Consider the following 55,169-nt stretch of genomic DNA (forward strand, 5'->3'; position numbering starts at 1 on the left):
AGTCGGCTCGTCAGAACGAGCCGACTCGACGAGGGGTCAGGTGGTGATGAGGGTGAGCAGGCGGGCGGCCTCGGTGGCCATGGCGTCTCGGCCGGGGCCGAGGTAGCGCCGCTGGTCGACCAGCGCGGGATCGGCACCGAGGGTCTCGCGGACCGCGGCGGTGAAGGCCTTGTTGAGCTGGGTCGCGACGTTGATCTTCGTCATCCCGGCGGTGATGGCCGACCTCAGGCCTGCGTCGCTCACGCCGGACGAGCCGTGGAGGACGAGGGGCACCGGGACCGTGCGCCGGAGCTGCGCGATCAGCGCCTCGTCCAGGGCCGCGTCGCGGGTGGTCATCTTGTGGCTCGAGCCGACCGCGACGGCGAGGGCGTCGACGCCGGTGCCGGCGACGAAGGCGGCGGCTTCCTCCGGGTCGGTGCGTACGCCGGGTGCGTGGACGCCGTTCTTGCCGCCGACCTCGCCCAGCTCGGCCTCGACGTGGGCGCCGCGGTCGTGGCAGCGGCGGACGACGGCAGCGGTGCGGGCGAGGTTCTCCTCGTAGGACAGCTGGGAGGCGTCGTACATCACCGACGAGAAGCCGAGGTCGACCGCGATCGCGACCAGGCGCTCGTCGGTCGCGTGGTCCAGGTGGAGCGAGATCGGCATCGCGGCGTTCGACGCGACCGCGATCGCGGCCTGGGCCAGCGGGGCCAGGCCACCGTGGTAGCGCACCGCGTTCTCGCTGATCTGCACGATGACCGGCCGGTTCGCGGTCTCGGCGCCGGCCGCGATCGCCTCGACGGTCTCCAGGTTGATCGCGTTGAAGGCGGCGACACCGCGGCCTTCCGCATAGGCCGTGCTGACGAGCGAGGCAGTGGTGGCGAGGGTCATAGGTGTTCCTGTCCAAGGTGCGAGGCGTGGGCTCTTCTCGTGAACACCGTGCCCGCGAACACCGTGCCCATGAACACCGTGCCCCGAAACAGTTGGTTCGGATGGCCTACGCCAGTTGGCGCGACCTTGTGAATCGATCACAAGGTCAGGCCGACTGCCGTAGGCGACGACTACGGGTGGTGTGGATGCACAGCGGCCGCCGACTCCCTGGGAGGGTCGGCGGCCGTCGTACGAGCCGTGGTTACTTGTTGGCCTTACGAGCCCGCGAAGCAATCTTGGCGCGCTCGTTCTGGTCGAGGATGACCTTGCGGATGCGGATCTGCTCCGGGGTGATCTCGACGCACTCGTCCTCGCGGCAGAACTCCAGGCACTGCTCGAGGGAGAGCTTCTTCGGCGGGATCAGCTTCTCGAAGTTGTCGGAGGTGGCGGACCGGATGTTGGTCTGCTGCTTCTCCTTGGTGATGTTGACGTCCATGTCGTCCTGGCGCGAGTTCTCGCCGACGATCATGCCCTCGTAGACCTCGGTGGTGGGCTCGACGAAGAGGACGCCGCGCTCCTGGAGCGAGGTCATCGCGTAGGCCGAGGCAGCACCGGCGCGGTCGGCGACCAGCGAGCCGTTGTTGCGCGAGCGGATCTCGCCGGCCCACGGGAAGTAGCCCTCGGAGATGTGGTGGGCGATACCGGTGCCGCGGGTCTCGGTGAGGAAGTCGGTGCGGAAGCCGATCAGGCCACGGGAGGGGACGACGAACTCCATCCGGACCCAGCCGGTGCCGTGGTTGGTCATGCCCTCCATGCGGCCCTTGCGGTTGGCGAGCAGCTCGGTGATCGTGCCGAGGAACTCCTCGGGGGCGTCGATGGTGAGGCGCTCGAACGGCTCGTGGAGCTTGCCGTCGACCTCACGGGTGACCACCTGCGGCTTGCCGACGGTCAGCTCGTAGCCCTCGCGACGCATCTGCTCGACCAGGATCGCGAGCGCCAGCTCACCGCGGCCCTGCACCTCCCAGGCGTCGGGACGGTCGGTCGGCAGCACGCGCAGCGACACGTTGCCGATCAGCTCCTGGTCGAGGCGGTCCTTGACCATGCGGGCGGTCACCTTGGCGCCCTTGACCTTGCCCACGAGCGGGGAGGTGTTGGTGCCGATGGTCATCGAGATGGCCGGGTCGTCGACGTGGATCAGCGGCAGCGCGACCGGGTTCTCCGGGTCGGCCAGCGTCTCACCGATCATGATCTCGGGGATGCCCGCGACGGCGACGATGTCGCCGGGGCCGGCCTCCTCGCCGGGCTTGCGCTCGAGACCCTCGGTGATGAGCAGCTCGGTGATGCGTACGTTCTTCGTCTCGCCGTCACGCTTCATCCAGGCGACGTTCTGACCCTTCTTCAGGGTGCCCTGGTGGATGCGGACCAGCGCGAGGCGGCCCAGGAACGGGGAGGCGTCGAGGTTGGTGACGTGGGCCTGCAGCGGCGCGCCGGCGACGTAGGTCGGGGCCGGGATGGTGTCCAGGATCGTGGAGAAGAGCGGCTCGAGGTCCTTGGAGTCGGGCAGGGTGCCGTTCTCCGGCTGCTCGAGGCTCGCCACGCCGGCCTTGCCGGAGGCGTAGATCACCGGGAAGTCGAGGGCGTCCTGGCTGTGGGAGTCGTCGAGCAGGTCCATGAAGAGCTCGTACGTCTCGTCGACGACCTCCTCGATGCGGGCGTCGGGGCGGTCGACCTTGTTGACCACCAGCACGACCGGCATGTCGGCGTTGAGCGCCTTGCGCAGCACGAACCGGGTCTGCGGGAGCGGGCCCTCGGAGGCGTCCACCAGCAGCACGATGCCGTCGACCATCGACAGGCCGCGCTCGACCTCACCACCGAAGTCGGCGTGGCCGGGGGTGTCGATGATGTTGATCGTCATCCCCTCGGGCGCGGACGGCCCGGTGTAGTGGATGGCGGTGTTCTTCGCGAGGATGGTGATGCCCTTCTCGCGCTCCAGGTCACCGGAGTCCATGACGCGGTCCTCGACCGACTCCATGGCGTGCTCGGAGAAGGCACCGGCCTGCTTCAGCATGGCGTCGACCAGCGTGGTCTTGCCGTGGTCGACGTGCGCAACGATGGCGACGTTGCGGAGATTGGCCTTGAGGGTCTCGGACATGTGCGAAGCGGCTCGATTTCTGGCGCGGGACGGGACGACTGATCTTATCCGCCGCGACCTCCTTGACCCGCATCCGGAGATGACGCTTGGCTGAACCCATGACTTCTCGGAAACACGTCTGCCACATCGTGCCCCCCTACCTGATGCAGCGGCTCGACCCCGGTCGTCTCGACCAGGACAACGGTTTCCGTGCCGCACGGGAAGAGCACCTGGCCAGGGTTCTCGCCCAGGTGCCCGCCCCCGAAGCCGGCGGCACGGCTGCGGAGGTGGGGGACTGGACCGTCTACACGGCCGGCAACGGCACCGACCTCCCCGGTGAGAAGGTGCGCGCCGCGGGTGAGCCCGAGTCGGGTGACGAGAGCGTCGACGAGGCCGCGACCGGCATCACCGGCTCGCTGGCCCTCTTCGAGGAGGTCTACGGCCGCGACTCCTATGACGGCCGGGGCGCCGAGGTCGTGATGACCGTCCACTACGACCGCGACTACGCCAACGCCTTCTGGGACGGCACCCAGCTGGTCTTCGGGGACGGCGACGGCAAGATCTTCCAGCGCTTCACCAAGGCCGTCGACGTGATCGGCCACGAGCTCTCCCACGCGGTCACCGAGCACACCGCCGGCCTCGTCTACCAGGGACAGCCCGGTGCGCTCAACGAGTCGATGTCGGACGTGTTCGGCTCCTGTCTCAAGCAGCGGCTTCTCGGTCAGAGCGCCGAGGAGGCCGACTGGATCATCGGCCAGGGCCTCTTCACCGAGTCGGTCCAGGGCGTCGGGCTGCGGAACATGCTCGAGCCCGGGACCGCCTACGACGACCCCGAGCTGGGCAAGGACCCGCAGCCGGCGCACATGGACGACATCTACGACGGCACCGACGACAACGGTGGCGTCCACATCAACTCCGGCATCCCCAACCGCGCCTTCGCCCTCGCCGCCAAGGCGATCGGCGGCAGCTCGTGGGACGGCGCCGGCAAGATCTGGTACGCGGCGCTCACCGGCAGCGCCGTCACCACCGACACCGACTTCGCCGGCTTCGCCGCGGCCACGATCGCGGCGGCCGGCGAGCATGCCGAGGCGGTCACCACCGCCTGGTCCGAGGTCGGCGTCACCCCGGCGTCAGAGGCCCCCGCCACCGACGGTGAGGCGCCGACCGTGGTGAGGGTGCGTCGCAGCGGCGGTTTCCTGGGACGTACGAAGGAGGGGGTCGCCGAGCTGGCGCCCTCGGCCGCCGGGGTGGCCACCGTGCGCAACCTGCTCGCCGGGGGCGGGGCACCGTCGAAGCCGAAGGGTGCCGACCGTTACATCTACGAGTTCGAGGTCGACGGCCGGAGCGTCGTCGTGCACGAGGGCGACCTGACCCCCGACCTGCACGCCCTCGCCGACGAGCTGCTGGAGAAGTAGCTGCTAAGCGGGCAGGGCGTGGTTGAGCGCGGCCTCGACGTGCACGGTGATGGCGTCGAGGATGGGTACGTCGACGTCGCTGGGCCGCACCAGGAGGCTGAGCTCGGAGGCACCGAGGATGACGCCGTCGGAGCCGGCGTCCCACAGCTCGTGGACGACCTCGAGGACGCGCTTGCGTGAGCCCGGCACGACGTTCCGGTGGACGAGCTCCTCGTAGATGATCGAGTCGAGCATCTCGATGTGGAGGGTGTCGGGCAGGTTGACGTCGACGCCGTGGTCGGAGATCCGCTGCGCGAAGAAGTCGTTCTCCACGGTGTAGCGGGTGGCGAGGAAGCCGGCCTTGGTGATGCCGAGCTCCTTGGCCTTCGCGGCGAGCACGTCGGCCAGGTGCAGCACCGGTACGTCGACGGCGGCCGCCACCTCGTCGTAGACCTTGTGGAACGTGGTGGTGCACATCAGGATCAGGTCGGCGCCGCCGGCGACCACGCTCTTCGCGGAGGCGACCAGGATCTCGGCGACCTGGTCCCAGGCCTCCTTCTCCTGCAGCGCCGTCAGCTCGGCCAGGTCGACGGAGGCCAGCACGATCTTGGCGGAGTGGAGACCGCCGAGCCGCTCCTGGACGCCCTTGTTGAGTCCCTCGTAGTAAGCGGCTGTGCTTTCCCAGCTCATGCCGCCGATGAGTCCGATCGTCTGCACTGTTCGAGTGTGACACCGTCGGCTGCTGCGTACTGAATCCTCGGCGTCCCCGGGATGTGGACTAGACCAGGTCAGGGCCCGGATCGGGGCCCGTCAGCCTTCGCGGTGCACCTTGTGCGGGGCGGCCTGGGCGCGCGGCTTGATGACCAGCTCGTCGATGTTGACGTGAGCCGGGCGGGTGGCCATCCAGACGATCGCGTCGGCGATGTCCTCGGCCACCAGCGGGTCCGCGACACCCTGGTAGACCGCGTCGGCCGCGGCCTTGTCGCCGCCGAGACGTACGAGCGAGAACTCCTCGGTCTGCACCATGCCCGGGGCGATCTCCATGATCCGCACCGGCTGGTCGACGATCTCCAGGCGCAGTGCCTCGGTGACCGCCCGGGTGCCGAACTTGGCCGCGTTGTAGCCCGCGCCGCCCTCGTAGGCGCGCCGGCCGGCGATCGAGCCGACGTTGATGATCGCGCCGGCTCCGGAGGCGATCAGGGCGGGCAGCAGCGCCTTGGTCACGCGGGTCAGGCCGACCACGTTGACCTCGAACATCGCCTGCCACTTGGCCAGGTCGGCGTCGGCGACCTTGTCCACGCCGAAGGCGCCGCCGGCGTTGTTGACCAGCAGGTCGAGACGGTCGCCCACCGCTTCGGCGAGCGCGGCGACGGAGTCGTCGGAGGTGACGTCGGTCGCGATCGCGGTGCCGCCGATCTCCGCTGCCAGGGCCTCGATCCGGTCGGCCCGGCGGGCGGCGAGGAAGACGTGGTAGCCCTCCTTGGCGAGCTGGCGAGCGGTGGCGGCGCCGATCCCGCTCGAGGCGCCGGTGACGACAGCGTTCTTGGAGACAGTGTTCTTGAGAGCCACGGAGCCATTCTCTCGTGGGCCGCTCGACATTCGGCACCGGGTCCCACGATCGAAGATCTTCGCGCCGGCGGGAATGACGAGCGGCATCAGCGTGTTGAGAACCTGGATTGGAACTCGACGAGCAAAGGGGCAGGCATGATCCACCGCGTGGCGATGGTGAGTCTGCACACCTCTCCGCTCGACCAGCCCGGCACCGGCGACGCCGGCGGCATGAACGTCTACGTCCTCGAGCTCTCCCGGCGGCTGGCCACCCAGGGCATCGCGGTCGACATCTTCACGCGCGCGACCTCGTCGCGCCTGCCGCAGGTCGTCGAGGCGTACGACGGGGTGGCGGTCCACCACGTCCACGCCGGTCCGTTCGAGGGGCTGGCCAAGGGTGACCTTCCCGGGCAGCTGTGCACGTTCGCGCGTGAGGTGCTCCGCGCCGAGGCGTCCAACCCGCCGGGCTACTTCGACGCCGTGCACTCCCACTACTGGCTCTCCGGCCAGGTCGGGGCGCTCTCCCGCGACCGCTGGGGCGTGCCGCTGGTCCACTCCATGCACACGATGGCCAAGGTCAAGAACGAGGCGCTGGCCGAGGGTGACAGCCCCGAGCCCGAGGCGCGCGTGATCGGCGAGGAGCAGGTCGTCGACGCCGCCGACATGCTGATCGCCAACACCGACCTCGAGGCCAAGCAGCTGATCAACATGTACGACGCCGAGCCCGGTCGTGTCGCCGTCGTGCATCCCGGGGTCGACCTGCGGGTCTTCCGTCCGCGCGGGCGGGCCGCGGCGCGGGCCGCGCTCGGGCTCCCGGCTCGCGCCCACGTGCTCCTCTTCGCCGGTCGCATCCAGCCGCTGAAGGCGCCGGACGTCTTGCTGCGCGCCGCAGCGGTCATGCTCGCCCGCGACCCCTCGCTGCGCCGGTCGCTGGTGGTGCCGATCGTCGGTGGTCCCTCCGGCTCCGGTCTGGAGCACCCGACCGGGCTCGCGGATCTCGCGCACGAGCTGGGCATATCCGACGTCGTCCGGTTCGTCCCGCCGGTGCGCCAGGACGAGCTCGCGCTCTGGTACTCCGCCGCCTCCGTCGTCGCCGTCCCCTCCTACAACGAGTCCTTCGGCCTGGTCGCCGTCGAGGCCCAGGCCTGCGGCACCCCGGTCGTCGCGGCCGCGGTCGGCGGTCTGACCACCGCGGTGCACCACGGCCGCAGCGGGCTCCTGGTCGACGGGCACGACCCGGCCCAGTGGGCCGACGCGCTCACCAACGCCATCTCGTCCCACTCGCGCTGGTCCGCCCTGGCCGACGGCGCCCGCGAACACGCCCAGGACTTCTCCTGGGATCTCACCGCACGCAATACGCTCGAGGTCTACGAAGAGGCCAAGATGCTGATGCGTGAGGAGCTGACAGCGTGAGTGGTGCGCAGGATGAACGCGAAGACGTCGTACGCGGCTGGCTGAAGTCCAACGATCTGACCTGGGACGAGGCGTCGCTGCCGTCGGGCGACCTGGTCTTCTCGTTCTCGTTGCCGGGGGAGCGCAAGCTGCAGACGCCGGTCCGGCTCGACCTGGGGCAGCACGCACTGGGCGTGCATGCCTTCGTCTGCCGCCGCCCCGACGAGAACTTCGAGACCGTCTACCGCTGGCTGCTCGAGCGCAACCTGCGGCTCTACGGGGTGGCGTTCGGGATCGACCGGCTCGGCGACATCTACCTCGACGGCCGGCTGCCGCTGGCGATGGTCTCGAGCGACGAGCTCGACCGGCTGCTCGGCTCGGTCCTGACGTACGCGGACGAGTCCTTCAACACCATCCTCGAGCTCGGCTTCGCCTCCTCGATCCGCAAGGAGTGGGAGTGGCGCAAGCTGCGTGGTGAGTCCACCGCCAACCTCGAGGCGTTCCGGGGTTGGCTCGAGGCCGGCGAGGACGAGGCGAAGGACTAACGCGGCTGGCGGCGGGTGATCAGCACACCCGCGATGCACATCGCGCCACCGAGGAAAGCGAGCGCGGGCGGCACCTCGTCGAGCAGCAGCCAGGCCATCAGCGCGGTGATGAACGGGACCAGGAACGTGGTCTGCGCGAACTTGCCCGCGTCGGAGTGGGAGAGCGCGTAAGCCCAGGTCACGAACGCCAGGGCGCTCGGGAAGAGGCCCAGGTAGACGATCCAGCCGAGGTTGGTCGCGCTGATGTCGGGGATGGTCGTGGCCAGCTCGCCGGCCCAGGGCAGGCAGACGACGAGGCCGACCGTGGCGTACCAGAACGTCAGCAGCAGCGCGCTCATCGTCGGCAGCAGCTTCTTCTGGGTGAGCACGCCGACCGCGAAGGTGAGCGCCGCGACGACCGAGAGCGCGACGCCGATCCAGTCGCCGGTGTCACCGTTGGCCGAGGCGCGGCCGATGACGACCACACCCGCGAACCCGACGCCGGTGCCGATCAGGATCCACCTGTGGATCCGCTCCTTGAGCACGAGCCCCGCCAGCAGCGCCACCACGATCGGTCCGACCTGCACGATCAGCGCGGCCGTGGCCGCATCGATCCGGCGCTCGGACTCGTTGAGCGCCAGGTTGTAGATCCCCAGCCACGACGCACCGCCCAGCGCGACCAGCGGCCACTCCCGCCGCGTCGGCAGCCGGAACCCGCCCTTGATCGCGAGGTAGACACCCAGCGCCGCCACCATCACCTCCAGGCGTCCCAGCGACAGGCTCCCCGGCGGCACCGAGTCGCCGAGATGGCGGATCCCCACGAACGCCGACGCCCACAGCACCAGCGTGATCCCGCAGGCCACCAGTGGCTTCCAGAGCGGTGTCGTCGTCGCGGGTGCGGGTGTCGGTGCGGGTGTGGGGGTGGAGCCGATCGTCGTCGTCACGGTAAAAGGCTAAAGACCAATACGCATCCGGGCGAGCGGATAACGGTCATCGATGTTCGACATCCCGCCATCCCGCTCCCGCCGAGGCGTCACCCGCGTCGCCCGAGACGTCACCCGCGTCGCCCGAGACGTCAATCGCTGCCCATTCGGCCGACCGGGGTGACGCTTCGGCCGACGGGGGTGACGCTTCGGCCGAGGGGTGACGCTGCTGAGTGGTCAGCCGCGGAAGGTTCGTCGGTACGCGGTGGGGGTGACGCCGAGGGCGGCGTGGAAGTGGAGGCGGAGCGACTGGGCGGTGCTGAGGCCGCAGCGGGCGGCGACCTGATCCATCGAGAGGTCGGTGGTCTCCAGGAGCGTGCGGGCGAGCTCGATGCGCTGACGCTGCAGCCAGCGGCCCGGGGAGTCGCCGGTCTCGTCGCGGAACCGCCTCGTGAAGGTACGCACCGACATCGAGACCTGGGCCGCCATCGTCTCCAGGGTGAGGGGCTGGTCGAGATGGTCGAGCGCCCAGGCGGTCGCGGCCGAGATGCCGGTGTCGCCCGGGACAGGTGCGTGGTGCCGGATGAACTGCGCCTGGCCGCCGTCGCGATGGGGAGGTACGACCGTTGCCCGGGCGACGCGGTTGGCGACCGCGGCGCCGTGGTCGCGGCGTACGACGTGCAGGCAGAGGTCGACGCCGGAGGCCACGCCGGCGGAGGTGAGGATGTCGCCGTCGTCGACGAAGAGTACGTCAGGGTCCAGCTTGACCTGCGGAAACAGTGTCCGGAAGTCGTCGGTGTGCGCCCAGTGGGTCGTCGCCGGGCGGCCGTCGAGGAGGCCCGCGGCGGCGAGCGCGAAAGCGCCGGTGCAGATCGACATGATCCGGGTGCCGGGCCGGATCATGTCGAGGGCTTCCTTCAGCGGTGCCGTCGGGACCCCGTCGGACACGGTCGGGTAGTCGCGGCCGAACTTCGGGATCACCACCGTGTCCGCGGTCGCCAGCGCCTCGGGCCCGTGCGGCGCGAGCACGACGATGTCCGAGTCGGACTGCACCGGTCCGGGGCCGTCGGTGGTGCAGGTGACGACCTCGTACAGCGGCCGGTCCTGGCTGTCGCGGGCCTTGCCGAAGATCCGGTGGGGGATGCCGGCCTCGAACGGGATGAACCCGTCCTGGATCAGCACCACGACCCGGTGAGGAGAAGGACCTCGTACGTCACCCATGGCTGGATCTTATCGATAGATGTCAATCAGGCCACTGTCGGGAGCGGCGCGCACACGGAAGGATCACCCTCATGACCCTTCGACAGGCTCAGGACAACGCCCAGACGACGACCCCGCCGCCTGCCGGCCGCATCTCCGCGCGCCGCCCGCGTATCCACCCCGCCTGGTGGGTGGCCGCCATCGCCTTCGTGACCATCGTCGGAGCCGCCGCCTTCACCGCCGCCCCGGGCCTGCTGGTCGGTCCGCTGCACGAGGAGTTCGGCTGGTCGCGGGGCACGATCGGGGCCGGGATCACGCTGCAGCTCGCGCTCTACGGCCTGACCGCGCCGTTCGCCGCCGCCCTGATGGACCGCTTCGGGATCCGTCCGGTGGTCGCCGTCGCGCTCACCATGATCACTCTCGGCTCGCTCGGCACCATCTGGATGAGCGAGTCGTGGCAGTTCGTCCTCGGCTGGGGTGTCTTGGTCGGCGGTGGCAGCGGGTGCATGGCGCTCGCCTTCGGTGCCACCATCACCACGCGCTGGTTCGTCAGGCGCCAGGGTCTGGTCAGCGGTCTGCTGACCGCCGGCGGCGCCTCGGGGCAGCTCATCTTCCTGCCGGTGCTGGCGATCCTGATCGGGGAGTTCGGCTGGCGAGCCGCCTCGGTCACCATCGCCCTGGTCGCCGCCGCGGTCATCCCGTTCGTGCTGCTCCTGCTCCGCGACTACCCGGTCGACGTCGGCCTGGCCCCCTACGGCGCCTCCCAGATCGTGCCGCGGCCCGCGCCCGCGACCGGCGCCGCGCTACGGACCGTGCGTGTGCTCGGGACGGCGATGCGTACGAAGGCCTTTTGGCTCCTCGCCGGCGCCTTCGCGATCTGCGGGATCACCACGAACGGGCTGATCAGGACCCACTTCGTACCCGCCGCGCACGACCACGGGATGGCCACCGTCGCGGCCGCCTCGCTGCTCGCCGTGATCGGCATCTTCGACGTCGCCGGGACGATCTTCTCCGGCTGGCTCACCGACCGGTTCAACCCGGTCGTCCTGCTCGGCGTCTACTACTCGCTCCGCGGCATCTCGCTGATCTTCCTGCCGATGCTGCTGGCGCCCGAGGTGCACATCCCGATGGTCTTCTTCATCGTCTTCTACGGCCTCGACTGGGTCGCCACCGTGCCGCCCACCCTCGCGCTGTGCCGCGAGGTCTGGCCCGAGGACGCCCCGATCGTCTTCGGCTGGGTCCTCGCCTCCCACCAGGTCGGCGCCGGCCTGGTCGCCTGGGTCGGCGGCGTCGTCCGCGACGTCACCGGCTCCTACGACCTGGTCTGGTACGCCGCCGGCGCGCTCTGCGCTGCCGCCGCACTGATGTCGCTGGTGGTGCCGCGGAACCCCGTGGCGGAGACGCGGATGACTTCGGCCTGAATCAGCGGTACAGGACGACTACGGCGCGTGGGAGACCACCATGTCGTTGGAGGTGTAGAGCCGTCCGAGGTAGGCATCGAGCTGTGTGACGACACCGCTGCTGGTGCTCGACAGGTGCACGACTCCCTGGAAGGTCGCGCTGGTCTCTCCTGCGGGGATGATCACCTCGCTGGGCACCTTGAACGAGCTGGCTTCCGAGATGAGGGGAACCGGCGTGTCGACGGCGGAAACTCCGGTCAGCGTGACCGTGCCGGTGAAGGGTACGTCGCTGGTGGCCCTGTCCGGCAGCGTGATGGCCGCCAGCCCGGGCTGCAGGACGATCGGGACGTCGTAGGTGTGTTCCGACGTGGTCAGGTGGAGCGTGACCGGCGTGGTCTCGGTGACCTCCGCGATGTCGAAGACGAGTCCGCCGGCGGTCTGGCCGGGTTGGAACACGGCCGGTTCGAACGTGAGCAGCGACGAGTCCGAGGACGCGGTGACTGTCACGCCGTCGGGGCCGGCAGGGCGCCCGATGTCGATAAAGGACGCTGCCCGTCCACCGCCGTAGAAGGTCTGCTTGCTCAGTGCGATCGGGTCCCCGGGCCGGAAGTTCCGCTGGATGAGGACGGTGTCGGTTCGCTGCTGGCTCCCGAAGGTCGCGGTGACGCGTACCTCGGTGTCCTCGGGAGGCGCGGTGATGGTCTGGGTGGTCTGCGCGAAACTGTCGCCCTTGGCGACTGTCAGGCTCGAGGGGAGCGGGAGCAGCGGATCGCTCGACTCCAGCCGAACCACGGTGTCCGCGACCGCTGCCAGTCCCAGCTTGACCCGCGCACCTACGTTCCGTGTTCCGTTGTCATCCATCCACGTGCTCAAGGCGGTCGACTCGAGCCCCGGGTGCACCGACAACTCGAAGTTGTGCGCCCACCCTCCCAGGTCGGGGCCAACGCTCAGAAGCGACTCGATGAGATTGCCCGGGGTGTCGACGCTGGTGCCATCGGCAACGGTCACCGGAACGCCGAGGCTCGCCTTGCCTGCAGGAACGAGAACCCGGCTCGGCACCTTGACGTGCGAGTTGCTGCTGCCCAGATAGACGTAGCGCGAGATGTCGAGCGCGCACGGCTGCTTGAGCGTGACCGTGGTCGGCTTCGTGCCGGCATAGATCACGCTGGACGTCGCCCGTGAGGACGGCATGCACAGCTCGGGGTTCGCCGTCGCGACGAAGCTGTCCGACAGCCACCGAGTCGATCCGGCCTTGCGAACCTTCACCGTCGCGTTGAGCCGGTTGGTGCGCGCCCGCGCCGTCACCAGGAAGGTGGCGCTCGGCCGGTCCCTGAGGATCCAGATGTCTCCGGAGCTGTGTGCGATCGTCCCTTCGGTCGTCGAGACGACCAGGCGGATCGACTTGGTCGAGCGGCAGGCGAGCCGGGCAACGGCCTTGGTCGCGCTTCCGCTGACGATCGTGGTGGGGCTGACGGTCAGGCTGCTCAGCGGCGGACTCGCGCAGTACGCGTACCTGCGGGTGAGGGCGGTAGCAACCGTGCGACCGTTGTACGTCGCACTCACCGAGCCGCGGGTCGTGATCGCGGTGAGTCGGGTGCCCACCGTGAAAGTCCGGGTGCGATGCCCGCTCCTGACATAGACCGAGGACGGTACGACGATCCCCGACGTCGCCTTCACCGCTACCAGCTTTCGGGTGCGGGGCACACACGAGAGCGTCACTGTCGCCGTGGTCGACCGACCCGCCGTGACGGTGCTCCGTGCCACGGTGATCTTCGAGAGCTGCGGGCTGCTGCAGGCTGCGTTCGCGGGCGAGGCGGTGGTGCCGACCGGCAGGAGGACGGCGACCACGAGAGCGATCAGGAGCGGCAGGCGACGCAACACGACGTACTTTCCGTTAGGCGCCGCGGGCTGCGGGCAGGCAGAGGAATCCTAAGCACCGGATGCGGACCGGGACATGGCCCGAACGGGCTACCCTTCGGCGGCCACCATCGCCTCGAAAAGCACCGTGACACGCCGAGGGTTCGGCGTGTCACGAACGGATCCGGGCGGCAGATGGCCGGTTACAGATCGAGCTTGTAGCCCAGCCCTCGCACGGTGACCAGGAACTTCGGCTCGGACGGGTCCGGCTCGAGCTTGGCGCGCAGGCGCTTGACGTGTACGTCGAGGGTCTTGGTGTCGCCGACGTAGTCGGAGCCCCAGACGCGGTCGATGAGCTGGCCGCGGGTCAGGACCCGGCCGGGGTTGCGCAGGAACATCTCGAGGAGCTCGAACTCTTTGAGCGGGAGGCGCTGCTCGTTGCCGTCGACGGTCACGACGTGGCGCTCGACGTCCATCCGGACGGGTCCGGCCTCGAGGGTGGCGGGGGCGGTGTCGGGCTCGGTGCCGCGCCGGAGGACGGCGCGGATCCGGGCGACGAGCTCGCGCGGGGAGTAGGGCTTGGTGACGTAGTCGTCGGCGCCGAGCTCGAGCCCGACGACCTTGTCGACCTCGTCGTCCTTGGCGGTCACCATGATGACCGGGACGGACGAGGTGGCCCGGATCTGCCGGCACACCTCGGTGCCGGAGAGACCGGGGAGCATCAGGTCGAGCAGCACGATGTCCGCGCCGTTGCGGTCGAATTCCTTCAGAGCGTCGGTGCCGTCCTCGGCGACGGCGACCTCGAAGCCCTCCTTGCGGAGCATGTAGGACAGCGCCTCGCTGTAGCTGGCTTCATCTTCGACGACGAGTACCCGGGTCACGGGCGTTCCTCCTTGCTTGTGCCGGACTGCCCGGCAGTTGGTAGGTGCTGGGGCAGCGTGAGGGTGAAGGTGGAACCCTGACCCTCTTGCGACCAGACCTTGACCTCGCCACCGTGCGTGGCAGCGACGTGCTTGACGATCGAGAGGCCGAGCCCGGTGCCACCGGTGGAGCGGTGGCGCGCCGGGTCGACGCGGTAGAAGCGTTCGAAGATCCGGTCGATCTCCGTGGACGGGATGCCGATGCCCTGGTCGACCACCGAGATCTCCACGGAGCCGTCGGTCGCGCGGGTCGAGACGGTCACGGTCGAGCCGGGGTCGGAGTACGCCACGGCGTTGGAGACCAGGTTGGTGACCGCGGTCGAGACCTGCTCGTCGTTGCCGAAGACGTGCAGCCCGGCGGTGCCGGCGCTGACCACGTTGATGCCCTTGGCGCTGGCGTCGACGGTCGAGCTGTCGATGGCAGCCGCGATGACCTTGTCGACGTCGACGGCCACCGGTGCCTCCAGGGGCTCGTCGCCCTGGAGCCGGGAGAGCTCGATGATCTGCTGGACGAGCTCGGTCAGGCGCTCGGACTCGGTGATCATCCGGTGCGAGAAGCGGCGTACGGCCTCGGGGTCGTCGGAGGCCTCGGTGACCGCATCGGCCAGGACCCTGATCGCGCCGACCGGAGTCTTGAGCTCGTGGCTGACGTTGGCGACGAAGTCGCGGCGTACGGCCTCGACGCGGCGCTCCCGGGTGCGGTCCTCGACCAGGGCGAGGGCCAGGCGCGTGCCGAGCGGGGCGACCCGGGCGGTGACGTGCCGCGAGGCCCCGTTGGCGCGCGAGATCACCAGCTCGGTCTCGCGGATCTGACCGTCACGACGCACGCCGTGGACGAGCTCGGTGAGCTCCGGCGAGACCAGCGAGGTGCCGCGCACCAGGCCCAGGGCGTACGCCGGGGCGCTGGCCTTGAGCACGGTGTCGTCCTCGTCCACGACGACCGCGCTGCTGCGCAGGACCGAGAGGACGGCGGCGACCTCGGAGGGAACCTTGGGCGGCTCGACCTCGGGAATCCGGTGCCGGGAACGCTCGCTCATCGCCCACGCAAGGACCGCCGCTCCGGCGACGACCGCGCCGAGGAGCGCAGCAAGAAAGGCCTGCGTCGTCGAGTCCACACGATCAGGGTAAGCCCATCAAACACCCAAACTTCGCCTCTGGACGTCTCCGCGCCGAACGTTCACCATCGGTTCACTCGGGATGGAGATCCGTACATGTCGGGTGTCTAGGATCAGGTTCATGCGTGCTGCTTTCCATGACGATCTCGATGCCATCTTCACCGATCTCACCAGTGTCTGTGAGCTGGTGAGCGTGGCAGTACGGGACGCCACCACCGCTCTTCTCGAGGCCCGCAACGACCTCGCCGAGCAGGTGATCGACAAGGATGCCGAGATCGACGACGCCCGCGAGCGCATCGAGGAGAACGCCCTCGAGCTGCTCGGCCTGCAGTCCCCGGTGGCCGGCGACCTCCGTGTCGTCGTCGCCGCGCTGCGGATGATCTCCGACCTCGAGCGGATGGGCGACCTCTCCGTCCACGTCGCCAAGATCGCCCGGCTGCGTACGCCGAACAAGGCTGTTCCCGAGCTGGCTCAGCCGACCATCGCCAGGATGGCGGAGGTGGCCGAGCAGATGGTCGAGCGCACCTGCCAGATCCTGCGCGACCGCGATGTCGCCGCGGCCCAGGACCTGGTCGCCGACGACGACGAGATGGACCGGCTGCGGCGCAAGTCGTTCGCCGAGCTCCTGGGTCAGGACTGGACCCACGGCGTCGAGCCCGCCGTCGACGTGGCCCTCCTGGGTCGCTACTACGAGCGCATCGCCGACCACGCGGTCACGGTGGCCAACCGGGTCGTCTTCGTGGTGACCGGCGAGGTCCCCGCCGACTCCTGAGCCGGCCAGGGATACCCGGTCGACCGGGTATCCCTGGGCTTGACGGGCACTGAAACACCCGTCAAGCCCACGAAGTGCCCGTCAAGTACCTACTGCTTGCCCTGGTTGGCGACAGCCTCGGCCGCGGCGGCCGCAGCCTCGGGGTCGAGGTAGGTGCCGCCGGGAACGGTCGGCTTCAGCGACTCGTCGAGCTCGTAGACCAGCGGCTGGGCCGTCGGGATGTTGAGCTTGGCGATCTCGGTGTCGGAGATGTTGTCGAGGTGCTTGACCAGCGCACGCAGGCTGTTGCCGTGAGCGGTGACCAGAACGGTCTTGCCGGTCTGGAGGTCGGGCACGATCGCCGACTCCCAGTAGGGGATCATCCGGGCGACGACGTCCTTGAGGCACTCGGTGGCGGGCACCTCGATGTCGGCGTAGCGCGGGTCGCCGGCCTGGGAGAACTCGGAGTCGGCCTCGATCGGCGGGGGCGGGACGTCATAGGAACGACGCCACAGCTGGAACTGCTCCTCGCCGAACTTCTTCAGCGTCTCGGACTTGTTCTTGCCCTGCAGCGCGCCGTAGTGGCGCTCGTTGAGGCGCCAGTCGCGCCGCACCGGGATCCAGTGGCGATCGGCGGTGTCGAGGGCGATGTTGGCGGTGTTGATCGCGCGGCGCAGCAGGCTGGTGTGGACCAGGTCGGGAAGGATCCCGGCCTCGGTGAGCAGCTTGCCGCCGTTGACAGCCTCGGCCCGGCCCTTGTCGGTCAGGTCGACGTCGACCCAGCCGGTGGACAGGTTGAGCGCGTTCCACTTGCTCTCGCCGTGGCGCAGGAGGACGAGCTTGTAGGTCATCAGTGCTCTTCCTCGGCGCCGGGCAGGGCGGCCGCGGGGAACTCGCACGAGTAGGGGTCCTCGGAGACGGAGCCCGCGGACTCGGCGTGCGCCTCGGTCTCGGTGGCCTGCTCGCCCTCGGAGGCGGTGTCGGCCGGAAGCGTCGAGGCCTCCTCGCCGGTGGCCCCCTCGGCGCCCTCGGACGCCTGGGTCTCCGCGTTCTTGCCCTTCTTGCCGGGCTTCTCGGTCTCGCCGGCGGCGGCGACGACGTCGGCGTACGGACCGCACTGGGTGACCACCGGGACGGAGATCGTCTTCTCCTCGCCCTCGGAGAAGGTGAAGGTCATCGGGATGCTGTCGCCCGGCTTGAAGTCGCCGGTGACCGCGATGCCACCGTTGGCCGGGTCGGCCAGGTTGATGATGCCGACGGTGGGCAGCTCGATCGGGGTGAACGACTCCGGCGTGACCGTCTCGGTGGCATCGGCCGCCGTGGCGATCGAGGTGACCGACGGCATCTCCTTGCCGTGGACAGCCGGGTTGATCGCCGGGTCGAGCGAGAAGGTGCCGACCAGGACGCCGGAGCCTTCCTGAGCGGTCACGATGCGAGCCGCGTTGATCCGGATGGCACCGTCGAGCGTCGTGCCGCCGTGGCTGATCTCGTTGGGCCGGTCGGTCGCGTAGTCGAAGCTGTTGCAGGCGCTCAGCGCGGGCACACCGAGGGCCACGAGGGCGCCCACCATTGCGAGCCTCTTCTGCATAACCTTGGTCGTCACGCGCGACACTCTATCCGCCCGATCCGGCGATATCGGAAAAGGGTCAGGCTCGCAGGTCAGGCACCGGTCCCGCACCGGTCATGCGCGCAGTCCGACGACGCTGCCGACGTACAGCATCGCGCCGATCACGACGGCGATGTAGACCAGCGTGACGAGGAGGAGCTTGCCGGCTCCCAGCTTCAGTCCGGCCTTGAGCGGCAGGTACGTCCAGCTGTCCTGGTTGTCGGCGACCAGGCCCCACAGCGCGGTCAGGAAGTGCACGCCGACGCCGAGCGCCGCGGCGAGCGCGACCATCGCCCACTCGGGCGGCCCGCCCGCGGACTCACCGGCCCAGCCGGCGTACGAGAGGTATCCGGGGTAGCAGGCGAAGGCGGCCGCCCACAGGACCCAGGAGAAGAGGCCCTTGCGCAGCAGTACGTTGGCGAGCATCCCGATCACCAGCGAGCCCAGGTAGAACAGCCCGGCGACGGTGCCCGAGGTCACCGAGAGCGGGATGACCAGCAGTACGCCGCAGCACAGCACGAACCAGACGCCGCCCGGTTCGAGGCGGCCGTCGGAGATCGGCTTGCCCTCACGCTCGTGACGGCGGTCGACGACCTGGTCGACGAGGTCGTTGTGCCAGCCGAGGACGGCCTGGCCGACGAGCACGGTGACCGCGATCAGCGTGACCTCGCGTGTGGTCAGCCCGGCGAGCACGGCGGCCACCGAGAGGCCGATGGCGGTGAGCACCGCCTGACGGGGGTGGGCGGAGCGGATGAGGAGGAACGGGGCCCAGTTGCCGATCTTGTCCATGACGCTCTCTCTGCCCGCCGAGGCATCAGGAACGGCCGACACGCTGGGCTGCGTCTCTTCCGGGTCCTGATCCTGGGCGTGCGACGACACGGTGAAGATGGTCTTGGGGGCGCTCTGCGATGCATTCGCCATGGCGGCAGTATCGGGCACTCGGCCGAGCCGCGCAGGACAACAGGCTGGCTACGACGAGATTTCGGCCCCGTTTCGAAATCAGCCATGCTGCCACTCTTCACCGGCCTGCGCGCGCGGAACCACACAACTTGTCAATCTGTCAACCCCAGATTGATGCCCTGACCTGCAGAAACACGGAATCCGAATTCTAAGATCCGTGGTAGACTTATGGTCCTAGGAAGGGGTACCTAAAAATATGACTTTCACCGTCGGCGAGACCGTCGTATACCCGAACCATGGCGCGGCCGTCATCGAAGACATCGAGATGCGCACCATCAAGGGCGAGGAGCGGCAGTATCTGGTCCTCCGCATCATCGCTCAGCAGGACCTCGTGGTGCGTGTTCCGGCCAACAATCTCGAGCTCGTCGGAGTTCGGGACGTCGTAGACAAGGACGGGCTTGATCGAGTCTTCGAGGTGCTTCGTGCGGAGCACGTCGAAGAGCCGACCAACTGGTCGCGTCGTTACAAGGCAAATCTGGAGAAGCTGCACAGCGGCGATGTCATGAAGGTCGCCGAGGTCGTGCGTGACCTGTGGCGTCGTGAGCGTGACCGTGGTCTCTCCGCCGGGGAGAAGCGCATGCTCGCCAAGGCACGCCAGATCCTCGTCTCGGAGCTCGCGCTGTGCGAGCACACCAACGAAGACAAGGCTGAAGTCCTCCTCGATGAGGTGCTGGCCAGCTGAAGCTGGTTTCGGTCTGCGTTACAGGCTCCGGGTCATCCCGGGGCCTGTTTCGCGTTCCGGGGCGGATACGGTGACGTCCATGGAGGACCCCTACGCCGACTATGACGAGATCGACGAGACCGCCGAGGTTCCCCCGGCTCTCGGGATCGTCGCCGAGGACGGCCGAGGATCGCTGCCGTTCGCGTTGATCCACGGTGAGGCGCTGGTCGCCGCGGCCACCTGGTCCCTCGGGGAGTCCGGAGTGACGCCGGTCGACTTCACCACCTCCTGGGAGGGGATCGTCGCGGCCGAGGAGCCGCTGGTCCTGCACGACGCGCTGTGCCCGATGACCCCGCCGGCCTTCATCGCCCACTGCGTCTCGACCGCGCTCGCCCGCGACGCGGTCGTCGTCGGCGTACGCCCGGTCACGGACACGGTCAAGAACCTCACCGTCGAGGACGGGGTGCCGGTGCTGGGCGCGACCGTCGACCGGTCCACGCTGGTCTCGGTCGCCTCGCCGATCGTCCTGCCTCCGGCCGTCGTCGCCGCCCTGGACGCCTGGCCCTCCGGCGACTTCGCCGACATCGCGGGTGCGCTGGCCCGCCGGTTCCCGGTCGTCTCGGTCGAGGCGCCGTCGGTCGGTCGCCGGGTGGCGTCGGCGGATGACGTACGCCTGCTGGAGTCGCTCAGCGCAGCAGCGCAGTGACCGCGCCGAGGTCGTCGGCGAAGGTCACCTTGAGGTTCAGCGGCGTGCTGGGGACCGCGACGATGCGTACGCCGGACGCGTAGCGCTCCAGCGTCGCGCCGGTGTCGGTGCCGTCGAAGCCGTCGGCCGCGGCCCGGGCGTAGGCGGAGAGCAGGTCGGCAGCCCGGAACGCCTGCGGAGTCTGTACGCCGACGAGAGCGCCGGCCACCGGCTGCAGGTCACGCGTCGAGAGGTGGGTGAGCGGCGCGGCGGGAATGGCCCCGCCGTGCTCGCGGGCGACCCCGATGACCGCGGCGAAGAGCTCGGGAGCGGCCAGCGGCCGGGCGGTGTCGTGGATCGCGACCACGTCGATCCCGCCCGCCTCGATGTCGGCCCGGAGCACACCGAGCGCGGCCTGCTCGGAGGCGTGGCGGGTGTCGCCGCCGGCGACCATCGCGACCTCGCGCTCGCCGAGCTGGGGCTGCGCGACCGCCGCGACCGCCTCCTCGTCGCCGCTGCGTACGACGAGGACGACGCGGGCCACGTCGGGCACCTCGAGGGCGGTCCGGAGGGAGAGGCCGAGGGCGGAGGAGGCCGGATCGTCGGAGCCGTCGAGGGGGAGCAGCACCTTGTTGGTGGCGGCCCCGACACGGGTGCCGGATCCGGCGGCCAGGAGTACGAGAGCGGCAGGCACACCAGGAGGCTATCCGCCCCGGCGCCAGGCGTCGGCCGATGGGCCGGGCGACGGTGTTTACGCACCCGTAACAGAGTGAAACAGGAGGTGACCACGACGCCCCATAGCGTTCAAGATCCACCGAAGGGAGGACCCGACGAATGTCGACGAAGCGGCTCGGGCCGGCGACGTCATGAGCGAGCGCCAGCGAGCGACCATAGGCCTCAGGCCGGCGGATCCGTACTCTTGGCCCTTTCCTACGGAGGCGCCGGCATGAGTGCCAGTGCCCACCGGGACGACCAGGGAGAATGGCAGTCCGTCTGCCCGGTCGACGCGCTCGAGGTGAAGCGCGGCGCCACAGCACTGGTCCACGGCCAGGCCATCGCCATCTTCCGGATGCCCGACGACGTGGTCTACGCCTTGGGCAACCACGATCCGTTCGCCAAGGCGTCGGTGATCGCCAAAGGCATCGTCGGGGTCCGCGACGGGGTCCCGTTCGTGGCCTCGCCGGCGCACCGGCACGGGTTCGACCTACGTACCGGGCAGTGCCTGGACGACCCCCACGTGAGCATCCCGGCCTACGAGGTCCGGGTCGTCGACGGGCTCATCCACGTCGGCCACCGCAAGATGGCCTGAGTCCCATCTGGGAGACTGCGGGCGTGCAGCTTCCTCTGGTCGGCATCGGGACCGACGTACACAGCCTCGCCGACGGTGTCCCGATGCACGTGGCGGGCCTCGCCTTCCCCGACGAGTCGCAGGGCCTGGCCGGCCACTCCGACGGGGACGTCGCCGCCCATGCCTGCTGCGACGCGCTCTTCTCCGCCGCGGGTCTCGGTGACCTGGGGTCGAACTTCGGCACCTCCGAGCCCGAGTGGGCCGGCGCGGCCGGGGTGGTGCTGCTGGCCGAGGCGGCGCGAAGGGTCCGGGAGGCCGGCTTCGAGATCGGCAACGTCGCGGTCCAGGTGATCGGCAACCGGCCCAAGATCGGTCCGCGGCGCGACGAGGCCAACCAGGCGCTCTCCGCGGCGGCGGGCGCCCCTGTCACGGTCACCGCGACGACCTCCGACGGCCTCGGGCTCACCGGCCGCGGCGAGGGCGTCGCCGCGATCGCAACCGCGCTCATCGTGCGTCGCGATAAGTAGGGAACACCCGTACGTCCCTAGACTTGGGGCATGGCACTCAGGCTCTACGACTCGGCGACCCGTGAAGTACGTGACTTCACCCCCTTGCAGCCCGGCAAGGCGTCGCTCTATGTCTGTGGCCTGACCGTGCAGAGCGAGCCGCACGTCGGGCACGTGCGCAGCGGGGTGAACTTCGACGTGCTGCAGCGGTGGCTGCGGGCGTCGGGCTACGAGACCACGTTCATCCGCAACGTGACCGACATCGACGACAAGATCCTGGCGAAGTCCGCCGACCAGGGCCGTCCCTGGTACAACCTCGCCTACGACATGCACCGCGAGCTCGACGCCGCGTACGCCTCGCTCAACGTCGCCCCGCCGACCTACGAGCCGCTGGCCACCGGTCACATCCCCGAGATCATCGCCTTGATCGAGGAGCTGATCGCGAAGGGCCACGCCTACGCCGCCGAGGACGGCACGGCCGACGTCTACTTCGACGTGCGCTCCTGGCCCTCCTACGGCGAGCTGTCGGGCCAGAAGGTCGACGACATGGAGGCCGCCGCCGACGCCGACCCGCGGGGCAAGCGCGACCCGCGCGACTTCGCGCTGTGGAAGGGGCGGAAGGTCTCCGAGCCGGAGACCGCCTCCTGGCCCTCGCCCTGGGGGCTGGGACGCCCCGGATGGCACATCGAGTGCTCGGCGATGGCCGGGAAATACCTCGGTCCGGCCTTCGACTTCCACGGCGGTGGCCTCGACCTGCGCTTCCCCCATCACGAGAACGAGCAGGCGCAGTCCCGCGCCGCCGGCCGGCCCTTCGCCAGCTACTGGCTGCACAACGCCTGGATCACCACCTCCGGCGAGAAGATGTCGAAGTCGCTGGGCAACTCGCTGGTCATCCCCGAGGTCCTGAAGAAGGTACGCGGCATCGAGCTGCGCTACTACCTGGTCGCGGCCCACTACCGGTCCCACGTCGAGTTCTCCTTCTCCGCCTTGGACGAGGCGGCGCTGGCGTTCCAGCGGATCGAGGGCTTCCTGGAGCGGGCGGCGTCGGTGATCGGGGAGATCCCGGCCGACGGTGTCGCGTGCGCCGACTTCGTCAACGCGATGGACGACGACCTCGGCACCCCGGCCGCGGTGGCGGCCCTGCACGAGGTCGTGCGCGAGGGCAACAAGCTGCTCGCCGAGGGCGACAGCCCCGCGCTGCGCGGCGTCGCCGCGAGCGTCCGCGCGATGCTGGACATCCTCGGTCTCGACCCTGCGGACCCGTCATGGGGTCCGCGGAGCGGTGACGACGAGAAGCTGACCGGTGCGCTGGACGTACTGGTCCGCGGGGTCCTGGACGAGCGTGCCGAGGCGCGCGCCGCCAAGGACTGGGCCCGCGCCGATTCCTTGCGAGACCGGCTCAAGGACGCCGGGATCGAGATCGAGGACACCCCTGAGGGTCCGAAATGGAGCGTTAACTGATGGCAGGCAACTCCCAGCGTCGCGGAGCGATCGCGAAGGGACGCAAGAAGGGCGCCACGACGGGCTCGGGTGGCAACCGTCGCCGTGGGCTCGAGGGCAAGGGACCGACGCCGAAGGCGAAGGACCGGCCCTACCACAAGGCCCACAAGGCGGCCCAGGCCGCCGAGCAGCGGGCCAACAAGGGTCCGCGCAAGCGCGCGGCCGGCGACGCCGAGTGGATCATCGGCCGCAACTCCGTGGTCGAGGCACTGCGTGAGGACGTACCGGTCAACGGGATCTACGTCGCCGAGGGTGCCGAGCGTGACGGGCGGCTGCGCGAGGCGTTCATGCTCGCCTCCGAGAAGGGTATCTCGCTGCTCGAGGTGACCAAGGTCGAGCTCGACCGGCTGACCGGCTTCAACGGCCACCAGGGTCTGGCCGCCCGGATCCCCGCCTACGAGTACGCGCACGCCGACGACCTGATCGACCGTGCGGCCGAGATCGGGGAGAAGGCGCTGATCGTGGCGCTCGACCAGGTCACCGACCCGCGCAACCTCGGCGCGATCGTCCGCTCCGCGGCCGCCTTCGGCGCTCACGGCGTGGTGATCCCGGAGCGGCGTGCCGCAGGCATGACCGCCGCCGCCTGGAAGACCTCGGCCGGTGCCGCCGCCCGGATCCCGGTCGCTCAGACGGTCAACCTGACCCGGCAGCTGAAGGCCTACCAGGACGCCGGCTGCATGGTCATCGGGCTCGACATGGAGGGCGACATCACGCTGCCCGAGCTGGGCGCCCCCGACGGCCTGGCCGACGGTCCGCTGGTGATCGTGGTCGGCGCCGAGGGCGGCGGCCTGTCGCGCTTGGTCCAGGAGACCTGCGACCAGATAGTGTCGATCCCGATGGCCAACTCCGTAGAGTCCCTCAACGCCGGCGTCGCTGCGTCGGTGGTGCTCTACGCGGTCGCGGAGGCCCGCCGCTGACTTCTCGCCGCACTCTGCTTCGTGGCCTCGCCGTCTGGGCGGGGCTAGGAGTGCTGTGGCTCGTGCTCACCGTCGGGTCGAGCGCGTTGCTCTTCCTGTCCAGCGAACGCCCGGTCGTGCTGGCCGGTCACGACTCGGTCCTGCGCCCGACGCTGTCGGGCAAGGCGATCATCCACACCGGACCGGTGCTGCCCGACGTACGCCTGGACGTCGAGGGCCCGATCGGTGTCGACGTCACCCTCGGGAAGACAGAGCTGAGGTCGATGGACGAGCTCTTCGAGCGCTACGCCGTCCTCGGCTCGGCGCCCGACGGCCAGCGCGCCGTCGTGGTGGAGCAGGTCGAGTCGATGCTCGTCGCGGCCGTGATCCGCGGTGCCGCGATCTCCTTGGCGATCGTCGCCGGGGGCGTCCTGCTGTGGTGGCTGCCCGGCGCCCAGCGCCGCGCCGACCTGCGCCGACGCGTGGCCGAAGCAGCCCGTACGCGGCACGGTCTCACCACCGCGGGCGTCGGTGCGGTCACGGTGGCGGTGCTCGCGGTCGCCGTCTGGCAGCCCTGGGGAGCGTCCGGAGCGCCGGCCGCGGACAAGAGGTCCGAGCCGGTCGCCGGCGACTGGACCCCGTTGGCCCGCTTCCTCGGCACGGAGATCCCCGTGCCCGACGAGCTGGCCGACGTGGAGGTACGCGGCGACGCCTACGCCATCCAGACCCGCAGGCTCGTGGCCAGCGCGGTCGACACCTACAACTCCAGCCGGACCTTCTACGAGAAGGTGGTCGACAAGGTGCCCGACCTGGCGCTGCGGGAGCCGGCCGAGGACGAGACCGTGGCGGTCGTCGTCTCCGACCGCCACGACAACGTCGGCATGGACTCGGTGGTGCGCGCGATCGCCGACGAGGGCGGCGCGACCGGCATCCTCGACGCCGGCGACGACACCTCGACCGGGTCCGACTGGGAGACCTTCTCCCTCGACTCGCTCACCGACGCCAGCGACGGCCTGGACAAGTGGGCGGTCACCGGCAACCACGACCACGGGCCGACGGTCGGTCGATACCTGGCCGACAAGGGCTGGACCATGCTCGACGGCGAGGTCGTCGACGGGCCCGGAGGCTCGACGCTCCTCGGGGTCCCCGACCCGCGCACCAGCGGCCTCGGCAACTGGATCGACGAGAAGGGCGTCAGCTTCGAGGAGGCCGGTTCGAAGCTGGCCGACATCGCCTGCGCCTCGATGGACGACGGGAAGCCGGTCGCCACCCTGCTCGTCCACGACCCCTCCCTCGGCCGCGAGACCCTGCGCCGGGGCTGTGCGACGCTCGTCGTCGGCGGCCACCGGCACGTGCACCTGGGCCCGCGCGACGTGACCGGCGAGAACGGTCAGGTCGGCTGGACCTACACCAACGGCACCACCGGCGGTGCGGCGTACGCCTTCGCCATGGGGAAGATCCGCCGCACCGCCGAGGTCAGCCTGATCACCTACGCCGACGGGCAGCCCGTCGGTATCCAGTCCGTCGAGCTGGAGACCAACGGCGCCCTCACCGCCCACGAGTACGTCCCGTTGGAGGGTGCCGACCGGTGAGCCGGGCCACGTGGCCCTCAGCGGGTCACTGGTTCTCCAGCGGCAGGCCCGGCGGGTTGATCTCGGACTTCTCCACGGCCTCGTTCGACAGGCCGTAGGTCTTCAGCCAGGTCGCGTACTGACCGTGCTCGATCAGGTAGTTGATCGCGTCGGCCAGCGCCTCGACCAGCCCGCTGTCCTTCTTGGTGGTCGCGGCGATCAGGCCCTGCAGCGACGCGCCCGCGCCGGAGAACGTGCCGGCGTTGCGGAACGTGTCACCGGTCCCGGCGATCTGGTAGGCGATGCCCGGGTTGGGCCCGAAGTAGGCGTCGATCTGACCCGACTCCAGGGCGGTCCAGGTCGCGGAGTTGTCGGGGAAGTACTTCACGTCCAGCTTCTTGCCCTCGGCCTTCAGCTTGGCCTGCCACTCGAGCAGGATCTTCTCCTGGTTGGTGCCCGAGCCGACCGCGACCTGGAGGCCGTCCAGGGTGCGGTAGTCGCCGCCGAACTCCCAGGTCGAGGAGCCCACGGTGGCGAAGCCGAGGTTGTCCTGGCGGTAGGAGGCGAAGTCGTACTTCTGCTTGCGCTCCTCGGTGTCGGTCACGTTCGAGATGGCGACGTCGCTGGTGCCGGCGTCGAGCCCGACGAAGAGGTTCTCCCAGGTGGCGTTGTCGAGCTCCGGCTTCAGTCCGAGCACGGCCGCGATGAGCCGGCCGAGGTCCGGCTCGGTGCCGGTGAGCGTCTTGTTGTCGGTGCCGACGAAGGCCAGCGGCGGGAACCCGGCCGGCAGCGCACCCTGGCCGATCTTGAGGGTGCCGCGGTCGAGGATCTCCTGCGGCACCTTCTTCCGGATCTCCTCGACGACCGGGACCTCGATCGTGGTCGGCTTCGCGGCGTCCCCGGCGACCTCGCCGATGCGTACGCTGGTCGTGCCGCCACCGGACTCCGTCCCGCTCTCGTCGTCGGAGCCGCGGGTGATGAGGAACGCGGCGACGATCGCGATCACCGCCACCACCGCGACGGCGGCGACGATCAACGGCGTCCGGCGACGTGGCGGGATCTCGGGTGTCGCGGGCTTCTCCGCGGTGGTGTGGGTCGTGGTGTCGGGTTCCGTCTTGCTGTCAGGTTCGGTCTTGGTGTCGTCGGACATGGCTGATCTCCTAGGTGGTGGGGTTAGCGGACCTTGCCGAGGAACTCGCGGGTGCGAGCGTTCTGAGGGTGGTCGAGCACCTGGGCCGGCGGCCCCTGCTCGACCACGACGCCGCCGTCGATGAACACGACGTGGTCGGCGACGTCACGTGCGAAGCCGATCTCGTGGGAGACGACGACCAGCGTCCTCCCGCTCCGGGCGAGCTCCTTGATGACGGCGAGCACCTCGCCGACCAGCTCGGGGTCGAGGGCGGAGGTGGGCTCGTCGAAGAGCAGCAGGTCGGGCTCGAGCGCGAGCGCGCGGGCGATCGCGACCCGCTGCTGCTGGCCGCCGGAGAGCTGGCGGGGGTAGTCGGTGCAGCGGTGCTTCAGCCCGACGCGGTCGAGCAGGTCGTACGCCTTCGTGTAGGCCGCGTCCCAGCCGGCGACCTTGTGCGCGAGCAGCGGTTCGGCGACGTTGGCGGCGACGGTGAGGTGAGGGAAGAGGTTGAAGCTCTGCGCGACGAACCCGATCCGGGCGCGCTGTCGGCGCACCTGCCGCGGGCTCAGCTCGTGGAGGCGGCCGTCGTGCTCGCGTACGCCGATCAGCTCACCGGCCACCGAGACATAGCCCAGATCCAGGGTCTCGAGGTGGTTGAGCGTACGCAGCAGCGTGGACTTGCCCGACCCGGACGGTCCGATGACGACGGTCACCGTCCCCGGAGCCAGATCGAGGTCGATCCCCTTGAGGACCGGGTGCGGGCCGAAGGCCTTGTGCGCGTTGCGGACGCGTACGCCTTCGGTGATCTTCTCGGTGGTCTTCTCGGTGGTGGTCATCGGCGGACCTCCCAGCCGCGGGAGTAGTGACGCTCGACGTAGTGCTGGAGGACGGAGAGGACGGCGGCGAGGAGGAGGTACCAGGCGGTGCCGACCAGCAGGATGGCCACCTTGTCGCTCACATGGGTGCTCTCGAGCTGGTAGACGATGCCGAAGAGGTCGACCAGGGAGACGTAGTAGACCAGCGAGGACGCCTTGACCAGGCCGATCAGCTGGTTGACGTAGCCCGGGACGATGCTGCGCAGGGCCTGGGGGAGCACCACCTGGCGCAGGCGTCGCCACGGGGAGAGGCCGAGCGCGTTGGCGGCTTCGATCTGGCCGTGGTCGACGGAGAGCAGCCCGCCGCGGATGATCTCGGCGGCGAAGGCGGCCTCGTTGAGGCTGAGTCCGACGACGGCGGCCACGAACGGCACCAGCAGGCCGTCGACGTCATAGGAGACCAGGCTCGGCCCGAACGGGATGTTGATCCCGATCCGCGGGAAGAAGAGGGAGGCGTTGAAGATGATGATGAGGAGTACGACGAGAGGCAGCGACCGGAAGAACCAGATGTAGAACCAGCTCAGGGCGTTGACCAGCGGGTTGCCCGACAGCCGGCCCAGGGCCAGGATCACGCCGCCGACGAAGCCCACGACCGCGCTGACCGCGGTCACCTCGAGGGTGACCAGCAGTGCGTCGAGGACCACGTCGAGCGTGAAGTAGTAGGAGATCCGGTCCCACTGGTAGGCCGGGTTGGCCGCGAGCGCGCGGACCGCCTCGACGGTGAGGGCGAGAACGATCGCGGTGACGACCCAGCGGCCGTAGCGGCGACGCGGCGCGACTCTCCTGGTGGCCAGCGGATCCTCTGGTGGTGCTGGTGGGTCGGCCTCGGTCGTGGCCGGCGTGGCGGTGGTGGTCATGGCTTCCTCGGGTCTCTGGGGGACCGCCAGACAAAACACATAATGTCTAGCGAGTTGCTAGAGAATAGGATGCCGTGCGTGACCACTGACGCGCGACCGATTGCTGAGACGAGCTCCGTTCTGGACAACATCGTCTGGGAGTCCCTCCTCGGGCCGAACCGGCATCTGGGGGAGATCTGCGGGCTGGCTGCCCGTTACGACCCGGAGGTGGCCGCGTTCGCCGGCATCGCCGAGGACTCACCGCAGGCGTGGGCGGATCTCGCAGGCCTCCTCGGGCCGGGCGGGACCTGCTTCTTCACCTCGCCGCGGCCGGTGCGCCCGCCTGCCGGATGGGAGGTCCTCGGCGGTGGCGAGGGGGTGCAGATGATCGATGCCGGGGTCGTCGCCGTGCCCGACGCCGACGTCGCTGTGTTGGGAGCGGACGACGTCCCGGAGATCCTCGACCTGGTCGCGCGCACCAAGCCCGGACCCTTCGAGCCGCGCACGATCGAGATGGGCACCTATCTCGGCATCCGCGCCGGCGGTCGTCTCGTCGCGATGGCCGGCGAGCGCAACCATCCCCGCGGCTGGACCGAGATCAGCGCGGTCTGCACCGACGCCGACTTCCGTGGGCAGGGGCTCGCCGGCCGGCTGGTCCGGGCGGTGACGTACGGCATCAACCAGCGCGGCGAGCGCGCCCTCCTGCATGCCAGCGGCACCAACGAGAACGCCATCCGGCTCTACCGCTCCCTCGGCTTCGCCCTCCGGCGCACCACCAACTTCGCCCATCTCCGTGCGCCGGGGTAGGGGCGTCGGCTGCGCACAACCGGCGGTGACTGGCTACGATTGTCCCGCCGTCGCGGAGACGTACGGCATGCCGGTGTAGCTCAGTTGGTAGAGCGTTCGCCTTGTAAGCGAAATGTCGCGGGTTCGACTCCTGTCACCGGCTCCATCCACTACTTGCCTCAGCGGAGCTGGGTGACCTCGTACGTCGTCGGCGGGTTGGCGATGTCGTCCTGGGAGGCGACGAGCTCGAGCTCGCGGCGACCCGACTTCAGCGTCCGGTCGAGGATGGCGAAGAGGGTGTTGGCGGTGCGGCCGAGGGCGGCCGGGGTGGAGCCGGTCGAGAGCAGGTGGGAGAGGTAGACCGCGGCGGTGACGTCGCCGCCGCCGTTGGGCGAGATCGGGAGCAGCGGAGTGGTGACCGACCAGGCGCCCTCGTCGGAGACCGCGACCAGGTCGAGGTGGGTGGGGTCCTTGGTGATCACCGAGGTCACGAGCACGTTCGACGGGCCGGACTCGCGGACGATGTCGACCGCGGCGAGCACCTCCTGCAGGGTGTCGGTGGACTCGAGACCGGCCAGGAAGTTGAGCTCGAAGTGGTTGGGCGTGATCACGTCGGCGGCGGGCACGACCTCGTCGCGCATGAACTCCGGGATGCCCTCGCGCACGAACATCCCGCGCCCGACGTCGCCCATCACCGGGTCGCAGCAGTAGAGGGCCCGCGGGTTGAGCGCCTTCACGCGGCGTACGGAGTCCAGGATGATCGCGCCGACCGCCGGGTCGCCCTGGTAGCCGGACAGCACCGCGGAGACGGTGGAGAGACCGTCGCGCTCGGAGATCCCCTCGATGACCTCGGCGACCTGGTCGGCGGCCACGACCGGTCCACGCCACTCGCCGTAGCCGGTGTGGTTGGAGAAGTTGACCGTGAGCACCGGCCAGACCTCGTGACCGAGGCGCTGGATCGGGAAGACGGCCGCCGAGTTGCCGACGTAGCCGAAGGCCACGTGCGACTGGATGGAGAGGATCTGCATGGAACCAGTCTCCAACAGTCGGCTCAGGCGGCCTTCTTCTGGGCCTTGTTCGAGGCCTGCTTCTTGGGCGGGTCGTTGAGCATCCAGGCCGCCAGTGCGCCGCCGATCGCTCCGAAGAGGTGGCCCTGCCAGGAGACCCCGGTCTGCCCGGGGAGTACGCCGAGGAGCAGGCTGCCGTAGGCCAGGAAGATGAGTACGCCGATGACGATCTGGCCGATGCGGTGGCTGAACAGGCCGCGCATGATCAGGTAGACCAGCCAGCCGAAGATCAGCATCGAGGTGCCGGCGGTGATGCTGCCCGGGGGCGACATCAGCCAGACGCCGACACCCCCGACCACCCAGATGATCAGCGTCGCGACGATCCCGCGGCCGACGCCCGAGGCGAGCACCAGGAAGCTGAGGACGAGCGCGGGCAGGGTGTTGCCGTAGAGGTGGGCCCAGCCGAAGTGGAGCACCGGGGCGAAGACGATCCCGAGCAGGCCGGCGTCGGTGCGTGGCTGGATGCCGAGCGAGTCGAGCTGGTGGCCGCTGACGTAGTCGGTGGCCTCGAGCACCCACAGCATGGCGACGAATCCGAGTGACCAAACGCCGGCCCGAAGCCAGTTGGCGCGTTTGGCCGGCGTGGGGGAATCCTGGCTCACGGGCGAAATCCTACCTACCGCTCCACAGCGGCGAGTCGTTGCTCGAGGCTCCCGTAGAGGTAGGGGACCGCGGCGGGGTGGGGTCCGGTCTCGTAGAGCTCGGTCGCGAGGGCTCGCGGCGACTCCCCGGCGTGGTCGGCCGCCCAGGTGCCACCGCCCCCGGTGATCCGCCCGCCGTCGAGGGGCAGCACCGCGTCCGGCGCCAGCGCGACCCAGTGTCCGCCGTCGTCCTCGAGCCAGGCAACCGGCACCGCGTACGCCTCGCCCTCGGTCAGGTCGGCGTCGATCGAGATCCGGCGCCCGATCGGGTGGGCTCCCTGCCGGCTCCACAGGACCGTGGTGACCTCGAGCCGATCCGTGTCGTCAGGACCCGCCGTGCCCAGGACGAGGTGGTCGGCGAAGGTCGCCCAGTCGCGTACCCCCGTGGCGGGGTACTCCGGCGGACCGGCCCGGTCCAGCAGGACCCGGCCGCCGAGCACGGCCGCCCAGGCGACGAGCAGGAGCACGACGACGGTGCCGGCGATCGTGAGCCGGCGTGAGACCGACAGCGTCGGACCGGTGATGTTCTCGCCCACGTGACCCCCGTTCACCGCGCCGATGGGCCGATGGCGCCGATCCTAATCCGACAGTGCCCTATTCAGGCAGGGACCAGTCGATCGGGGAACCGCCCTGTTCCACCAGGAGGGCGTTGGCGCGGGAGAACGGCCGGGATCCGAAGAACCCGCGGCGCGCGGAGAGCGGCGAGGGGTGGACCGACTTGATCGCGGGCACCCCGTTGAGCCGCGGCTCGAGGTTCTGCGCGTGCCGGCCCCACAGGATGGCGACCAGCGGTCCGCCGCGGCGGCCGAGGACGTCGATCGCCCGCCCGGTCACCTCCTCCCAGCCCTTCTTCGAGTGTGACGCGGGCGCGCCGGGCCGCACCGTCAGCGAGGTGTTGAGCAGCATCACCCCGCGGTCGGCCCAGGTCGAGAGGTCGCCGTGCTCGGGCATCTTCAGGTCGAGGTCGGTGGCCAGCTCGGCGTAGATGTTCCGCAGCGACGCGGGCAGCGGACGTACGTCCTTCTCGACCGCGAAGCTGAGCCCGATCGGATGCCCGATGGTCGGGTAGGGATCCTGGCCGACGATCAGGACGCGTACGTCGCGCAGCGGGCGCCGGAAGGCGTTGAAGATCCGGTCGCCGTCGGGGAGATAGGGGCGCCTGGCCGCCAGCTCGTCGCGCAGGAAACGGCCCATCTGCTCGATCTGCGGCTCGGCCGGCGCCAGCGCCTCGGCCCAGTCGGCAGCCATCAGGCCCTTGTCCACGAGTCCGGCGAGTGCGCTCATTCCCTCAACATATCGTTCGCCACGCCCAGGGACCCTGGATAGGTTGTGGTGTATGAAGTTCGGACTCTTCATCCCGCAGGGATGGCGCTTTGACCTCGTCGGCATCGACCCGGCCGACCAGTGGACCACGATGAAGGATCTGGCGCTCCACGCCGACGCAGGGAGCTGGGAGTCGGTCTGGGTCTACGACCACTTCCACACCACCCCGGAGCCCTCGGACCAGGCGACCCACGAGGCCTGGAGCCTGATGGCCGGCCTCGGCGCGGTGACGTCGCGGGTGCGCCTCGGCCAGATGTGCTCCTGCATGTCCTACCGCAACCCGGCCTACCTGGCGAAGGTCGCCGCGACCGCCGACCACATCAGCGGCGGCCGGATCGAGATGGGCATCGGCGCGGGCTGGTACGAGCACGAGTGGCGGGCCTATGGCTACGGCTTCCCGGAGGCCCGTGACCGGCTCGGGATGCTCCGCGAAGGCGTCCAGATCTTCCAGCAGGCCTGGACCACGGGCGTCTCGTCGCTCGACGGGAAGTACTACCAGGTCGACGGCGCCATCTGTCAGCCGCTGCCGATCCAGAAGGGTCGCTCCGGGATTCCGCTGTGGATCGCGGGTGGTGGCGAGAAGGTGACCCTGAAGATCGCCGCTCAGTACGCCGACTACACCAACTTCGCCGGCGATGCCGAGACGTTCCAGGCGAAGTCGGAGATCCTGCGCGGCCACTGCGACAACCTCGGCCGCGACTTCGGCGAGATCACCCGCTCCGCCAACTACAACGTCTTCATCGGCGAGACCGAGAAGGACGTCCAGGACAGGATCGACTGGTACGCCGACCACCTCACCAAGTCGCTCGGCGAGGCCGCCGGCGCGGAGCACGCCCGCCGCAGCGGCAGCCAGGGGCTGACCGGCACGCCCGAGCAGATCGTGGAGAAGCTCAAGGCGATGGAGGAGCTGGGGATGACGTACGCCATCACCTACTTCGGCGACGCCGCCTACGACCGCTCCTCGATCGAGCTCTTCGAGTCTCAGGTCGTTCCCGAGTTCGCCTGAGCGACGCCTGCCGACACCGCCACGGACGTTTACAACGCCGTGGCGGGCCGGTAGGAAGACTCACATGAAGATGACGACCCTCCTCGGGGGAGCGGCGGTCGCCGCCGGCGTGGTCGCCGCTCGCGACCTGACCCAGCGCAAGCACGCGATCCTGCGGAACTTCCCGGTGATCGGGCATGCGCGCTACCTGATGGAGAAGATCGGACCGGAGCTGCGGCAGTACATCGTGGCCGACAACGACGAGGAGCGGCCCTTCAGCCGCGACCAGCGGCGTTGGGTCTATGCCTCGGCCAAGGGGCAGAACAACTACTTCGGCTTCGGCACCGACAACGACATCGAGCATGCGCAGGGCCACATCCACATCAAGCACCGTACGTTCGCCGATGCCCTGCCCGACGACCACGACCCGGCCGCCGAGCTGCCGTCGGCGAAGGTGCTCGGCGGTCCGCGCGGGCGCGCGAAGGCGTTCCGGCCGGCGTCGGTCGTCAACATCTCGGCGATGTCGTTCGGGTCGTTGTCCGGTCCGGCGATCACGGCGCTCAACCGGGGTGCCAAGCGGGCCGGAGCGATGCACAACAGCGGCGAGGGCGGCATCTCCTCCTACCACCTCGAGGGTGGTGCGGATCTGGTGATGCAGATCGGCACGGCGTACTTCGGGTGCCGGAACGCCGACGGCACCTTCTCGATCGACCGGCTGAAGGAGCGGGTCGCCACCGCGCCGGTCAAGGCGATCGAGATCAAGCTCTCCCAGGGTGCGAAGCCGGGGCTCGGCGGGCTGCTGCCGGCCGCCAAGGTGACCCCGGAGATCGCCGAGATCCGTGGCATCGAGGTCGGCAAGGACTGCGCGTCCCCCTCCCGGCACTCGGCCTTCCACGACGTCGACTCGATGCTCGACTTCGTCGAGATGATCGCCGCCGAGACCGGGCTGCCGGTCGGCATCAAGTCGGCGGTCGGCGAGATGGAGTTCTGGCAGGAGCTCGCCGGCACGATGCGGTCGGGGGAGCGGGGCGTCGACTTCATCACCGTCGACGGCAGCGAGGGCGGCACCGGCGCGGCGCCGCTGATCTTCTCCGACGCGGTCGCGATGCCCTACCGGATCGGCTTCTCGCGCGTCTACGGCACCTTCGCCGAGCTCGGCCTGACCGACGCGGTCACCTTCATCGGATCGGCCAAGCTCGGTCTGCCGGAGAACGCCGCCGTCGCCTTCGCGCTCGGCGCCGACATGGTCAACGTCGGCCGCGAGGCGATGATGTCGATCGGCTGCATCCAGGCACAGAAGTGCCACGAGGACACCTGCCCCACCGGCGTCGCGACCCAGAACAAGTGGCTCTCCGGTGGCCTCGACCCGATGGACAAGGGCGACCGCTGCGCCAGCTATCTCAGGACCCTGCGCCGGGAGCTGATGAAGGTCTCCGCCGCCGTCGGCGTCGCCCACCCGGGCCTGATCACGCCGCACGACATCGAGGTCATGAACGGCGACTACGAGTCACGCACCCTCGCCGGCGTCTACGGCTACAAGGACCACTGGGGTGCCCTCGGCCCCGAGGTGACCAGCCAGCTCCTCGACGTCGTGCACCCGCACCGCACGTTCAACGAGAAGCCGACCACCGCCTGAGCGCCGAGGCGTCACGTACGTCGGTCGAGCCGTCACTCGCGTCGGCCGAGTGGGCACCCAGGTGCCCACTCGGCCGACGCAGCTGACGTCTCGCCGAGGGGGCTCACTCGCCGGCGTAGCGGGCGCCGATGGACTCGCGGATCATGTCCATCTGGCGCATCAGGCTGAGGGTCTGGGAGTGGGGGACGAGCGGGGACTCCAGGAGGCCCTCGCGCAGGCACCGCTGGACCTCGGCGATCTCGTTGCCGTAGCCGGCGCCGATGACGGGCTCGTCGCCGACGATCTCGACGGGCTCGTCGCCGTTGGCGGGCTTGAAGACCGCCGAGGACGGGTGGTGGAAGTCGGTCAGCTCGATCCGGCCCTGGTCGGTGGCGATGGCGGCCGCGCGGGAGGAGTAGGAGGTGACCGAGGAGACCATGGTGGAGAGCTCGTTGCCGGCGTACTTCCCGGTCATCACCAGATCGAGGTCGAAGGTGCCGCCGTCGGCGCCCGTGCCGATGTTGGCCTGAGCGGTCAGCGACCGGGCCTCGCCGAAGAGCAGGTGGGCGAAGGTGAGCGGGTAGATGCCCATGTCGAGCAGCGCGCTGGCGCCGAGAGCGGGGTCGAGGAGGCGCTGGTGCCGCTCGGGGTCGGCGACGAAGCCGAGCTCGGCGTGTACGTGGCGGGGGTGCCCGAAGCGGCCCGACCTCACGTCGGCGACGAGGCGCCGGATGATCGGGTTGGTGGCCATCCACATGGCCTCCATGAGGAACAGGTTCTTGGAGGTGGCCAGGTCGACCATGGTCTGGGAGTCGGCGGCGTTGAGCGTCAGCGCCTTCTCGCACAGCACGTGCTTGCCGGCCTCCAGCACGAGGGTGGCGTGCTCGAGGTGGTGGGAGTGGGGGGAGGCGATGTAGACGACGTCGACGTCCTCGTCGGCGGCCAGCTCCTCGTAGGAGCCGTGCGCGCGGACCGGGCTGGTGGCGGCGTACTCCTTCGCGAACGTCTCTGCGGACTCCGTGCTCCGTGAGCCGACGGCCACGAGTTGACCGTCGGGGACGAGCATCAGATCGGTGGCGAGGGAGTGGGCGATCCGGCCGGTGCCGAGAATTCCCCACCTGATCGGGTCAGAGTTGGTGGTCACGCGTCGACTCTAGCCACCTGAGCAGGGTCGGTGCTTCGCGGTTAGTGGCTGTTGGGCGGAAGGACGCTCTTGTTGTGGTTGCCCGGCACCGCGGCGAGCTCCTCGAGGAAGGTGTCGGCCCAGTGGCGTACGTCCCTGGCAGCGACCTGCTTGCGCATCGCCCTCATCCGGCGGGTGAGCTCCTTGGGCTCGGCCTCGTAGGCCTCGAGCAGCGCGGCCTTCATCCCGTTGATGTCGTAGGGGTTCACGAGCCAGGCCTGACGCAGCTCCTCGGCGGCGCCGGCGAACTCGGAGAGCACGAGCGCGCCGTCGTCCTCGTAGCGGCAGGCGACGTACTCCTTGGCGACCAGGTTCATCCCGTCGCGGTAGGGGGTGACGACCATGATGTCGGCGGCACGGTAGAGCGCGGCCATCTCGGCGCGGGGGAGCGACGTGTGGAGGTAGGAGATCGCCGGGCGGCCGATGCGGCCGAGGTCGCCGTTGAGTCGGCCGACGAGGCGGTCGATGTCGTCGCGGAGCTTGCGGTACTGCTCGACGCGCTCGCGGGACGGCACCGCGACCTGGACGAAGATGACGTCCTCGACGTCGAGCTTGGTGTCGCGCAGCAGCTCGCCGAAGGCGCGCAGCCTGGCGTAGATGCCCTTGGTGTAGTCGAGCCGGTCGACGCCGAGCATGATCTTCTTCGGGTCGCCGAGCTGCTGGCGGATCTCCTTGGCGCGCTGGTTGACGCTCTCGTCGTGGGCCATCTCGTCGAAGCCGATGAAGTCGATCGAGATCGGGAACGCGGCCGCGTGCACGGTGCGTCCGTCGGGGAGATAGACCAGGTCGCGGTGGGTCTTGTGGCCGACGCGCTGGCGCACCAGACGGACGAAGTTCTGCGCCGCCTGGGGGAGCTGGAAGCCGACCAGGTCGGCGCCGAGGAGGCCCTCGAGGAGCTGCCGGCGCCAGGGGACCTGCTGGAAGAGCTCGGCCGGCGGGAACGGGATGTGCAGGTAGAAGCCGATGCGCAGGTCGGGGCGGAGCTCGCGCAGCATCTGCGGGACCAGCTGGAGCTGGTAGTCCTGCACCCAGACGGTGGCGCTCTTGGCGGCGACCTCGGCGCACTTCTCGGCGAACCTCTTGTTGACGCGCTGATAGCCGTCCCACCATTCCCGGTGGAACTCCGGCTTGGCGACGACGTCGTGGTAGAGCGGCCACAGGGTGCCGTTGGAGAAGCCCTCGTAGTGCTCCTCGATGTCCTGGGCGCTCATCGTCATCGGCAGCAGATGGAGGCCGTCGTCCTCGAACGGCTCGAGCTCCTCGTCGGTGCCGCCGGGCCAGCCGATCCAGACGCCGTCGTTGGCCCGCAGGACCGGTTCGAGGGCACTGACCAGGCCCCCTGGGGAGCGGCGCCACGCCTTCGTGCCGTCCGGCATCTCCACTCGATCGACGGGGAGCCGATTGGCCACGATTACCAGGTCAGCCTGCACATCTCCGACTGTAACGGACCGGATCAGGGTTCGGTGCGCTGTCGTTCCACTCGCCATTTCCCGGGTTCGGCCCGAATACCTGTCGAGTAACACGCCGGAGGGTGAACCACAGCCGTGTAGTTCGGCGGGTTAGTCTGTGGTCAGATGCTGACGACACCGGGGGACGAGGAATGAGCGCTGTCAACGTGCAGGTCACAGGCCCAGGCGAGGACCCCTCCAGCCTCAGCGAGCGCGACAAGCAGATCCTTGACTTCGAGCGCCAGTGGTGGAAGTACGCCGGGGCCAAGGAAGCTGCCGTGCGCGAGGCGTTCAACATGTCCGCCACCCGTTACTACCAGGTGCTCAACGCGCTGATCGACAAGCCGGAGGCCCTCGAGGCCGACCCGCTGCTGGTACGCCGCCTGCGACGGCTCCGCGCGGCCCGTCAGCGTCAGCGCTCGGCGAGACGGCTGGGCTTCGAGGTCTGAATGACCGGCTGCGTACGTCCTTCGAAGGGTGAGCGTGGCGTCGCGCTCCCCACACCTGTCATCGCGCTGAGCGTGGTGGCTGTCGTTCTCGCCGTGCTCGTCTTCTGGTTCACCGGCGGTGACGGAGACGGCGGGGACGAGAAGATCGCGCAGGCCGGCGGCACCCCGTCGTCCTCGGCGTCCGCGTCGCCGAAGGCCGCCAAGGCCGAGGAGAAGAAGCCGGCCAAGGCCGCACCCTCGCCCGTCGACCGGGCCAAGGTCAGCGTCGAGGTCTACAACCAGTCGAACGTCGTCGGCCTCGCCGGTGACGTGGCGGCGAAGGCCACCACGGTCGGCTGGAACGTCGTCGGTGAGGACAACTGGATGGGTTCCGTCCCGGAGAACACCGTCTACTACCCGAGCGGGATGAAGCGCGAGGGTCAGCAGCTGGCCGACGACCTCGGCATCAAACGTACCCATCTGTCGATCGAGGGCTCGATGAAGGGCGACCGGCTGACGGTGATCCTGACCGGGGCTCTCTGAGCCGTCCCGGCCGTTTCCGACCGTGTGTGATCTGTCGCACGCTCGCACCTCCCGATCGGCCCCGCCGTGGCCGTCATGCCAGAGTTGAGGCATGGCCGAACTCCAGCCGGATGAGACTGCCGGAGAGCAGAAGTACGCCGCGGTCGCGGCTGTCGCCGCCGAGGCCCTCGTGGGTCTCGACTTCGACGGGACGCTCTCGCCGATCGTCGAGGATCCGGCCTCGGCCCGGATCCATCCGGACGCGGCCTCGGCACTGATCGCACTCGCGGCCCGGGTGAAGGCGATCGCCATCGTCACCGGCCGCCCGGCGGGACAGGTCGTCGAGCTCGGCGGGCTGGCGGCGATCGCCGACGCGCTCGCGGAGCTGGGCAAGGAGCTGTATGTCTTCGGGCAGTACGGCAACCAGCGCTGGAGCGGCTCGGATCGTGTCGTCGTCGGCCCGCCGCCGCCCGAGGGCCTGGCCGCCTTCGAGGCGGCCCTGCCCGACGTGCTCGCCGAGCATGGGGCGAGCGAGGCCTACATCGAGGAGAAGGGCCTGGCCGTCGGCGTCCACACCCGCCGGTTCCCCGACCCCGACGAGCTCACCGCGCGCCTGCTCCCGCCGCTGACCGAGCTGGCCGCCGAGCACGGGCTGATGATCGAGCCCGGCAAGCAGGTCATCGAGGTGCGCGCCCCCGGCATGCACAAAGGTCTTGCGATCGAGACGCTGATCGCGGAGGTCTCGCCCGGCGCGATCCTCTTCGGCGGTGACGACCTGGGTGACATCGAGGCGTTCGAGGCCGTCAAGGCCTGGGGAAAGACCACCGGGTCGCCGACCCTCCTGGTCTACTCCCACGCCGGCGCCGACCGGGGTCCGCTCGCCGGGCTGGCCGACATCGAGGTCGCCGGGCCCGACGGTGTGCTGGGGCTGCTGCGGCGGCTGACGGACGAGGCTGCTGCGGGCTGAGCGGGCTGAGCGGGGGTGTAACACGTCGTTCGTAGGACTACTCGCCCTATCTGAACGACCGGATAGTCGGTGTAACAGCGTGTTACACCAGGCGCCGTCCGCTCACAGCGAACACGATAACCGGAGGGAACATCCGGTTGCTCCCAGAAGTTGAGCCAGTATCACTCAACTTTTCTAGGAGGGTCCGCATGGACAAGCTTCCTGTGCTGTTCGTCTCGGATGCCGTGGTCCTGCCGGGGATGGTCGTGCCCATCGAGCTCGACGAGGCCGCGCAGGCTGCGATCGACGCCGCCCGGGCAGGCTCGGAGAGCCGGCTGCTGGTGGCGCCGCGGCTGGGGGACCGGTACGCGACGTACGGCGCTGTGGCCACGATCGAGCGCGTCGGCCGGTTCCGCGGCGGTGAGCCCGCGGCGGTGCTGAGGGCCGTCGGCCGCGCGAAGATCGGCTCCGGCGTGACCGGACCCGGTGCTGCGCTGTGGGTCGAGGTCGAGCCCGCCACCGAGACGACCACGGAGCACGCGAAGGAGCTGGCCGAGGAGTACAAGCGGCTCGTCGTCGCCGTGCTCCAGCGTCGCGAGGCCTGGCCGGTCATCGACCAGGTCAACCGGCTCACCGAGCCGTCCGAGATCGCCGACACGGCCGGCTACGCGCCCTACCTCGACGACGAGGCCAAGCGCGAGCTGCTGGAGACGCCGGACGTCGAGGAGCGGCTCGAGAAGGTGATCGCCTGGGCCAAGGACCACATCGCCGAGTCCGAGGTCAGCGACAAGATCGCCGAGGACGTCCGCGAGGGCATGGAGAAGACGCAGCGGGAGTTCCTGCTGCGCCAGCAGCTCGCCGCGATCCGCAAGGAGCTCGGCGAGGGCGAGCCCGAGGGCTCCGACGACTACCGGGCCCGTGTCGAGGCCGCCGACCTCCCCGAGGCCGTACGCGAGGCCGCGCTGCGCGAGGTCGACAAGCTCGAGCGTGGTTCCGAGCAGAACCCCGAGACCGCGTGGATCCGCACCTGGCTCGACACGGTCCTGGAGCTGCCCTGGGGCGTGGTCACCGAGGACTCCACCGACGTGACCGCCGCCCGTGAGGTGCTCGACGCCGACCACCACGGCCTCGAGGAGGTCAAGGACCGGATCGTCGAGTACCTGGCGGTCAGGGCCCGGCGGGCCGAGCGTGGCCTGCAGGTCATCGGTGGCCGCGGCTCAGGTGCCGTGGTGCTGCTCGCCGGTCCTCCGGGGGTCGGCAAGACCTCGCTCGGTGAGTCGGTCGCCCGCTCGCTCGGACGGAAGTTCGTCCGGGTCGCGCTGGGCGGTGTCCGCGACGAGGCCGAGATCCGCGGTCACCGGCGCACCTACGTCGGCGCGCTCCCGGGCCGGATCGTGCGGGCCATCAAGGAGGCCGGCTCGATGAACCCGGTCGTCCTCCTCGACGAGGTCGACAAGGTCGGCTCCGACTACCGCGGTGACCCGGCCGCGGCCCTGCTCGAGGTGCTCGACCCGGCGCAGAACCACACCTTCCGCGACCACTACCTCGAGCTCGACCTGGATCTCTCCGACGTGCTCTTCATCGCCACGGCCAACGTCGTGGAGCAGATCCCGAGCGCGCTGCTGGACCGGATGGAGCTGGTCACGATCGACGGCTACACCGAGGACGACAAGGTCGCCATCGCCCGCGACTTCCTGCTGCCCCGGCAGCTCGAGCGCGCCGCGGTGACGCCTGCGGAGGTCACGGTCTCCGACGACGCTCTGCGTGAGCTGGCTGCGAACTACACCCGCGAGGCGGGCGTACGCCAGCTCGAGCGGCTCCTCGCCAAGGCGCTGCGCAAGGCCGCGACGAGGCTGGCGACAGGCACGGAGCACGTCGAGGTCGACCTGGACAACCTCAAGGACCTGGTCGGACGGCCCCGGTTCACGCCGGAGTCGGCGGAGCGTACGTCGGTCCCCGGTGTCGCCACCGGACTGGCCGTCACGGGGCTGGGTGGGGACGTCCTCTTCATCGAGGCGTCGGCGGCCGACGGGCAGACCGGGCTGAACATCACCGGCCAGCTCGGCGACGTGATGAAGGAGTCCGCGCAGATCGCGCTCTCCTTCGTCCGCTCGCACGCCGCTGAGCTGGGTGTCGACCCGGCGGTGCTCGACCGCTCGCTCCACGTCCACGTGCCTGCGGGTGCGGTGCCGAAAGACGGTCCGAGCGCCGGCATCACGATGGTCACCGCGCTCACCTCGCTCGCGACCGGTCGCCCGGTGCGCAGCGAGGTCGGGATGACCGGTGAGGTCTCCCTCTCCGGCCGGGTGCTGCCCATCGGCGGCCTCAAGCAGAAGCTGCTCGCCGCCCAGCGGGCCGGTCTCACCGAGGTCTTCGTGCCCCAGCGCAACGAGCCCGACCTGGACGAGGTGCCGGAGGACGTGAAGCAGGCGCTGAAGATCAACCTGGTGAGCGATGTCAGGGATGTCGTACGCGGCGCCCTGGCCGCCGCGACCGGCAACGCCACCACGAAGAGCTCGGTGGCCGCTGCCTGACCGGATCGTTCCGCATGCTGCCCGCTTGATGCCTCGTGCATCGAGCGGGCAGCTCGCACACTGGAGTCATGAGCAACCGAGCCCTTCTCGTCATCGACATCCAGGAATCCTTCCGCCAGCTGCCCACGTGGGGACAGACCCTCCACCCCGACATCGCCGAGCGCGCCGACCGGTTGGTGACCCTTGCGCGTGCCACCGGCGACCTCGTCGTCTGGGTGCTGCACACCGAGCCCGGTAGCGGCGGCGCCTTCGACCCGACCTCGGGTCATGTGCGCTACCTCGACGGCCTCAGTGGCCCGCAGGACGGTGATGTCGAGGTGCGCAAGACCTCGCACAACGCCTTCACCACGACGAACCTGCAGCAGGTGCTGACCGAGCACGGGGTGACCGAGCTCGTGGTGTGCGGGATCCGCGCCGAGCAGTGCGTCGAGACCACCGCCCGGATCGGCTCCGACCTCGGCTACCGGGTCACCTACGTCGCCGACGCGGTCTCCACCGAGCCGCTGGGTGGGCTGTCGGCGGAGGAGATCGTCGAGCGTACGAAACTCGTGCTCAGCGGCAGGTTCGCCGAGATCGCCACCATCGCCGAGCTGGAGGCTGTGGCAACATCTGCGGCGTGAGCAAGGTCGTCTTCGTGCTGCTGCCCGGCGTACATCTGCTCGACCTCGCCGGGCCGGCACAGGCCTTCCACACCGCGGGCAACCTGGGCCATCCCTACGACCTCACCTACATCGCGGGCGCCGAGCCGGGGGAGGTGCTCTCGGCCCAGGGCCTGCCCCTGGCAGCCGGCGGGGAGTGGCCCGATCTCGATCCCGGCGATCTGCTCCTCGTCCCGGGCTGGAAGGCGGCGTACGACCTCGTCGCCGGCCCTCGACTCACCCCCGGGACCGCCGAGCGGCTACGTGCCCATCATGCGGCCGGGGGTGAGGTGGCGAGCGTCTGTGCCGGCGCCGACGCCCTCGGCCAGGCGGGACTCCTCGACGGTCGTCTCTGCACCACCCATCACGATCTCCAGGACGCGCTGGCCAGGCGCTATCCGAAGGCGCGGGTGGTGCGGGACGTGCTCTTCACCAGCGATGACCGGATCGTGACGTCGGCCGGCATCGCCAGCGGCATCGACCTGAGCCTGCACCTGCTCGCGATGCGCCACGGGCCCGCGCTCGCGGCCCGGGTGGCGCGCGACATGGTCGTCTACGCGCGCCGCAACGGCGACCAGCCGCAGGAGAGCGTCCTGCTGCGCCACCGGAACCATCTCGACGACACCGTCCACCATGTACAGGACGTCATCGACGCCCGGTTCGCCGAGCCGCTCCCGCTCTCCGGCCTGGCCGAGGGTGCGGGCGTGAGCGAGCGCACCCTGACCCGCGCCTTCGTACGCGCGACCGGGCTCACCCCGCTCCGCTATCAGCAGGCGCTCCGCCGTGAGCGGGCCGACCACCTGCTCGCCGCCGGGACCACGATGGAGTCGGCTGCCCGGGCGGTGGGCTTCGACGACGCCCGGATGCTGCGCCGCCTCCGCGCCCGCTGACGACCGCGCCCGCTGACCACGTTGGCTGAGGTCAGGTGGCGCGGACGACGATCTTTCCAGTGTTCTCCCCGCGAAGCATGCCGAGAAACGCGTCGAGGATGTGCTCGAAGCCGTCCACGACCGTCTCGTCGAGCGCCAGCCGTCCGGACTGGATGTGCGGCACGGCGAAGTCGTAGAGCTCCTCCTGCACACTCCCGTGGTCCTTCACCAGGAAGCCCTCGATGCGGAGGCTCTTCTCCACGACCACGGAGTCGTCGATGAGCGACGGGACGGGGCGGCCGGCGTTGTACTGCGCGATCGTCCCGATCCGCACCACCCTCCCGAAGTCGCGCAGCGCGGCGACAGCCGCTGCGAGATGCGGGCCGCCGACGTTGTCGACGAAGACGTCGATCCCGTCGGGGGCTGCCTGCGCGAGCAGCTCCTCGACCGGTCCGTCGTGGTAGTCGAAGGCGACGTCGTAGCCGACCTGCGAGGTGAGGTGAACCGCCTTGTCCGGGCTGCCGGTGGCCCCGACCAGCCGGCCGGCTCCGAGCAGCTTCGCGAAGCGAGCGGTCGAGGTGCCCACGCCGCCCGCGGCGCCCGAGACGTACAGGTCCTCGCCCGGCTGTATCCGGGCGATCCGGGTCAGCCCGACGTACGCGGTCAGGCCGGTGCCGCCCAGGTGCCCGAGGAAGGCGGAGAGTGGCACCCCGTCGAAGGCCGGCAGGCGTCGCACCTCCTCCGGGCGGACGACCGCATGGGTGCGCCAGCCCTGACGATGGAGCACCACCTCGCCCTCGACGAGTCCGGGGTCGCGGGAGGCCACCACCCGCCCGACCGTGCGCCCTTCGAGCGGCGCCCCGAGCTCGAAGAGGCCGTCCATCATCTCGCGGTGGTAGGGGTCGACGGACCACAAGAGGTTCTCGACCAGGGCCGTACCCGGTGTGGCCTCGGGCACGCGAGATCTCACGAATCGGAAGTCGTCGACGCTCGGAAAGCCAAGGGGCCGGGAGACCTGGTGCACGGTGACAGCGCTCATGTCGGGAAAGGTAGATCTGGAATGCCGCCCCGGAGCAGAGCGTTGGAGTCATCCGGATGCGGCTTCCATGAGTCGTACGCATGGACGGACCGGAGGCGCGAGAGATGACCGACCTGGCACCGCGCGAGCTGCGGATCCTCCTCGCCGTCGCGGAGACGGGCGGCTTCACAGCCGCTGGGACGAGGCTGGGGCTGACCCAGTCGGCCGTGTCACGTGCGGTCGCCGCGACCGAGCGGCGCCTGGGGGTGGCGCTCTTCGAGCGGGACCGTGCCGGGGCACGAGCGACGCCTGCGGGGGAGCGCGTGCTCGGGCACGCGCGCCGGGCGCTGCATGCGCTCGAGGCTCTGGCCGCCGACGCCCGGGCCTCGGCCGAGACGGCGGACCGGGTGGCGGGGCCCGTGCGGATCGCCGCCTTCCGCAGCATCGCCGTGCAGCTGCTGCCGCCCGTGCTGGCCCGGCTGCGCGTCAGATATCCGGAGGTCGAACCGAGCGTGACGGTGGTCGCGGACATCGGTGCGGGCACCGCGGGCGAGGTCGCGGCCGGCCGTGCCGACCTGGCGCTGGCGACCCTGGGCAGCGACCCGCCTCCCGGGCTGGTCGCGCGACCGCTGCTGGAAGAGACGTACGCACTGGTGCACCCCGCCGGACACCCGGAACCACGGACGCTCCCGTTGGTCGACTGGGCCGAGAACTGTGGTTCGTACACGCGTGAGTGGTGGGCCTTGCAGGACTGGCTTCCGACGGCGACGGTCCGTGCCGAGGACGACGGGACGGTGCTCTCCCTGGTCGCGCGCGGTCTCGGCATGGCGGTGATGCCGGAGCTGTCTCTGTCGTCCCTGCCGGCCGGCCTGGCCGTGACCGATCTCGGTCCGGACCGGCCCACCCGCACGATCGGCTATGTGACGACGCCCGACGCCGGGCCGGCCGTCAGGGCGGTGGTGCGCGAGCTGCGAGCCGCCCACCGCACTCGCGTGTCCGCATGATGGACGCTCGGTCCACGGAGTGGAACCCGGGTATGTGGGGTGCCGGATACCTGCCGTACGATCGCTACTGCTCATCGAGAGGGACTGAGGGAACGGCCCAGTGAAGTCCCGGCAACCGACCGCGAGCCTCCTCCCGACCACGGGCAGGGCGCGGAGCAGGTGCTAATTCCGGCCCGGCGCGAGAGACGTGATCGGGGAAGATGAGGAGGAGGTTTCTCATGAGCGCTGCGACCACGGAGACGAAGGGCCTGCGCGAGGGCGCTTTCGGCAACGCCTCGGCCCTGTCGTGCCGCGAGTGTGGCAACCAGATCGACCTCGGTCCGCACTACGCCTGTCCGGAGTGTTTCGGGCCACTGGAGGTGGCCTATGACTTCCCGGCCGTGACCCGCGAGGAGATCGAGGCCGGACCCCGCAACATCTGGCGCTACAAGGCGCTGCTGCCGGTGCCCGACGACATCGAGCAGAGCCCCAACACCGAGCCCGGCTTCACCCGGCTCCTGGACGCGAAGAACCTCGCCAAGGAGCTCGGCATCGAGAAGATCTGGGTGAAGGACGACTCGACCAACCCGACCAACTCCTTCAAGGACCGCGTCGTCGCCTGCGCCCTGAGCGCCGCCCGCGAGCTCGACGCCAAGGTCTTCGCCTGCCCCTCGACCGGCAACCTCGCCAACGCCGTGGCCGCCGCCGGTGCCCGCGCCGGGATCCCGACCGCGGTCTTCATCCCGAGCAACCTCGAGCAGCCCAAGCAGGTCAACTCGGCCGTCTTCACCGACAACCTGATCGCCGTGGACGGCAACTACGACGACGTCAACAAGCTCGCCCAGGAGATCGCCGCGGAAGAGGACGGCTGGGCGTTCGTGAACGTCAACGTACGTCCCTTCTACGCCGAGGGCTCCAAGACCCTCGGCTTCGAGATCGCCGAGCAGCTCGGCTGGCGCCTGCCCGACCAGATCGTCATCCCGGTGGCCTCCGGATCCCAGCTGACCAAGGTCGACAAGGCCTTCAAGGAGCTGATCAAGCTCGGTCTGGTCGAGGAGAAGCCCTACCGGATCTTCGGTGCCCAGGCCACCGGCTGCAACCCGGTCGCGACCGCGTTCAAGGCCGGTGTCGACGCCATCCGCCCGGTCAAGCCCGACACCATCGCCAAGTCGCTCGCCATCGGCAACCCGGCCGACGGCATCTACGTCCTCGACGCCACCCGCTCCTCCGGCGGCGCCGTCGAGGAGGTCACCGACGACGAGATCCGCGCCGCGATCGTGCTGCTGGCGCGTACCGAGGGCATCTTCACCGAGACCGCCGGCGGCACCACCCTGGCGGTCACCAAGAAGCTCGTCGAGACCGGCGTCCTGGACCCGAGCCTGGAGACGGTGATCATCAACACCGGCCACGGCCTCAAGACCCTCGACGCGGTCAGCGGCATCGTCGGCCCCCGCGCCACCATCGCCCCCAACTACGACTCCTTCGAGGAGGCCGGGCTCTCCCAGGCGTAGGTTGGCTTCGCGTTCACCCTCGTGCGCTACAGATAAGGGATGTGAGCAGCGCGAAGACGAGTGAAGAGGCCAGGTGGCTCGGGATGGTCGCCGCCACCGCCGGGGTCGCCGGTGCGATCGGCGTGGTGGGAGCGGCGGCCGGTGCCGGGTTCGTGACGTTGCTGAAGAGACAGGCAGCGCACGCCCGCGACGTGATCGGCAAGCCTCTCGGCGAGGAGGCGATCGACGCCGACAAGGTCTACAAGAAGACCTACGGAGGTACGCCGGTCGAGCTGCTCGTCCTCGGTGACTCGATCGCCGCCGGGCTGGGCGCGGAGACCAGGGGCGGCACCCTCGGCGCCCGGCTGGCCAAGGGCACGGCCAAGGCGCTGCAGCGACCGGTGCGGCTGCGTACGGCTGCCGTGGTCGGGGCCGAGACCTCGATGGTCCCTGCGCAGCTCGAGTCGCTGCCGAAGGGCTACCGGCCCGACGTCGCCGTGGTCATCGTGGGCGGCAACGACGTCACCCACCGGGTGCCGCAGAAGGACTCCACCCGCGTGCTCGGGGAAGTCATCGACGCGCTGCGCGAGCGTGGTGCCGAGGTCGTCGTCGGGACCTGCCCGGACGTCGGCGCGGTCCGGCCGCTGCCGCAGCCGCTGCGCTCCCTCGGCCGCAGGATCGCCAAGCAGCTGGCCGACGGCCAGCGCGAGACCGCGCTGGCCAGGGGCGCCCACGTCGTCTCGCTCTCCGACGTGGTCGGCCCGTTCTTCATCACGAACCCCGACGAGATGTTCGCGATCGACCACTTCCACCCCAGTGCCATGGGCTACAAGCGCACCGCCAAGGCGATGCTGCCCTCCGTCCTGGCCGCCCTCGGGCAGGTCCAGCAGGTCCCGTTCGGACACCACCTTCCCGAGCTCCCGCCCGAGGCGGAAGCCCCGCCGGCCCCCGACGACCCGGCCCGGCACAGCCGGCCCTGACGCCGACCCGGCGCGTCTGTCCCGGAAAACGACGCCGAGTCGGCGCGTCTGTCCCGCACGGCCGGGACAGTTGCGCCGACTCGGCGTCTGGGGGTGGGACAGTTGCGCCGACTGGGCTACTTGTCGTCCGCCTCGTCCGGCGTCTTGCCGCCGGTGCTGAGCAGGTCGGCGGTGAGGCCGGTGGCAGCTCGGTAGTCGACGGTCCCCGCAGGCGTACGCGGCACCGACTCGACCAGCAGGACGAGCTTGGGCTCGTGAGAGTCCCCGAGCACCGATCGGGCGTGCTTGCGCAGGTCGGCGGCGGTGATCTCGGACGAGGGAGCGAGCTGCACCAGCGCCGCGACCTGCTGGCCCCAGCGCGGGTGCGGCATGCCGAAGACGGCGGCGTCGACGACGTCGTCGTGGGCGAGGAGCACGCCCTCGATGGTCTCCGGGTGGATCTCGAGGTCACCGGTGCGCACCAGCGTCGCGGCGCGGCCGAGCAGCGTGATCGAGCCGTCCTCCTCGCGACGGGCGAGGTCGCCGGGGAAGGTCCAGCGGCGGTTGTCGATCAGCTTGATCGCGGTGGCCGAGCGGGCGTTGTCCTTGTAGTAGCCGAGTGCGGCCGGGCCGGAGCGGGCCAGCAGGCCCTCGACGCCGGGGGCCGCGGGGGTGAGGTCGGGGGTGAAGACCTCCACCTCGGGTCCCACCATGAACCGCGCCTCGCCAGGGACGAGCGCCGAGCCGTCGTCGGCCCGGGAGCCGGTGACGCCGGTCTCCAGGGTGCCGTAGGAGTCGACGATGACCCGGCGGGCGAAGGCGTTGCGGAGCACGGAGAGGACGCCGTCGGAGAGCGGGGCCGCGGTGTTGGAGACGCCGGCGAGCGAGTGCAGCGGCCAGCGCTTCTTGCCGACGAGGCGCGCGGCGGCCACCGGCCGCGCCTGGGCGTCGCCGAGGAGGGTGATCGCGGTGGCGCCGGACTTCTCGGCGAGGTCGAGGAACGCCTCGGCCGAGAACGACTCGGAGGTGTCGAGCACCGCGGTGCCGCCGGCGACCAGCGCCCGCAGGAGCAGCAGCTGGCTCTGGCCGTGCAGCAGCGGCCCGCCGGCGAGCAGGACGACGCCCGAGTCGCGGGCGGCCGCTTCGGCGGCGAGCCCCTCGACCGACGGGATCGGTGCGTTGCGGCGGACCGTGTTGAGGGCGGCCCAGATCAGGTCCTCCTGGCGCCAGACGGCGCCCTTCGGGGTGCCCGTGGTGCCGGTGGTGAAGATGATGTGCCAGTCGCCGGGCGTACGCCCCACCGTCGGCCGCTCCTTGGACGCCGCGGCGACCTTGGCGTCGTAGTCCGGACCCAGGACGACCCGCTGGTCCAGCTTCAGGTCGAGCTCGTCGAGGTCATCGGTGAACTCGGGCGAGACGATGGCCGCGACGCAGTCGGTGGCGGCGTACGTCCGGGCGAGCTCGTCGCGGCGGTAGGCGTGGTTGATGTTGATCGGGATCGTGCGGGCCTTGAGGCACCCGTAGAGGGCGTCGACCCACTCGATCCGGTTGGTCGCGTGGACGGCGACCTGCGCGCCCGGCTCGAGGCCGACGCTCAGCAGGTGGTTGGCCAGGCGCGTGGCACGCTCGTCGATCTCGGCGTACGTGTAGGCGCGGTCGGTGGTGACGACTGCCGTGCGGTCGGGGATCGCATCGGCCATCGCTTCCAGGATGTCGGGCAGTGTGAGGGGGATCACGGCGGACACAGAGACGTAGGCTTTCCAGGGGTAGGGCCGTACGGCACCGAACCGTACGTGCGGATCAGCCGGTCGTCACCTACGCGCCTCGAGCAGCTCGGCAGCGACCGTAGCGCTCGCACGATAGTCCACCTTGCTCACCGGCGTGCGAGGGACTCGCTCCACGAGCAGGATGTCCTTGGGCACCTTGTAGGCCGAGATGAGGCTGCGGCAGTGCTCCCGGAGCGCGTCGTCCGAGGTCGTGGCGCCTTCGCGGAGCTGCACGAGAGCGGTCACCTGCTGGCCCCAGCGCTCGTGCGGGGTGCCGACGACCGCGGTGTCGAAGACGTCGGCGTGACGCAGCAGAACGGCCTCGACCTCCTCGGGGAAGACCTTCTCGCCGCCGGTGTTGATGCAGCCCGAGCCGCGGCCCAGGACGGTGATCGAGCCGTCCTCTTCCCGCCGCGCGAAGTCGCCCGGGATCGACCAGCGCTGCCCGTCGACCTCCTTGAACGTCGCCGCGGTCTTGACCGGGTCGTTGTAGTAGCCCAGCGGGATCGAGCCGGTCCGCGCCAGCATCCCGGTCTCGCCGGCCGCGCACGGCTTCAGGTCGGCGTCGAAGACCTGTACGTCCATCCCGACCTGGAACTTCGGCGCCGCCTGCGCGCCCTCCTTGCCCTCGTCGACGTGCATGCCGGTCGCCCCGGACTCGGAGGCGCCGTAGGTGTCGAGCAGGTAGCGGCCGGGCAGCGCCGCCTGCAGCTGCGCCCGCACGCCGGCCGAGATCGGCGCGGCGCCGTTGGAGACCGCGAACAGGCTGCTCAGGTCCCAGCGCTCCGGCTCGCGCAGGATCGCCTCGGCGACCGGGCGGCCCATCGCGTCGCCGAGGAAGGTGAGCGAGTTGACCCCGGCGGCCTGGACGAGGTCGAGGATCGTCTCGGCCGACCAGGTCGGCTCGGTGTAGAGCGAGACCGTGCAGCCGGCGACATGGCCGTTGCCCATGATCCACTGGCTGCCGCCGTGCATCATCGGGCCGCAGGCCAGCAGCACCATCGGCGTCTCCTGCGCGGCGGCCTCCTCGGCGAGCTGCTCGACGGTGTCGAAGGGCGCTCCGAACCGGCTCGCGTTCATCGCGGCACGGATGATGTCCTCCTGGCGCCACACCACGCCCTTCGGCATCCCGGTGGTGCCACCGGTGTAGATGACGTAGCGGTCGTCGGGGCTGCGCTCGATGTCGGGACGCTCCTTGGACGCGGCGGCGACCGCGGCGTCGTACTCCTCGCCCAGCACCAGCGTCGGGATCCCCAGGCCGAGCGCGGCGACCGCCTCGACGTGCTCCGGACCGATGATCGCCGCGACGGAGTCGGAGTTGCGGTAGAGGTGGTCGAGCTCGTCGCGGAGGTACTTGTGGTTGATGTTGATCGGCACCGCGCGCGCCTTCATGCACCCGTAGAAGGCGTCGACCCACTCGATCCGGTTGCGGGAGTGGACGGCGACGTGGTCGCCCGGCCGGATGCCCTGCCCGATGAGGTGGTTGGCCAGCCGGGACGCCCGCTCGTCGATCTCGGCGAAGCTGTAGGCGTGCTCCATCGTGAACACGGCGGTGCGGTCGGGGACGGCGTCGGCCATCGCCTCGAGGATGTCGGGGAGAGTGATCGGGGTCACGCCACCGAGTGTGACAACTAGAACGTGTTCTCGTCTAGTGATTGGCTCTCACATCTTCCAGGGCGTCCCGTCGCCGGTCGAGATCGGCCCGCTCGGGCCCGTGCGCGCAGAGCGCGATGGCCTCCGCGTAGGCCTCGATCGCCTCGCGGCGACGCCCCGCCCGCTCCAGCAGCTGTGCCCGTACGGCAGGCAGCCGGTGTCCCGGGAGCGCGACCGACTCCAGCGCCTTCAGCCCGGCCTCGGCACCGGAGTCCTCGGCCACCGCGACGGCCCGGTTGAGACGTACGACCGGGGTGTCGCGGAGCGCGAGCAGCTCGTCGTAGCGCTCGACGATGCGGTCCCAGGCGGTCGCCTCCGAGGTGGGAGCGACCGCGTGCTCCGCGGCGATCAGGGCCTGGAGCAGGTAGGGCGCCGGTGCGGCGTGGGCGAGCGGGGTGAGGATCGCGAGCGCCTCGGTGATCTCCTCGAGACTCCAGGCGGTGCGGTCCTGGTCGGGCAGCAGGACCAGACCGCCGTCCGGCCCGATCCGGGCCGCCCGGCGGGAGTGCTGGAGGAGCATCAGGGCGAGCAGGGCGTCGACCTCCGGGTCCGGGGCCGGGAGCACCGTCCGCAGCACGCGGACCAGCCGGATCGCCTCGCCGGCCAGGTCGCTCCGTACGACATCGGGCCCGGTGCCGGGGGCGTAGCCCGCCGTGAACGCGAGGTAGGCGACCTCGGCGACGATGCCGACCCGTTGCCGCAGGTCGGCGAGGTCCGTGGGCACCTCGAAGGAGGCGCCGGCGAGCCGCTTCCGCGCCCGGGTCAGCCGCGCCGCCATCGTCGCCTTCGACTGCAGGAACAGCCGCCCGATGTCCTCGGTCGAGACACCGAGGACCAGCCGGAGGGTGAGCGCCGCGGCCGCCTCGCGCGAGAGCGTCGGGTGGGCGCAGAGCAGCACCAGGCGGAGCCGCTCGTCGGTGACCGCCTCGCCGCCGGCCCCGGCCGGCACGGTGGCCATCACCTGCTGCGCCTCCTGGGTGAGCGCGGCGTCGACCGCGAGCAGCGGCATCTTGCGGGCCAGCACCTCCTCGGAGCGCATCCGGTCCACGATCCGCCGGCGGGCGGTCGTCAGCAGCCAGGCGGGTCCGTTGTCCGGCTCGCCGTCGGTCGGCCACCGCCGGGCGGCGGCCTCGAAGGCGTCGGCCAGACCGTCCTCGGCCAGGTCGAGACGGCGGAACTGCGCGACGAGCAGGGCCAGCAGCCGGCCCCACTCGTCGCGCAGCAGCGTCTCCAGCATCGCCCGGCTAGTCCTTCGCGCGGATCTCGATCGCCGACTCGACCGTGGCGAGCAGCCGGCAGCACTCGGCCAGGTCGTCGCGGTCCTCGGACTCCACGACGTAGAGCCCGGCCAGGTGCTCGGCCGACTCGGTGTAGGGCCCGTCGGTGATCCCGGAGGAGCGCACGGTCACGGCCGTCGAGGGCACGGCGAGCGCGGCGCCGTAACCCTTCAGAACGGTGTGGCCGCGCTCGGCGAGCAGCGCCGCGAACTTCTCGTGCACGGCGAACAGCGCGTCCTTCTCCGCGTCCGTCTTCGCCTGCCACTCGGCCTCGACGTTGGGGATGAGCAGGTAGTAGCGGGTCATCGGATCTGCACTCCCTGCGTCGGCCGGATCTCCACGGCGAAGTGCTTCGGCAGCAGCTTCGCCAGGGCGACGGCGTCGTCGATCGAGGGCACGTCGATCACGTAATAGCCGCCGAGCTGCTCGACCGACTCCGCGAACGGGCCGTCGGTGACGCTGCCGTCCTCGCGGATGGTGCGCGAGGTGGTGTCGGGCTGCAGGGCGTCGCCGTCGATCAGCTCGCCCCGCTCGGCGACCGCCTTCGCGAAGGCACTGAAGTCGGCGTACGCGGTCTGCTTCTGCTCCTCGGAGAGGGCGGCCCAGCGGGCGTGGTGGTCGGGACCGCCGAGAAGAAGGAGAAACCTCATCACATCTCCCCGTGCTCGACGATCTCGCGGACCTCGAGGGCCGTCTCCAGCTCGGCGAGCACCTTGCAGCACTCGAGCATGTCGTCGACGTCGTCGGTCTCGATCGTGTAGAAGCCGGTCACGTGCTCGACGGTCTCGGCGTACGGGCCGTCGGTGATCACCACCCCGTCGCCCTCCTTGCGCAGCGTCTTGGCCTTGCTGGAGTGGTGGAGCTCGGCGCCCCCGGTCACCTTGTGGCCACGCTCGGCGAGCAGCTTGGCGAACTTGCCGTGCACTTCGTAGCCGGCCGCCTTCTCCTCGGGTGTCGACTCGGCCCAGAAGGCCTCGTTGGTCGGCAGCAGCACCATGTATCTGGTCATCGTCTTGATCCCTTCGTGTGCCTCGGTGTGAGTCTGTCATCGGGGATGACGGGCGGGACAGGGCCAAATCGACACCTCGCCGGATTGTCGCGCTGCCGTATCTTGGGCGTCGTGCCTGAGCTGACCTTCCGTGACGCCACCTTCTCCGATGTGGACACGCTGGTGGCCCTGATCGAGTCGGCCTACCGCGGTGACGCCTCCCGTGCCGGCTGGACCACCGAGGCCGACCTGCTGGCCGGCCAGCGGACGGACCCCGAGGGCGTACGCGAGGTGATCACTGCCCCGGGTTCCCGGCTCCTGGTCGCCGAACGGGCAGGCGAGATCGTCGCCTGCTGCCAGCTCCAGAAGCGCGAGGCGTACGCCTACTTCGGCATGTTCTCGGTCTCGCCGAGCCTGCAGGGCGCCGGTGTCGGCAAGACCGTGATCGCCGAGGCCGAGCGGATCGCGCGTGAGTGGGGCGCCGAGGAGATCCGGATGACCGTGATCCGCCAGCGCGAGGATCTGATCGCGTTCTACGAGCGGCGGGGGTTCGGGCGTACGGGACGCTTCGAGCCGTTCCCCTACGGCGACGAGCGCTTCGGTGTGCCGCTGCGCGACGACCTCGAGTTCGCCGAGCTCACGAAGCGCCTCTGACCCGCCGCCATCCGGGATTTTCTTGCACTCGCAGGGGTCGAGTGCTAAACATGAGGCTGGCACTCTTACCATGAGAGTGACAACAACCGGACCGGTGACGTTGAGGCGTCTGCGAGCGGCAGGGAAGGGTTCTGCCGGGAGTGGCGTCGTCCGTCGCGGGCAACCCATCGGACCGGATCCAACGAACTTCCCAAGTGAAGGATCGCAGGAGCAATGCCGAAGCTCATCGCTTTCAACGAGGAGGCCCGTCGGGGTCTGGAGAAGGGTCTCAACACCCTCGCCGACGCCGTCAAGGTCACCCTCGGTCCCAAGGGCCGCAACGTCGTTCTCGAGAAGAAGTGGGGCGCCCCCACGATCACCAACGATGGTGTGTCCATCGCCAAGGAGATCGAGCTCGAGGACCCCTACGAGAAGATCGGTGCCGAGCTGGTCAAGGAGGTCGCGAAGAAGACCGACGACGTCGCCGGTGACGGCACGACGACCGCGACCGTTCTCGCCCAGGCGCTGGTCCGCGAGGGCCTGCGCAACGTCGCCGCGGGTGCCAACCCGGCCGGCCTGAAGCGTGGCATCGAGGCGGCCGTCGACGCCGTCTCCGAGCAGCTGCTCGCCCAGGCCAAGGACATCGAGACCAAGGAGCAGATCGCTGCTACCGCCTCGATCTCCGCTGCTGACACCACCGTCGGCGAGATCATCGCCGAGGCGATGGACAAGGTCGGCAAGGAAGGCGTCATCACCGTCGAGGAGTCGAACACCTTCGGGCTCGACCTCGAGCTGACCGAGGGTATGCGCTTCGACAAGGGCTACATCTCGGCCTACTTCGTGACCGACCCGGAGCGTATGGAGACCGTCCTCGACGACCCGTACATCCTGATCGTCAAC

55 protein-coding genes, 1 tRNA gene and 1 riboswitch (1 of these 57 running past the window's edge) are annotated in these 55,169 nt (G+C 70.0%); of the genes, 27 read left to right on the forward strand and 29 right to left on the reverse strand.

The genetic code is table 11. The features are described 5' to 3' along the window. Positions 1–36: 36 nt before the first annotated feature. Positions 37–870, reverse strand: a complete 834-nt coding sequence (locus UG56_RS20025) for a class II fructose-bisphosphate aldolase (protein ID WP_045548365.1) — start codon at positions 868–870, stop codon at positions 37–39. A gap of 241 nt (positions 871–1,111) precedes the next feature. Next, positions 1,112–3,001 carry a translational GTPase TypA gene (typA, locus tag UG56_RS20030; RefSeq protein ID WP_045548364.1) on the reverse strand — a complete coding sequence of 630 codons (1,890 nt, stop codon included), beginning with the start codon at positions 2,999–3,001 and terminating at the stop codon, positions 1,112–1,114. Positions 3,002–3,099: 98 nt separating this feature from the next. On the opposite strand from typA, the gene UG56_RS20035 reads away from it, so the two are divergent. After that, positions 3,100–4,395 carry a M4 family metallopeptidase gene (locus tag UG56_RS20035; protein WP_045548363.1) on the forward strand — a complete coding sequence of 432 codons (1,296 nt, stop codon included), beginning with the start codon at positions 3,100–3,102 and terminating at the stop codon, positions 4,393–4,395. A 3-nt stretch (positions 4,396–4,398) separates the two neighbouring features. Here UG56_RS20035 and UG56_RS20040 read toward each other — a convergent pair whose 3' ends face one another. Beyond that, a complete protein-coding gene (locus UG56_RS20040; protein ID WP_045548362.1) occupies positions 4,399–5,091 on the reverse strand; it encodes an aspartate/glutamate racemase family protein in 693 nt (230 codons plus the stop codon). A gap of 93 nt (positions 5,092–5,184) precedes the next feature. After that, complete coding sequence (locus UG56_RS20045) at positions 5,185–5,973, reverse strand: SDR family NAD(P)-dependent oxidoreductase (protein ID WP_045548377.1); 789 nt, start codon at positions 5,971–5,973, stop codon at positions 5,185–5,187. 105 nt (positions 5,974–6,078) lie between these two features. On the opposite strand from UG56_RS20045, the gene mshA reads away from it, so the two are divergent. Next, entirely contained in the window at positions 6,079–7,335 is a 1,257-nt protein-coding gene (gene mshA, locus UG56_RS20050; RefSeq protein WP_052693454.1) for a D-inositol-3-phosphate glycosyltransferase, read from the forward strand. Then, positions 7,332–7,859: a YbjN domain-containing protein gene (locus UG56_RS20055; RefSeq protein WP_045548361.1), complete on the forward strand. Its 528-nt coding sequence runs from the start codon at positions 7,332–7,334 to the stop codon at positions 7,857–7,859. The genes mshA and UG56_RS20055 overlap by 4 nt, the downstream gene beginning before the upstream one ends. On the opposite strand, the gene UG56_RS20060 is transcribed toward UG56_RS20055, so the two are convergent. Together UG56_RS20060 and UG56_RS20065 are read right to left on the reverse strand one after the other, a co-directional pair. After that, positions 7,856–8,782 (reverse strand): DMT family transporter, encoded by a 927-nt coding sequence (locus UG56_RS20060; RefSeq protein WP_256206785.1) that lies wholly within the window; start codon positions 8,780–8,782, stop codon positions 7,856–7,858. The two genes, UG56_RS20055 and UG56_RS20060, sit on opposite strands and share 4 nt — an antisense overlap. 216 nt (positions 8,783–8,998) lie before the next feature. Then, on the reverse strand, positions 8,999–9,982 hold the full coding sequence (locus UG56_RS20065; RefSeq protein WP_045548360.1) for a GlxA family transcriptional regulator: 984 nt from the start codon (positions 9,980–9,982) through the stop codon (positions 8,999–9,001). 71 nt (positions 9,983–10,053) lie between these two features. On the opposite strand from UG56_RS20065, the gene UG56_RS20070 reads away from it, so the two are divergent. Beyond that, on the forward strand, positions 10,054–11,382 hold the full coding sequence (locus UG56_RS20070) for an MFS transporter (protein ID WP_045548359.1): 1,329 nt from the start codon (positions 10,054–10,056) through the stop codon (positions 11,380–11,382). Between the two features lie 18 nt (positions 11,383–11,400). Here UG56_RS20070 and UG56_RS20075 read toward each other — a convergent pair whose 3' ends face one another. The 3 genes from UG56_RS20075 to UG56_RS20085 all read right to left on the reverse strand — a co-directional run bounded on the left by UG56_RS20075 (position 11,401) and on the right by UG56_RS20085 (position 15,253). Then, the gene (locus UG56_RS20075; RefSeq protein WP_143055124.1) at positions 11,401–13,065 is read right to left on the reverse strand and encodes a hypothetical protein; all 1,665 of its coding nucleotides are present in this window, start codon (positions 13,063–13,065) and stop codon (positions 11,401–11,403) included. A 356-nt stretch (positions 13,066–13,421) separates the two neighbouring features. Then, complete coding sequence (locus UG56_RS20080; RefSeq protein WP_071327220.1) at positions 13,422–14,099, reverse strand: response regulator transcription factor; 678 nt, start codon at positions 14,097–14,099, stop codon at positions 13,422–13,424. Beyond that, positions 14,096–15,253 (reverse strand): sensor histidine kinase, encoded by a 1,158-nt coding sequence (locus UG56_RS20085; protein ID WP_045548357.1) that lies wholly within the window; start codon positions 15,251–15,253, stop codon positions 14,096–14,098. Before UG56_RS20085 ends, UG56_RS20080 begins: the two co-directional genes overlap by 4 nt. A gap of 121 nt (positions 15,254–15,374) precedes the next feature. Between UG56_RS20085 and phoU the strand changes: the two genes are divergently transcribed. Beyond that, positions 15,375–16,025, forward strand: coding sequence for a phosphate signaling complex protein PhoU (gene phoU, locus UG56_RS20090; protein WP_045548356.1), 651 nt, complete (start codon positions 15,375–15,377; stop codon positions 16,023–16,025). Between the two features lie 89 nt (positions 16,026–16,114). Here phoU and UG56_RS20095 read toward each other — a convergent pair whose 3' ends face one another. The 3 genes from UG56_RS20095 to UG56_RS20105 form a co-directional block, all read right to left on the reverse strand. Continuing rightward, entirely contained in the window at positions 16,115–16,855 is a 741-nt protein-coding gene (locus tag UG56_RS20095) for a phosphoglyceromutase (protein ID WP_045548355.1), read from the reverse strand. Beyond that, positions 16,855–17,607 (reverse strand): hypothetical protein, encoded by a 753-nt coding sequence (locus UG56_RS20100; RefSeq protein WP_143055125.1) that lies wholly within the window; start codon positions 17,605–17,607, stop codon positions 16,855–16,857. Before UG56_RS20100 ends, UG56_RS20095 begins: the two co-directional genes overlap by 1 nt. Positions 17,608–17,685: 78 nt before the next feature. After that, positions 17,686–18,531 carry a UbiA family prenyltransferase gene (locus UG56_RS20105; RefSeq protein WP_045548353.1) on the reverse strand — a complete coding sequence of 282 codons (846 nt, stop codon included), beginning with the start codon at positions 18,529–18,531 and terminating at the stop codon, positions 17,686–17,688. A 235-nt stretch (positions 18,532–18,766) separates the two neighbouring features. On the opposite strand from UG56_RS20105, the gene UG56_RS20110 reads away from it, so the two are divergent. Both UG56_RS20110 and UG56_RS20115 read left to right on the forward strand, forming a co-directional pair. After that, positions 18,767–19,252: a CarD family transcriptional regulator gene (locus UG56_RS20110; RefSeq protein WP_008360791.1), complete on the forward strand. Its 486-nt coding sequence runs from the start codon at positions 18,767–18,769 to the stop codon at positions 19,250–19,252. A 79-nt stretch (positions 19,253–19,331) separates the two neighbouring features. Next, a complete protein-coding gene (locus UG56_RS20115) occupies positions 19,332–19,937 on the forward strand; it encodes a 2-C-methyl-D-erythritol 4-phosphate cytidylyltransferase (RefSeq protein WP_256206786.1) in 606 nt (201 codons plus the stop codon). On the opposite strand, the gene UG56_RS20120 is transcribed toward UG56_RS20115, so the two are convergent. Beyond that, positions 19,918–20,610, reverse strand: coding sequence for an IspD/TarI family cytidylyltransferase (locus UG56_RS20120; RefSeq protein ID WP_045548351.1), 693 nt, complete (start codon positions 20,608–20,610; stop codon positions 19,918–19,920). The genes UG56_RS20115 and UG56_RS20120 overlap by 20 nt on opposite strands. Positions 20,611–20,862: 252 nt before the next feature. Here UG56_RS20120 and nirD point away from each other — a divergent pair, with 252 nt between their 5' ends. The 5 genes from nirD to UG56_RS20145 all read left to right on the forward strand — a co-directional run bounded on the left by nirD (position 20,863) and on the right by UG56_RS20145 (position 25,698). Continuing rightward, positions 20,863–21,225, forward strand: coding sequence for a nitrite reductase small subunit NirD (nirD, locus tag UG56_RS20125; protein ID WP_045548350.1), 363 nt, complete (start codon positions 20,863–20,865; stop codon positions 21,223–21,225). A 23-nt stretch (positions 21,226–21,248) separates the two neighbouring features. Then, the gene (ispF, locus tag UG56_RS20130) at positions 21,249–21,731 is read left to right on the forward strand and encodes a 2-C-methyl-D-erythritol 2,4-cyclodiphosphate synthase (protein WP_045548349.1); all 483 of its coding nucleotides are present in this window, start codon (positions 21,249–21,251) and stop codon (positions 21,729–21,731) included. Between the two features lie 30 nt (positions 21,732–21,761). Next, the gene (gene cysS / locus UG56_RS20135; RefSeq protein ID WP_045548348.1) at positions 21,762–23,171 is read left to right on the forward strand and encodes a cysteine--tRNA ligase; all 1,410 of its coding nucleotides are present in this window, start codon (positions 21,762–21,764) and stop codon (positions 23,169–23,171) included. After that, positions 23,171–24,127 carry a 23S rRNA (guanosine(2251)-2'-O)-methyltransferase RlmB gene (gene rlmB / locus UG56_RS20140; protein ID WP_045548347.1) on the forward strand — a complete coding sequence of 319 codons (957 nt, stop codon included), beginning with the start codon at positions 23,171–23,173 and terminating at the stop codon, positions 24,125–24,127. The genes cysS and rlmB overlap by 1 nt, the downstream gene beginning before the upstream one ends. A 62-nt stretch (positions 24,128–24,189) precedes the next feature. Continuing rightward, positions 24,190–25,698 carry a metallophosphoesterase gene (locus UG56_RS20145; protein WP_256206787.1) on the forward strand — a complete coding sequence of 503 codons (1,509 nt, stop codon included), beginning with the start codon at positions 24,190–24,192 and terminating at the stop codon, positions 25,696–25,698. Positions 25,699–25,723: 25 nt separating this feature from the next. Here UG56_RS20145 and UG56_RS20150 read toward each other — a convergent pair whose 3' ends face one another. From UG56_RS20150 to UG56_RS20160, 3 genes are read right to left on the reverse strand one after another with little or no spacing between them, the layout of a single operon-like run. Continuing rightward, positions 25,724–26,827, reverse strand: coding sequence for an ABC transporter substrate-binding protein (locus tag UG56_RS20150; RefSeq protein ID WP_084101354.1), 1,104 nt, complete (start codon positions 26,825–26,827; stop codon positions 25,724–25,726). Positions 26,828–26,850: 23 nt separating this feature from the next. Next, positions 26,851–27,642: an amino acid ABC transporter ATP-binding protein gene (locus UG56_RS20155; protein ID WP_045549873.1), complete on the reverse strand. Its 792-nt coding sequence runs from the start codon at positions 27,640–27,642 to the stop codon at positions 26,851–26,853. Then, positions 27,639–28,538, reverse strand: coding sequence for an amino acid ABC transporter permease (locus tag UG56_RS20160; RefSeq protein WP_045549874.1), 900 nt, complete (start codon positions 28,536–28,538; stop codon positions 27,639–27,641). The genes UG56_RS20155 and UG56_RS20160 overlap by 4 nt, the downstream gene beginning before the upstream one ends. 69 nt (positions 28,539–28,607) lie before the next feature. On the opposite strand from UG56_RS20160, the gene UG56_RS20165 reads away from it, so the two are divergent. Continuing rightward, positions 28,608–29,324: a GNAT family N-acetyltransferase gene (locus UG56_RS20165; protein WP_045549875.1), complete on the forward strand. Its 717-nt coding sequence runs from the start codon at positions 28,608–28,610 to the stop codon at positions 29,322–29,324. Positions 29,325–29,393: 69 nt separating this feature from the next. Further along, positions 29,394–29,469 (forward strand) — tRNA-Thr (locus UG56_RS20170). A gap of 13 nt (positions 29,470–29,482) precedes the next feature. Here UG56_RS20170 and pdxY read toward each other — a convergent pair. The 4 genes from pdxY to UG56_RS20190 are packed head-to-tail and all read right to left on the reverse strand — an operon-like array spanning position 29,483 to position 32,295. Continuing rightward, on the reverse strand, positions 29,483–30,331 hold the full coding sequence (pdxY, locus tag UG56_RS20175) for a pyridoxal kinase PdxY (protein ID WP_008360814.1): 849 nt from the start codon (positions 30,329–30,331) through the stop codon (positions 29,483–29,485). A gap of 23 nt (positions 30,332–30,354) precedes the next feature. Then, a complete protein-coding gene (locus tag UG56_RS20180; protein ID WP_045549876.1) occupies positions 30,355–30,972 on the reverse strand; it encodes a rhomboid family intramembrane serine protease in 618 nt (205 codons plus the stop codon). 14 nt (positions 30,973–30,986) lie between these two features. Continuing rightward, complete coding sequence (locus tag UG56_RS20185) at positions 30,987–31,547, reverse strand: hypothetical protein (protein WP_143055126.1); 561 nt, start codon at positions 31,545–31,547, stop codon at positions 30,987–30,989. 58 nt (positions 31,548–31,605) lie between these two features. After that, entirely contained in the window at positions 31,606–32,295 is a 690-nt protein-coding gene (locus UG56_RS20190; RefSeq protein ID WP_045549878.1) for a uracil-DNA glycosylase, read from the reverse strand. A gap of 52 nt (positions 32,296–32,347) precedes the next feature. On the opposite strand from UG56_RS20190, the gene UG56_RS20195 reads away from it, so the two are divergent. Further along, the gene (locus UG56_RS20195; RefSeq protein WP_045549879.1) at positions 32,348–33,340 is read left to right on the forward strand and encodes an LLM class F420-dependent oxidoreductase; all 993 of its coding nucleotides are present in this window, start codon (positions 32,348–32,350) and stop codon (positions 33,338–33,340) included. Between the two features lie 64 nt (positions 33,341–33,404). After that, positions 33,405–34,955, forward strand: coding sequence for an FMN-binding glutamate synthase family protein (locus UG56_RS20200; protein ID WP_045549880.1), 1,551 nt, complete (start codon positions 33,405–33,407; stop codon positions 34,953–34,955). A 103-nt stretch (positions 34,956–35,058) separates the two neighbouring features. Here UG56_RS20200 and UG56_RS20205 read toward each other — a convergent pair whose 3' ends face one another. Both UG56_RS20205 and UG56_RS20210 read right to left on the reverse strand, forming a co-directional pair. Next, entirely contained in the window at positions 35,059–36,078 is a 1,020-nt protein-coding gene (locus UG56_RS20205) for a Gfo/Idh/MocA family protein (protein WP_045549881.1), read from the reverse strand. Positions 36,079–36,119: 41 nt separating this feature from the next. Continuing rightward, on the reverse strand, positions 36,120–37,604 hold the full coding sequence (locus UG56_RS20210; RefSeq protein ID WP_045549882.1) for an alpha,alpha-trehalose-phosphate synthase (UDP-forming): 1,485 nt from the start codon (positions 37,602–37,604) through the stop codon (positions 36,120–36,122). 113 nt (positions 37,605–37,717) lie between these two features. On the opposite strand from UG56_RS20210, the gene UG56_RS20215 reads away from it, so the two are divergent. The 6 genes from UG56_RS20215 to UG56_RS20240 all read left to right on the forward strand — a co-directional run bounded on the left by UG56_RS20215 (position 37,718) and on the right by UG56_RS20240 (position 43,523). After that, complete coding sequence (locus tag UG56_RS20215) at positions 37,718–38,014, forward strand: DUF3263 domain-containing protein (protein ID WP_008360832.1); 297 nt, start codon at positions 37,718–37,720, stop codon at positions 38,012–38,014. Beyond that, on the forward strand, positions 38,015–38,536 hold the full coding sequence (locus tag UG56_RS20220; protein WP_045549883.1) for a LytR C-terminal domain-containing protein: 522 nt from the start codon (positions 38,015–38,017) through the stop codon (positions 38,534–38,536). A 91-nt stretch (positions 38,537–38,627) separates the two neighbouring features. Next, the gene (otsB, locus tag UG56_RS20225; protein ID WP_045549884.1) at positions 38,628–39,482 is read left to right on the forward strand and encodes a trehalose-phosphatase; all 855 of its coding nucleotides are present in this window, start codon (positions 38,628–38,630) and stop codon (positions 39,480–39,482) included. A gap of 188 nt (positions 39,483–39,670) precedes the next feature. Further along, a complete protein-coding gene (gene lon / locus UG56_RS20230) occupies positions 39,671–41,995 on the forward strand; it encodes an endopeptidase La (RefSeq protein ID WP_045549885.1) in 2,325 nt (774 codons plus the stop codon). A 68-nt stretch (positions 41,996–42,063) separates the two neighbouring features. Then, positions 42,064–42,615 (forward strand): isochorismatase family protein, encoded by a 552-nt coding sequence (locus UG56_RS20235; protein ID WP_045549886.1) that lies wholly within the window; start codon positions 42,064–42,066, stop codon positions 42,613–42,615. Continuing rightward, positions 42,612–43,523 (forward strand): GlxA family transcriptional regulator, encoded by a 912-nt coding sequence (locus tag UG56_RS20240; protein WP_045549887.1) that lies wholly within the window; start codon positions 42,612–42,614, stop codon positions 43,521–43,523. The genes UG56_RS20235 and UG56_RS20240 overlap by 4 nt, the downstream gene beginning before the upstream one ends. 31 nt (positions 43,524–43,554) lie before the next feature. Here UG56_RS20240 and UG56_RS20245 read toward each other — a convergent pair whose 3' ends face one another. Further along, a complete protein-coding gene (locus UG56_RS20245) occupies positions 43,555–44,541 on the reverse strand; it encodes an MDR family NADP-dependent oxidoreductase (RefSeq protein WP_045549888.1) in 987 nt (328 codons plus the stop codon). Positions 44,542–44,645: 104 nt separating this feature from the next. Here UG56_RS20245 and UG56_RS20250 point away from each other — a divergent pair, with 104 nt between their 5' ends. The 3 genes from UG56_RS20250 to UG56_RS20260 all read left to right on the forward strand — a co-directional run bounded on the left by UG56_RS20250 (position 44,646) and on the right by UG56_RS20260 (position 47,973). Continuing rightward, on the forward strand, positions 44,646–45,524 hold the full coding sequence (locus tag UG56_RS20250; RefSeq protein ID WP_071327224.1) for a LysR family transcriptional regulator: 879 nt from the start codon (positions 44,646–44,648) through the stop codon (positions 45,522–45,524). Between the two features lie 68 nt (positions 45,525–45,592). Next, positions 45,593–45,731, forward strand: a riboswitch (SAM riboswitch). 11 nt (positions 45,732–45,742) lie between these two features. Beyond that, the gene (thrC, locus tag UG56_RS20255) at positions 45,743–47,014 is read left to right on the forward strand and encodes a threonine synthase (RefSeq protein WP_045550654.1); all 1,272 of its coding nucleotides are present in this window, start codon (positions 45,743–45,745) and stop codon (positions 47,012–47,014) included. A 41-nt stretch (positions 47,015–47,055) separates the two neighbouring features. Then, complete coding sequence (locus tag UG56_RS20260) at positions 47,056–47,973, forward strand: SGNH/GDSL hydrolase family protein (protein ID WP_071327222.1); 918 nt, start codon at positions 47,056–47,058, stop codon at positions 47,971–47,973. Between the two features lie 116 nt (positions 47,974–48,089). Here the strand turns inward: UG56_RS20260 and UG56_RS20265 are convergent, their stop codons facing one another. From UG56_RS20265 to UG56_RS20290, 6 genes are all read right to left on the reverse strand, one after another. Further along, positions 48,090–49,688, reverse strand: a complete 1,599-nt coding sequence (locus tag UG56_RS20265; protein ID WP_143055127.1) for an AMP-binding protein — start codon at positions 49,686–49,688, stop codon at positions 48,090–48,092. A gap of 75 nt (positions 49,689–49,763) precedes the next feature. After that, the gene (locus UG56_RS20270) at positions 49,764–51,332 is read right to left on the reverse strand and encodes an AMP-binding protein (RefSeq protein ID WP_052693956.1); all 1,569 of its coding nucleotides are present in this window, start codon (positions 51,330–51,332) and stop codon (positions 49,764–49,766) included. Between the two features lie 34 nt (positions 51,333–51,366). After that, on the reverse strand, positions 51,367–52,608 hold the full coding sequence (locus UG56_RS20275) for an RNA polymerase sigma factor (RefSeq protein ID WP_045550657.1): 1,242 nt from the start codon (positions 52,606–52,608) through the stop codon (positions 51,367–51,369). Positions 52,609–52,615: 7 nt separating this feature from the next. Continuing rightward, positions 52,616–52,954 (reverse strand): YciI family protein, encoded by a 339-nt coding sequence (locus UG56_RS20280; RefSeq protein WP_052693959.1) that lies wholly within the window; start codon positions 52,952–52,954, stop codon positions 52,616–52,618. Beyond that, entirely contained in the window at positions 52,951–53,298 is a 348-nt protein-coding gene (locus UG56_RS20285; protein ID WP_052693967.1) for a YciI family protein, read from the reverse strand. The genes UG56_RS20280 and UG56_RS20285 overlap by 4 nt, the downstream gene beginning before the upstream one ends. Further along, the gene (locus UG56_RS20290; RefSeq protein ID WP_256206790.1) at positions 53,298–53,657 is read right to left on the reverse strand and encodes a YciI family protein; all 360 of its coding nucleotides are present in this window, start codon (positions 53,655–53,657) and stop codon (positions 53,298–53,300) included. The genes UG56_RS20285 and UG56_RS20290 overlap by 1 nt, the downstream gene beginning before the upstream one ends. A 111-nt stretch (positions 53,658–53,768) precedes the next feature. On the opposite strand from UG56_RS20290, the gene UG56_RS20295 reads away from it, so the two are divergent. Beyond that, positions 53,769–54,290, forward strand: a complete 522-nt coding sequence (locus UG56_RS20295) for a GNAT family N-acetyltransferase (protein ID WP_177191517.1) — start codon at positions 53,769–53,771, stop codon at positions 54,288–54,290. A 213-nt stretch (positions 54,291–54,503) separates the two neighbouring features. After that, on the forward strand, positions 54,504–55,169 hold the 5' end (the start) of the coding sequence (gene groL / locus UG56_RS20300; RefSeq protein ID WP_045550660.1) for a chaperonin GroEL. 966 nt of this gene lie beyond the right edge of the window; only the first 666 of its 1,632 coding nucleotides appear in the window; its start codon is at positions 54,504–54,506; the stop codon falls past the right edge of the window.

This window comes from Nocardioides luteus (genome assembly GCF_000960475.2).
GTDB classification, from domain to species: domain Bacteria; phylum Actinomycetota; class Actinomycetes; order Propionibacteriales; family Nocardioidaceae; genus Nocardioides; species Nocardioides luteus_A.

What these genes read in the sequence shown, in the direction of transcription:
- pdxY (WP_008360814.1), bottom strand. Translation starts at nt 30,331, where the DNA reads ATGCAGATCCTCTCCATCCAGTCGCACGTGGCCTTCGGCTACGTCGGC.
- UG56_RS20290 (WP_256206790.1), bottom strand. Translation starts at nt 53,657, where the DNA reads ATGACCAGATACATGGTGCTGCTGCCGACCAACGAGGCCTTCTGGGCC.
- UG56_RS20095 (WP_045548355.1), bottom strand. Translation starts at nt 16,855, where the DNA reads ATGACCTACAAGCTCGTCCTCCTGCGCCACGGCGAGAGCAAGTGGAAC.
- UG56_RS20250 (WP_071327224.1), top strand. Translation starts at nt 44,646, where the DNA reads ATGACCGACCTGGCACCGCGCGAGCTGCGGATCCTCCTCGCCGTCGCG.
- UG56_RS20045 (WP_045548377.1), bottom strand. Translation starts at nt 5,973, where the DNA reads ATGTCGAGCGGCCCACGAGAGAATGGCTCCGTGGCTCTCAAGAACACT.
- typA (WP_045548364.1), bottom strand. Translation starts at nt 3,001, where the DNA reads ATGTCCGAGACCCTCAAGGCCAATCTCCGCAACGTCGCCATCGTTGCG.
- UG56_RS20155 (WP_045549873.1), bottom strand. Translation starts at nt 27,642, where the DNA reads ATGACCACCACCGAGAAGACCACCGAGAAGATCACCGAAGGCGTACGC.
- UG56_RS20065 (WP_045548360.1), bottom strand. Translation starts at nt 9,982, where the DNA reads ATGGGTGACGTACGAGGTCCTTCTCCTCACCGGGTCGTGGTGCTGATC.
- UG56_RS20280 (WP_052693959.1), bottom strand. Translation starts at nt 52,954, where the DNA reads ATGACCCGCTACTACCTGCTCATCCCCAACGTCGAGGCCGAGTGGCAG.
- UG56_RS20160 (WP_045549874.1), bottom strand. Translation starts at nt 28,538, where the DNA reads ATGACCACCACCGCCACGCCGGCCACGACCGAGGCCGACCCACCAGCA.
- UG56_RS20105 (WP_045548353.1), bottom strand. Translation starts at nt 18,531, where the DNA reads ATGGCGAATGCATCGCAGAGCGCCCCCAAGACCATCTTCACCGTGTCG.
- UG56_RS20285 (WP_052693967.1), bottom strand. Translation starts at nt 53,298, where the DNA reads ATGAGGTTTCTCCTTCTTCTCGGCGGTCCCGACCACCACGCCCGCTGG.
- lon (WP_045549885.1), top strand. Translation starts at nt 39,671, where the DNA reads ATGGACAAGCTTCCTGTGCTGTTCGTCTCGGATGCCGTGGTCCTGCCG.
- UG56_RS20210 (WP_045549882.1), bottom strand. Translation starts at nt 37,604, where the DNA reads ATGGCGAGTGGAACGACAGCGCACCGAACCCTGATCCGGTCCGTTACA.
- UG56_RS20235 (WP_045549886.1), top strand. Translation starts at nt 42,064, where the DNA reads ATGAGCAACCGAGCCCTTCTCGTCATCGACATCCAGGAATCCTTCCGC.
- cysS (WP_045548348.1), top strand. Translation starts at nt 21,762, where the DNA reads ATGGCACTCAGGCTCTACGACTCGGCGACCCGTGAAGTACGTGACTTC.
- UG56_RS20070 (WP_045548359.1), top strand. Translation starts at nt 10,054, where the DNA reads ATGACCCTTCGACAGGCTCAGGACAACGCCCAGACGACGACCCCGCCG.
- UG56_RS20245 (WP_045549888.1), bottom strand. Translation starts at nt 44,541, where the DNA reads ATGAGCGCTGTCACCGTGCACCAGGTCTCCCGGCCCCTTGGCTTTCCG.
- UG56_RS20220 (WP_045549883.1), top strand. Translation starts at nt 38,015, where the DNA reads ATGACCGGCTGCGTACGTCCTTCGAAGGGTGAGCGTGGCGTCGCGCTC.
- UG56_RS20200 (WP_045549880.1), top strand. Translation starts at nt 33,405, where the DNA reads ATGAAGATGACGACCCTCCTCGGGGGAGCGGCGGTCGCCGCCGGCGTG.
- mshA (WP_052693454.1), top strand. Translation starts at nt 6,079, where the DNA reads ATGATCCACCGCGTGGCGATGGTGAGTCTGCACACCTCTCCGCTCGAC.
- nirD (WP_045548350.1), top strand. Translation starts at nt 20,863, where the DNA reads ATGAGTGCCAGTGCCCACCGGGACGACCAGGGAGAATGGCAGTCCGTC.
- UG56_RS20275 (WP_045550657.1), bottom strand. Translation starts at nt 52,608, where the DNA reads ATGCTGGAGACGCTGCTGCGCGACGAGTGGGGCCGGCTGCTGGCCCTG.
- UG56_RS20215 (WP_008360832.1), top strand. Translation starts at nt 37,718, where the DNA reads ATGAGCGCTGTCAACGTGCAGGTCACAGGCCCAGGCGAGGACCCCTCC.
- UG56_RS20115 (WP_256206786.1), top strand. Translation starts at nt 19,332, where the DNA reads ATGGAGGACCCCTACGCCGACTATGACGAGATCGACGAGACCGCCGAG.
- UG56_RS20165 (WP_045549875.1), top strand. Translation starts at nt 28,608, where the DNA reads ATGCCGTGCGTGACCACTGACGCGCGACCGATTGCTGAGACGAGCTCC.
- UG56_RS20195 (WP_045549879.1), top strand. Translation starts at nt 32,348, where the DNA reads ATGAAGTTCGGACTCTTCATCCCGCAGGGATGGCGCTTTGACCTCGTC.
- phoU (WP_045548356.1), top strand. Translation starts at nt 15,375, where the DNA reads ATGCGTGCTGCTTTCCATGACGATCTCGATGCCATCTTCACCGATCTC.
- otsB (WP_045549884.1), top strand. Translation starts at nt 38,628, where the DNA reads ATGGCCGAACTCCAGCCGGATGAGACTGCCGGAGAGCAGAAGTACGCC.
- thrC (WP_045550654.1), top strand. Translation starts at nt 45,743, where the DNA reads ATGAGCGCTGCGACCACGGAGACGAAGGGCCTGCGCGAGGGCGCTTTC.
- UG56_RS20190 (WP_045549878.1), bottom strand. Translation starts at nt 32,295, where the DNA reads ATGAGCGCACTCGCCGGACTCGTGGACAAGGGCCTGATGGCTGCCGAC.
- UG56_RS20035 (WP_045548363.1), top strand. Translation starts at nt 3,100, where the DNA reads ATGACTTCTCGGAAACACGTCTGCCACATCGTGCCCCCCTACCTGATG.
- UG56_RS20150 (WP_084101354.1), bottom strand. Translation starts at nt 26,827, where the DNA reads ATGTCCGACGACACCAAGACCGAACCTGACAGCAAGACGGAACCCGAC.
- UG56_RS20025 (WP_045548365.1), bottom strand. Translation starts at nt 870, where the DNA reads ATGACCCTCGCCACCACTGCCTCGCTCGTCAGCACGGCCTATGCGGAA.
- rlmB (WP_045548347.1), top strand. Translation starts at nt 23,171, where the DNA reads ATGGCAGGCAACTCCCAGCGTCGCGGAGCGATCGCGAAGGGACGCAAG.
- UG56_RS20110 (WP_008360791.1), top strand. Translation starts at nt 18,767, where the DNA reads ATGACTTTCACCGTCGGCGAGACCGTCGTATACCCGAACCATGGCGCG.